Below are 55,090 nucleotides of genomic sequence, written 5' to 3' on the forward strand. Positions count from 1 at the left end.
TCGCGCCAGCGCGCGGCTCACCGTACGGCTGATCGATATATTGGCCGGAGAGCCGGACGTTGAATATCCGGCGCGCTGGATGCCTTCGCTTTCGGTCTCCGCGAGCTTGCGCTTGGCCAGGTCGGGCAGTTCGAGGTCATCGAGGAACAGGTCGACGAACTCGTCGCGGCTGAGCACGAAGCGGAAGGCGTCCTCGCTGTCGCCCTCCCCCGCTCCCGATCCCTTGCCACCGCTCTGGCTCGGTCGCGGCAGGTAATCGCCTTCGACGAACTTCTTGTTGCCGGGCAGCACCATGTCGCGCGTACCGCCCTCGCGCCGGAACCGCGGCTCATCCATGCCGTCCAGCGGGATCGTCACCTCGCCGCCCTCCAGGACATCCTTGATGTCCCGGTCCTGCGACGATTTCTTCACGGCTCCCTGGACCAGCGCCTTGGCCCGCCGCAGGAAACGCTGGCGGTTCTCCAGGCTCTTGCTACCCGGATTGAGCCGCCGATCGACGATATGCATGACCACGTTGCATCTGCCTCACGCCGTGATGCGACCGGAAGCGGTCGCATCATCATTCTTGTTTGGGACGGAGCAAGGAAAGCCGGCCCTCCGGATCCTGCTGCTAACCAGCCTGCTTCACCCGCATATACCATTCGACCAGACGGCGGACCTGGCGCTCGGTGTAACCGCGCTCCACCATCCGTGCGACGAACTCGCCGTGCTTCTTTTCGGTCTCGCCGTCCTTCTTCGAACCGAACGAGATCACCGGAAGCAGATCCTCGACCTGTGAGAATATCCGCTTCTCGATCACGTCGCGAACCTTTTCGTAGGACGTCCAACTCGGGTTCTTGCCGTTATTGTGGGCCCGCGAGCGCAGCGAGAACTTGACGACCTCGTTGCGGAAGTCCTTCGGGTTGGCGATGCCGGCCGGCTTCTCGATCTTGGTCAGCTCCTGGTTCAGCAGTTCGCGGTTCATCAGCTGGCCGGTGTCGGGATCCTTGAAGTCCTGGTCCTCGATCCAGGCGTCGGCGTAGTCGACATAGCGGTCGAACAGGTTCTGGCCGTAGTCGGCGTAGGATTCCAGATAGGCCTTCTGGATCTCGTTGCCGATGAACTCGGCATAGCGCGGCGCGAGGTCGGCCTTGATGAACTCGAGATAGCGCTTCTCGACCTCGTCAGGCAGCTGCTCGCGGCGGATCGCCTGCTCCAGCACGTACATCAGATGCACCGCGTCGGCGCCGACCTCGGTGGTGTCGTGGTTGAAGGTCGAGGCCAGCACCTTGAAGGCGAAGCGGGTCGACACGCCGTCCATGCCTTCGTCGACGCCGGCCGCGTCCTTGTACTCCTGCACGCTGCGCGCCTTCGGATCGGACTCCTTCAGGCTCTCGCCGTCGTAGACCCGCATCTTGGCGAACAGCGTCGAGTTCTCATGCTTGCGCAGCCGCGACATCACCGTGAAGCGTGCCAGCGTCTCCAGCGTGGCCGGCGCGCAAGGAGCAGCGGCGAGCTCGGAGCTCTGGATCAGCTTCTCGTAGATCTTCTGCTCTTCGGTGACGCGCAGGCAGTACGGGACCTTGATGACGCAGATGCGGTCGATGAAGGCCTCGTTGTTCTTGTTGGTCTTGAAGCTCTGCCACTCCGCCTCGTTGGAGTGCGCGAGGATGATGCCGGTGAAGGGGATCGCGCCGATGTTCTCGGTGCCGATGTAATTGCCTTCCTGCGTCGCGGTCAGCAGCGGGTGCAGCATCTTGATCGGCGCCTTGAACATCTCGACGAACTCGAGCACGCCCTGGTTGGCGCGGTTGAGGCCGCCGGAATAGCTGTAAGCGTCGGGATCGTTCTGGGCGTAGGTCTCCAGCTTGCGGATGTCGACCTTGCCGACCAGCGAGGAGATGTCCTGGTTGTTCTCATCGCCGGGCTCGGTCTTGGCGACCGCGATCTGGCGCAGCCGGGAGGGCTGGATGCGCGCGACGCGGAATTGCGAGATGTCGCCGCCGAACGCCTCGAGCCGCTTGTAGGCCCAGGGCGACATCAGCCCGCTGAGCCGGCGGCGCGGGATGCCGTACTTCTCCTCGATCATCGGACCGAGTTGCTCGGGATCGAACAGGCCGAGCGGCGACTCGAACACCGGCGACAGCTCGTCGCCGGCTTTGAGCACGTAGATCGGATGAACTTCCATCAGCGCCTTGATGCGCTCGGCGAGCGACGACTTGCCGCCGCCGACCGGCCCGAGCAGATACAGGATCTGCTTGCGCTCCTCGAGGCCCTGCGCGGCGTGGCGGAAGAAGCCGACGATGCGCTCGATCGTATCCTCCATGCCGTGGAAGCCGGCGAAGGCCGGATACGATCTGATCGTGCGGTTCAAAAAGATACGGCCAAGGCGTGGGTCCTTGGCCGTGTCGATCATGTGGGGCTCACCGATTGCCGCCAATAACCGCTCGGCCGCATTTGCATATCGCATCGGATCACTTCGACACGACTCCAGATACTCAGCCATCGACATGTCGGTTTGGCTTCGTGCTTCAAACGACCTGGCGAAGGCGTTGAACAAAGAATCGTTGTACATGATCCCTCTCTCCACGATATGTATCGCCGCACGACTGACACGAGTCGTAACCAGAGCGTCCAAGGATCGAATCAGCGTCGGCACGCTCGGTCTATTGGACACTCGACCGACTCACTTCGGCAATGCACGGCGTGTGCAGCCACCGCCTTATCAACAGGCAGGAAGCTAAATAGTTCATCAATACCCCCCTGTTTTTGGCCGTTGTCGCACTCTCGCAACATCCGTGGTTTAACGGGTCCGGCCTCGACAAGTGGACATCCGAACGGGGCAACTTCCCTGCCGGCGATCAACGTTGGGCTCCCTGAAAAGGTGTGACTGTCCGGCGGTGGCGTCAAGATGCGGCGCCGGCGACGTAGATGAACAAACAGTCAGACACCGTTGAACGTGCCTCGGTATCGCCGCGACTAAGGCAGCGAGCCCCCGCGCAGTTCCGCGCGGTATTTTCGCCGCGCATCTTGGTGATGCGCCGCTAGCCCCTGTTATTCCCGAGACCCGGGCCATGAAGCTGTTGTCCCGTATCATCCTCGCATTTGCGGCATGCGCCGTCGCGACGTTCGCCGCCTAGGCCCCCAGGATGCCGCCGACAAGGCCAAGGCTGCCGCCTTCGACAAAAGGATGTTCGCCGGCCCCGTGCGCGAGAAAACCTATACCTGCTTCGTGCGGCGCTACGACGCCAATCACCTCGCGCAGCACTCGAAGCAGAAGGTCAGCGCGATGAAGCTCCTCGTCGAGGCCGAAACCGTGGCGGAGGACAAGACCGTCAACTATTGCTTCAGCACCGGCGTCAAATTGCGCGGCCGCGCCGGCGATTTCGACTCCGTGGGCTCCTGCAATCACGCCCTCGCGAGCGAGCGGGGCCGCAAGCTGCGCTACGAATGCAGCGTCGATTGTGAAGGTGGTGACATCACTGTGGCGCTGTCGAAGGATGATAAATCCGCGATCGTCCGCATTGGCCGTATCGTGGTCTCCGAACGCGGCAGGCCGGATGGCGCTACGCCGGAGAAGCCCTTTCCGGCAACGGCGACGACAATATCTTTCGCGTCGATCGCGCCGACAGCAGCGAATGCGCCGAGCTGGTGACCGATCGTGCGGAACTCGCCGCGCCCAGCCACAAGTGATACGCTTTCGACCGACGACCGATCGGCACCAGTAGCGGAGAACGCCATGGATCGACGCAGCATCCTGTGGGGCGCGCAAAACATCGGCCTGAAGGACCTGCTTCCCAGCTTCATCAGCGCCGACCGGAGCGGCGTGTCCGCCTCGCCGAGCTGGAATCGCAGGGCTACCTCTATCTGCGGCCGTGACCGCACCACCACGCAGCCCACACCGCGTCATAAAAATGTTCAGAGATCGGGCTCTCCTCGGCTGGCAAACCCCGCGGGATCGAACTGATGTGAATGGCGTTATCCCTTGGGAATGCTGATATTCCGCCCCGGGCACCCTCCAGGTTGACAATCCGCTCCCGCCCCCGAAAGCTGCCCGGGAACCCAAAAATCGACCTCGATCAAACGAGAACAGGCTCCCATGAACCCCGTCAAAGCACTCGAAAATCACGGCCAGGCGGTCTGGCTGGACTTCCTGGCCCGCGGCTTCGTCGCCAAGGGCGATTTGAAGCGGCTGATCGAGACCGACGGCGTCAAAGGCGTGACGTCCAACCCCTCGATTTTCGAGAAGGCGATCGGCAGTTCGGATGAATATGACGGCGCGATCGGCAGGGCCCTCAAGACCGGCGACCGCTCGGTCGCCGACCTGTTCGAGCAGCTCGCGGTCGAGGACATCCAGCACGCCGCCGACGTACTGCGCCCGGTCTACGACCACAGCCATGGCGGCGATGGCTTTGTCAGCCTCGAAGTGTCGCCTTACCTCGCGATGGACACCAAGGGCACGATCGCCGAGGCCGAGCGGCTGTGGAAGGACGTGCATCGCAAGAATTTGATGGTCAAGGTGCCCGCGACGCCGGAAGGCCTGCCCGCGATCGAGCAGCTAATCGGCGAAGGCATCAGCATCAACATCACCTTGCTGTTCTCGCAGAAGGTCTACCGCCAGGTCGCGGAGGCCTACCTGAAGGGGCTGGAGAAATACGTCGCCAAGGGCGGCGATCCCGCCCATGTCGCGAGCGTCGCCAGCTTCTTCGTCAGCCGGATCGACTCAGCGGTCGACAAGCAGCTCGACGAGAAGATCGCCCGGGCGAACGATCCGTCCGAGAAGGAGCGGCTCGCCGCGCTGAAGGGCAAGGTCGCGATCGCCAACGCCAAGCTCGCCTACCAGGACTACAAGCGCCTGTTCGCGGGCGCGCGCTGGGACAAGCTCAAGGCCAGGGGCGCCAAGCCGCAGCGGCTGCTGTGGGCCTCGACCGGCACCAAGAACAAGGACTACAGCGACGTGCTCTATGTCGAGGAGCTGATCGGCCCCGACACCGTCAACACCATGCCGCCGGCCACCCTCGACGCCTTCCGCGACCACGGCAAGCTGCGCGACAGTCTCGAGGAGAACGTCGCGGACGCCCGTCACGTGCTCGAGGAGCTGGAGAAATCCGGCATCTCGCTGGACGCCATCACCGATGAGCTGGTCAAGGATGGCGTCAAGCTGTTCGCCGACGCGGCCGACAAGCTCTATGGCGCGGTCGCCCACAAGCGCGCGACTTCGCTCGGCGGCGGCATCGACCAGCAGAAGCTGGCACTCGGCGCCAGCATCGAGAAGGCGGTCGAGGCGAGCACCGAGGAGTGGCGCGCCTCCGCAAAAATCCGCCGGCTCTGGCAGAAGGACAAGACCGTCTGGACCGGCGATGACGAGAACAAATGGCTGGGCTGGCTGACCAGCCCCGCTGCGGCCAATGTGGCCGACTACGAGGATTTCGCACAGCGCGTGAAGGGGCAGAATTTCACCGACGCCGTGGTGCTCGGCATGGGCGGATCGAGCCTCGGGCCGGAAGTGCTGGCCGAGACCTTCCCGCACCGATCGGGCTTCCCGCGGTTGCATGTGCTCGACTCCACCGATCCGGCCCAGGTGCGCGCGATGGAGGAGTATGTCGACATCTCCAGGACGCTGTTCATCGTCTCGTCGAAATCCGGCGGCACCACCGAGCCGAACGTGATGAAGGACTACTTCTTCGACCGGGTCGCGAAGGCGATTGGCAAGGACAAGGCCGGCCACCGCTTCATCGCGGTGACCGATCCTGGCTCCTCCTTGCAGAAGGTCGCGATCAAGCAGGGCTTTGCCCGCATCTTCTATGGCGATCCGGCGATCGGCGGCCGCTACTCGGTGCTGTCGCCGTTCGGCCTGGTGCCGGCAGCCGCGGCGGGGATCGATGTCCGCAGCCTGCTCGGCCATGCGCTGTCGATGGTGCGCTCCTGCGGCGCCGACGTGCCACCGCACGAGAACCCCGGCGTGCAGCTCGGCCTAGCGATGGGCATCGCCGGGCTCGAGGGCCGCGACAAGGTGACGATATCAGCCTCACCCGACGTCGCCGATTTCGGCGCCTGGGCCGAGCAGCTGATCGCGGAATCCACCGGCAAGGACGGCAAGGGCCTGATCCCGATCGAGGGCGAGACGATCGGTGACCCCGCCGTTTACGGCAACGACCGCTTCTTCATCGACCTGCGCACCGAGAGCGAGCACGATGCGGCGCATGAGGCAAAGCTCGCCGCGCTGGAGGCCGCGGGCCATCCGGTGGTGCGCATCGTGCTGAAGTCGATCGACCATATCGGCCAGGAATTCTTCCGCTTCGAGATCGCGACCGCGGTCGCAGGCTCCATCCTCGGCATCAACCCGTTCAACCAGCCGGACGTCGAGGCCGCCAAGATCAAGACCCGCGAGCTGACCGCCGCCTTCGAGAAGACCGGGTCGCTGCCGGCGGAGCAGCCGGTGGTGTCGGCGGACGAGGTCGAGCTCTACACCGATGCGCAGAACGCCGAGGAGCTGCGCAAGGCCGGCGCCAATGGCGATCTCAACTCCTGGATCAAGGCGCATCTGTCGCGCTCCGGCCGCGGCGACTACGTCGCCCTGCTCGCCTATATCGAGCGCGACGGCGACACGATCGACGCCATGCAGGCGATGCGGCTGAGAGTGCGTGACGCCAAACACCTTGCGACCTGCGCCGAGTTCGGCCCGCGCTTCCTGCACTCGACCGGACAGGCCTACAAGGGCGGTCCGGATAGCGGCGTGTTCCTGCAAGTGACGACCGACGATCCCCAGGATCTCGCCGTGCCCGGCCAGAAGGCCAGCTTCGGCGTGATCAAGGCGGCGCAGGCGCGCGGCGATTTCGATGTGCTGACCGAGCGCGGCCGGCGGGCGTTGCGCGTGCATCTCAAGGGCGACCTCGCCTCCGGATTGGCAGCGCTCGACGCTGCGATCTCGGCTGCACTGAACTGAACGGAGGGAGGACAATGCAACTCGGCATGATCGGCCTCGGGCGGATGGGCGGCAACATCGTCCGCCGCCTGATCGCTCACGGACACACCGCCGTCGTCTACGACAAGGATCCCAAGGCCGTCACCGCGCTGGTCGCCGACAACGCCGCGGGCTCTTCCTCGCTGGAGGATTTCGTCGCCAAGCTGGAGACGCCGCGCACCGCCTGGGTGATGCTGCCGGCCGGCAAGATCACCGAAGCCACGATCGATGCACTGGCGAAGCTGATGCAGCCCGGCGACGTCATCATCGACGGCGGCAATACCTTCTGGCAGGACGACGTCCGCCGCGGCAAGACGCTCAGGGAGCGCGGGCTGCACTATGTCGATGTCGGCACCAGCGGCGGCATCTGGGGCATCGAGCGCGGCTACTGCATGATGATCGGCGGCGACAAGGCCGTGGTCGACCGGCTCGACCCGATCTTCAAGGCGCTGGCGCCCGGCATCGGCGACATCCCGCGCACGCCCGGCCGCGAGGGCCGCGATCCGCGCATCGAGCAGGGCTACATCCATGCCGGCCCGATCGGGGCCGGCCACTTCGTCAAGATGATCCACAACGGCATCGAATACGGCTTGATGCAGGCCTATGCCGAAGGGTTCGACATCCTGAAGAACGCCAATATCGAGGCGCTGCCGGCGGAGCATCGCTTCGACCTCGACGTCGCCGACATCGCCGAGGTGTGGCGGCGCGGCAGCGTGATCCCGTCCTGGCTGCTCGACCTCACCGCGACGGCGCTCGCCGAGAACCAGACGCTCGACAATTACTCGGGCTTCGTCGAGGATTCCGGCGAAGGCCGCTGGACCGTCAACGCCGCGGTCGACGAGGCCGTGCCGGCCGAGGTGCTGACGGCCGCGCTCTACACGCGCTTCCGCTCGCGCAAGGACCATACCTTCGCCGAGAAAATCCTCTCTGCGATGCGCGCAGGCTTCGGCGGCCACAAGGAGCCGCCGAAGAAGGCTTAACGAAACCCGGAAGGTCCCGTGCAAAAGAAACCCGATCCCTGCTCCTTCATCATCTTCGGCGCCACCGGCGACCTGACGCACCGCCTGGTAATTCCGGCGCTCTACAATCTGGCCGCCGGCAATCTGCTGCCCGACAAATTCTGCGTGGTCGGCATCGCCCGCAAGGGCATGTCGAGCGAACAGATGAAGGACAGCCTGCTGCAGGGGCTGCGCAAGTTCGCGACCCGCCCCTTGGACGAGGCGGTCGTCGCGCGGTTGTTCGAATGTGTCACGGCAATCGAGGCCGATCCGAGCAATCCGGCATCGTTCGACGCCATGAACGAGCGGCTCGAGAAGATCGAGACGGCGCGCGGCACCGGCGGCAACCGGCTGTTCTATCTCGCGACCCCGCCGAGCGCCTTCCTGCCGATCAGCCGGGAGCTCGGCCGCACCGGCATGCTGCAGGAGAACGGCGTCTGGCGGCGGCTGGTGGTGGAGAAACCGTTCGGCACCGATCTGGCATCGGCCAGGGCGCTGAACGCCGCGCTGCTGAAGCTGATGGACGAGCACCAGATCTATCGGATCGATCATTACCTCGGCAAGGAAACGGTCCAGAACATCCTGGTGCTGCGCTTTGCCAACGGCATGTTCGAGCCGATCTGGAATCGCAACCACATCGACCACATCCAGATCACGGTCGACGAGAAGCTCGGCGTCGGTCATCGCGGCAGCTTCTACGACGCCACCGGCGCGCTGCGCGACATGGTGCCGAACCATCTGTTCCAGCTGCTGTCGCTGGTGGCGATGGAGCCGCCGGCGCGCTTCGATGCCCATGCGGTGCGTTCGGAAAAGGCCGAGGTGCTGAGCGCGATCCAGACCCAGAGCGAGCAGGAGGCGCTGAACAATTCAGTCCGCGGCCAGTATCGTGCCGGCAAGGTCGGTGACACCGAGATCGACGATTATCTGAAGATCCCCGAGGTCAGGCCGAACAGCTCGACCGAGACCTATGCGGCCCTGAAGCTGACCATCGACAATTGGCGCTGGGCCGGCGTGCCGTTCTATTTGCGCACCGGCAAGGCGCTCACCTCCAAGCGAACCGAGATCGCGATCAAGTTCAAGCGCGCGCCGTTTGCCATGTTCCGCGACACGCCGGTCGACCGGCTGTCGCAGAATTTCCTGATCATCTCGACCGAGCCGACCGAGGGCATCGAGCTGCAGTTCAACACCAAGGTGCCGGGCCCGACCATCAACATCGACGGCGTTGAGATGAAGTTCCGCTACAAGGACTACTTCAACGCCGAACCGTCGACCGGTTACGAGACGCTGATCTATGACTGCATGATCGGCGACAACATCCTGTTCCAGCGCGCCGACAGCGTCGAGGCCGGCTGGCAGGCGGTGCAGCCCTTCCTCGACGCGTGGAAGAACGCGGGCGGCCGTGGCCTGCAGCCCTACAAGGCCGGCAGCGAAGGCCCCGAGGCGGCCAACGCCCTGCTGACGCGCGACGGCCGCAGCTGGCGGAAACTCGGCTGACCATGGCCGCGAGCCACGAGCGCAAGATCATCACCGTCGCCGATCCGGCGGCGCTGGCGAAGACCGCGGCCGAACGGCTGATCGCGCGGATCGCCGCCAACGAGGCCCGGATCGCAATCTGCCTCACCGGTGGCTCCAACCCGAAGGCGCTGTATCAATTGCTGGCGACGCCGGAATATCGCGGCCGGATTCCGTGGGACCGCGTCGACTGGTTCATCGGCGATGAGCGCCTGGTGCCGCGCAAGGACCCGCTGCACAATATGAGCATGGCGCGCCAGGCCTTCCTCGACCGTTGCGCGCCTGCCGCGAATGTCCACCCTATCGCGACCGACACCGCCGATCTCAACGACCCCGACGTCAGCGCCGCCCTCTACGAGAACGAGCTGATGGCGCTCTACGGCGCCGAACAGCTCGATCCCGCGCGGCCGCTGTTCGATCTGGTGCTGATGGGCGTCGGCCCCGACGGCCACACCGCCTCGCTGTTTCCCGGCTTTCCCGCGGTCGAGGAGACCGCACGCTGGGTGGTCGGCGTGCCCAAGGCCAATGTCGAGCCGTTCGTGCCGCGCGTCACGCTGACGCTGCCGGCGCTTGCCTCCTGCCGCGAGATGCTGTTCGAGATATCCGGCGAGAGCAAGCGCGCGATCCTGACGCGGTTGTTTGCCGGCGAGGACCTGCCGGCGAACCGCGCACGATCGCTGAACGAAACCGTCTGGCTGATCGATCAGCCGGCGCTGCCGGAGGATTTCCGTGGCTGACGGGGATAATCCCTGCGCGCTGGTGGTGATGGGCGTGTCGGGCTCGGGCAAGAGCACCATCGCCGATCACCTCGCGGTCAGGATCGGCTGGCGCTTCGAGGATGGCGACAGCTTTCATCCGCCGAGCAACGTCTCGAAGATGCATTCCGGGCAGCCGCTGACCGATGAGGATCGCTGGCCCTGGCTCAGAGCCATCGCCGCGGAGATCGACCGGACCTGCAAGGCGAGCAAGCGCGCGGTGATTGCCTGCTCGGCCTTGAAGCGCAGCTATCGCGACATCCTGGTGCATGGCCGGCGCGATGTCCGCATCGTCTTCCTCGACGGCTCGCAGGAGCTGATCGCCTCGCGGCTGATCGCACGCAAGGGCCATTTCATGCCGCCGGGGCTGCTCACCAGTCAGTTCGCGACGCTAGAGCGGCCGACGCCGGACGAGCGGGCGATCACCGTCGCCATCGACCGCAGCGTCGAGGCGATCGTCGAAGACATTGTCAGCCAACTGGACCTGGACCGCCCATGACCCGCATCGCCCTTGTCGTCTCCGATGTCGACGGCACGCTCCTGACCAAGGACAAGGTTCTGACCGAGGATGCCAAGGCGGCGGTGCGCCGGCTGCACCAGGCCGACATCGGCTTCACCGTCGTCTCCAGCCGGCCGACGATCGGCATGGGCTTTCTGGTTGCGCCGCTCGCGATCACGCAGCCGATCGGCGCCTTCAACGGCTCTGCGATCGTCGATCCGCAACTCAAGCCGCTGGAGCAGCATCTGATCCCGCCTGCCGTTGCCAAGCGCAGCATCGACCTGTTGCGCGACTACGGCGTCGACATCTGGCTGTTCACCAACGACCGCTGGCTGACGCGAAACCCCGACGGCGAGTACACCGCGCACGAGCAACGCACGATCAAGCACGATCCGACCATCGTGGTGGATTTCGCGCCCTATCTCGATCAGGCCTGCAAGATCGTCGGCGCCAGCTCGGATGCCGCGCTGCTGGAGCGCTGCGAGAAGGAGATGCAGCGGATGGTCGGCAACGATGCCACCGCGGTGCGCTCGCAAACCTATTATCTCGACGTCACTCCGCCCGGCCACGACAAGGGCACCTTCGTCGAGGCGATCGCGAAACGCCTCGGCGTCGCGCTGGAGCATGTCGCAACGATCGGCGACATGCAGAACGACCTTCCGATGTTTGCCAAGAGCGGCGTCTCGTTTGCGATGGGCAATGCCAGCGACGACGTGAAGGCCAGCGCCACGCATATCACCGAAAGCAACGCGCACGACGGCTTCGCGCGCGCGATGGAGACCGTGCTGCAGCTCCGCTGACGCGCGCCCCTTGCCGATCGCCCGCGGGCGGTCTGTGATCTCTGGCACATTCCCGCAGCGCCAATCGAGCCATACTGGCCGTGTGGTCACGTCGCACTGCGTATGCGACAACTTGTCTCATGCCTGACGCTTGGTGCCGCACCGACCGGTTTGCGGTTCCCCGCGACCCATCGAAGGTACCATTTCGCCCGCCGCCAGCCGCCAAGGAGTCTCCAACCACATTTGCGTCAGTGCCGTTCGCATTCCGGAATTTTTTGACGTCGTCCGATCCCGCTTTCTCGAGTCTCGCGGATCGGCTGCCGCGAGACAGAAGGCGTCAACGTTTATTGGAGTCATGTCATGGCCGTTACCGCCAATCTCTCCGCCGGGACCCTCACCGTCACCGGCGACGCCGCCGACAATTCCATCACAACCAGCCGCGACCTCGCAGGGACCATTCAGGTCAATGGCGGCGCCGTGCCGATCGCGGGCGGCCCCTCGACCATCGCAAACACGGCGGCGATCCAGCTGCTCGGTCAGGACGGCAGTGACACCATCACGCTCGACGCCAGCAACGGCGCGCTGCCAAATGTCGTGATCGAAGGCGGCAACGCCAACGACACCGCCGACATCGAAGGCGAGGACACTGCCGAAGTGTTCACCATCGTGCCGAACGGCACGCGTGTTCAACTCAATCGGGTCGGACCCGATCCGCTCTCGGTCGATATCGGCACCACCGAAAACCTGGTCCTGCACGCCAACGGCGGCGACGATACCATCACCGCCGCCAATGGACTCTCGGCGCTGATCTCGCTGACGCTCGACGGCGGCGCCGGCAACGACGTCATCACCGGCGGTGACGGCGCCGATCTGCTGATCGGAGGCACCGGCAACGACACCGTCACAGGCGGCCGCGGCAACGACACCGCGCTGCTCGGCGACGGCGACGACACCTACATCTGGAATCCCGGCGACGGCAGCGACACCGTCGAAGGTCAGGCCGGCACCGATACGCTGCAGTTCAACGGCGCCAATATCGCCGAGAAGATCGACATCTCGGCCAACGGCTCGCGCGTCCGCTTCACCCGCGACGTCGCCAATATCGTGATGGACCTTAACGGCGTCGAGAACATCAACTTCAAGGCGCTGGGCGGCGCCGACCAGATCACGGTCGGCGACCTTACCGTCACCGACGCCCGGCATGTGACCGTCGACCTGCAGGCCAGCGGCGGCGGTGGCGACGGCGCGGCCGATACCGTCACGGTCAACGGCAACGACACTGCAAACCAGATCACCGTCAGCCAGATTGGCGCCAACGTGGTCGTGAGCGGGTTGACGGCCGATGTCACCACCATCGGGCAAGAGGGCGCCAACGACACGCTGGCGATCAATGCGCTCGGCGGCAACGACGCCATCAATGCATCCGCGTTGCCCGCCGGCCAGTTTCACCTCACCATCGACGCCGGGGACGGCGACGACAGCGTTATCGGCAGCAGTGGCGCCGACGTCATCATCGGCGGCAACGGCAATGACACCGTTACCGGCGGCCGCGGCGATGACACGGCACTGCTCGGCGCCGGCAACGACACCTACATCTGGAATCCCGGTGACGGCAGCGACGTCGTCGAGGGCCAGGTCGACACCGATACGCTGCTGTTCAACGGCGCCAATATCAGCGAGAAATTCGACATCGCTGCCAACGGCGCGCGCGTGCGGCTGACCCGCGATGTCGCCAACATCGTGATGGACCTCAACGGCATCGAAAAGATCAGCCTCCATGCCCTGGGCGGCGCCGACACGGTGACGGTCGGCGATCTCTCCGGCACCGATGCGCAGCAGATCGCCGTCGACCTGTCCGCCTCGAACGGCAGCCCCGACGGCGCGCTCGACACCGTGATCGCCAACGGTACCGCCACGGCAGATAGCATCGCCATTACCAATAGCGGCAACGACGTGCTGGTGAACGGCCTCGCCGCGCAAATCGCAGTGCACGGCCAGGATGCGACCGATGTGCTGCAGATCAACGGTCAGGGCAGCGACGATCAGATCATCGCGTCCGGCCTTGCCGCCGGCCTGATCGCGCTCAACATCAATGCCGGCGCCGGTAATGACTTCATCGCCGGCAGCGCCGGTGGCGACACCGTGACCGGCGGACAGGGCAGCGACACCGCTCTGCTCGGCGGTGGCGACGACACCTACGTCTGGAATCCCGGCGACGGCAGCGACATCGTCGAAGGCCAGGGCGGCACCGACACGCTGCAGTTCAACGGTGCCAATATCGCCGAGACGATCGATATCTCAGCCAACGGGTCGCGGGTGCGCTTCACCCGCGACGTCGCGAACATCACGATGGATCTCAACGGCGTGGAGAGGATCGCCTTCCATGCGCTTGGCGGCGCGGACCGCATCACCATTCACGATCTCACCGGCACCAACGCCAATCAGGTTCTGGTCGATCTCGCGGCCACAGCCGGCGGCAACACCGGCGATGGCGCCGCCGACACGGTGACTGTCGAGGGTACGGCCGCCGTCGACCAGATCACCGTGACTCGGAACGGCAGCAGCATCCTGGTGGACGGCCTCGCAGCCGAGGTGTCGGTGTCCGGCCAGGAAGCGGCGAACGACACGCTGACCATCGACGGCTTTGCCGGCGCCGACATCATCGACGCCTCCGCGCTCGGCGCAGGCCAGATCAAGCTCGCGATCGACGGCGGAGCCGACAACGACGTGGTCACCGGCAGCGCCAGCGCCGATACCGTGACGCTCGGCAGCGGCGACGATACCTACGTCTACAAACCGGGCAGCGGCGCCGATGTCATCACCGATTTCATCGCCGGCGCGGGCACCGACGACAAGATCGATCTCAGGCCGTTCGCGAGCCTCGGCATCCATGATCTGTCCGTGGTCCTCGCGCTCGCGGCCCAGGTGGGAGCCGACACGGTCATCAACTTCGGCGGTGGCGATACGCTGACCCTGCTTGGCGTCACCAAGGCCAATCTCAGCGACGACGATTTCATCCTCGGCGGTCCCGGCGTCACCTCGGTCACGACCTCGGGAACCGGCATCACGGCGGGGTCCGGCCTGCTCGGTGCAGGCCAGGTTGTGACCTTCACGATCACCTTCGACGAACCTGCTGTTGTCACCGGCCAACCACGGTTGCTGCTCAACGACGGTGGAATCGCCGTCTTTACCGGTGGAAGCGGCAGCACAACGCTGACCTACAGCTACGCGGTTCAGCCCGGCGAGAACACCGCCGACCTCGCTATCATCGGCACCGATCTCAACGGAGGCACGATAACGGACGGCCTTGGCAAGGACGCGGTACTGTCCGGCGCCATCGTCAATCCGGCCGGCACGCTGCAGATCGACACCATTGCGCCGCACGTGACGGCTGTCAGCGCCATACCGTCGGACGGTCACCAAGGTGTGGGATCGCTCATCACGCTCACGGTCGCCTTCGACGACATCGTCAACGTGGCCGGCGGTATTCCGACCTTGTCGCTGAACGATGGCGGCGCCGCGCATTATGTCAGCGGCAGCGGCACCGGGACGCTGACCTACCAATACACGGTCGCGGCAGGTGAAAACACCGCCGATCTCGCGGTGACCGGCGCGAGCCTCAATGGCGCCACGATCAAGGATGCGGCCGGCAACGACGCCGATCTCGCCGGCGCCGCAGTCAATCCGAGCGGCATCCTGGAGATCGACACGACGGCGCCGCACGTCACCGGCGTCGCCGCCACGCCAGCGGACGGCCATGAGAGCGCCGGATCGGTCATCACGCTCGCGGTCGGCTTCGACGAGATCGTCAATGTGGCCGGCGGCAATCCGCTGCTGACGCTCAACGATGGCGGCGTTGCGCACTATGTCAGCGGCAGCGGCTCGCAGACGCTGCTCTACCAGTACACGGTCGCGTCGGGCGAGAACGCCGCCGATCTCGCCGTGACGGGCTCGAACGCCAACGGTGCGACGATCAAGGATGCGGCCGGCAATGACGCCGATCTGACCGGCGCCGCCGTGAATCCGGCAGGTATCCTGCAGGTCGACACCGTTGCACCGCATCTCACCGACTTCGCCGCGTCGCCGGCAAGCGGCAGCCAGAGCGCCGGATCGCTTGTCACCTTCACCCTCGATTTCGACGAGACGGTGCAGGTCTCCGGCGGAACGCCGACCTTGTCGCTCAACGATGGCGGCATCGCCACCTACGACGCCGCCGCCTCGGCCTTGCTCGGCGACCAGAGCAAGCTGGTGTTCGACTACGTTGTCTCGGCGAACGACGCGCCGACGGCGTCGCTGGCGATCACCGGACTCAACACGCAGGGCGCGGCAGTGACTGACCTTGCCGGCAATCTCGCCGATCTCAGCACTGTCTCGCACGTCTTCGATGCGCTCGCGATCAACCAGAACAGTCCTCCAGCCGGCGGCAACGCCAGCGTGCTTCCGGCGTTCACGATCAACGGCTTCACGCGGCCGGAGCTGCATCTGGATGCGACCGGCCATATCGAGCTCGACGGCGCGGCCGCGGCGTTTGCTGCCCAGTACGGCCTGGAATATCTCTATCTCGGGGTGCCGCCGGGCACACCCTACCCGCCCGTTGATCTGCACTGAGGAAGGGCGGCGGGGCGATCGCCTATGTCGACCGCTGCACCGCGGGCTTCTCGGCTTCGGCCCGCGCCGCGCTGAGATTGTGCGCCGTGTTGATCAGCGCGATGTGGGTCAGCGCCTGGGGGAAATTGCCGGTCTGCCGGCCGGCGGCGGAGTCGAACTCCTCCGCCAGCAGGCCGAGATCGTTGGCGACCGCCACCACCCGATCGAACATGACTTGCGCGTTGTCGACGTCGCCTGCCAGCACATAGGCGTCGGCGAGCCACAGGCTGCACGCCAGGAACGCACCCTCGATCGGCTGGGTCTCGTCCGACACCTCGCGCGGGTCGTGGCGCAGCACGAAGCCGTCGCGCATCATATGCCGTTCGACGGCTTCGATCGTGCCGCGGATGCGCGGATCGGTCGGCTGCAGGAAACCGACCGACGGCAGCAGCAGCAGGCTGGCGTCGAGCAATTTCGAGCCGTAGCTCTCGACAAAGCTGTTCAGCTCCGCGTCGAAGCCCTTCTGGCAGACGTCGCGATGGATCGCCTCGCGCACCACCCGCCATTTGACCAGCGGCGCCTTGTAGCCGAACCGTTCCGCGCTCTTGATGGCACGATCGAACGCAACCCAGCACATCACCTTGGAGAACACGTAATGCCGGGGCATGCCGCGGCGTTCCCAGATGCCATGGTCAGGCTTGTCCCAGACATCGACGAGGTGATTGACGACGGTGCACTCCAGCGACCAGTTCTCCTCGTCGAGCTTCAGCTCGGCCATGCGCGACTGGTGGAAGGCGTCGATCAGTTCGCCATACACATCGAGCTGCAGCTGCGCATGCGCGGCGTTGCCGACGCGCACCGGCTGCGCGCCTTCATAGCCGGGCAGCCATCCGGCCTCCCATTCGAGCAGACGCCGCTGGCCCAGGATGCCGTACATGATCTGCATGTTGGCCGGAGCCCCCGCCGCCGCGCGCAGCAGCCAGTTGTGCCAGGCTACTGCCTCGTCCTTGTAGCCGGAGTTCATCAGCGCCAGCAGCGTGAAGGTGGCGTCGCGCAGCCAGCAGAACCGGTAGTCCCAGTTGCGCGCGCCGCCGAGCTTTTCCGGCAGTGATGTGGTGGGCGCCGCGACGATGCCGCCGGTCGGCCTGAAGGTCAGCGCCTTCAGCGTGATCAGCGAGCGCATCACGAGATCGCGTTGAAAGCCGTCTTCATAGGTCGAGCGGCTACACCATTCCCTCCAGTAGTCCTCGGTGTCCTGCAGCGCCGCCTCGGGATCAATCGGCTTCGGCACCGGGGAATACGAGGCGCCGTAGGTCAGCACGAACGGCACGGTCTCGCCCGCGCCGACCTCGAAGTCAGCGATCGTGGTGAGGTCCTTGCCGCGGGTCTCGATCGGCGTGCGCAGCACGGTCATGTCCTGCCCGGCGATCGCGAGCAGCCCGTCGCCGTCGGGATTTTTCCTCACCCAGGGCACGTCGACGCCGAAGCCGAAGCGCAGCACCAGCTCCATATGCATCCTGACCCGGCCGCTGATGCCGCGCACAAGTCGGACCACATCTGAGGCGTTGCCACGCGGCGGCATGAAGTCGATCAATGCCACGACACCGCCGGCGGTCTCGAACCGCGTCTCCAGGATCAGCGTGTCGTCCCAATAACGGCGCGACGTTGCGGTGATCTCGTCAGCGGGCGCCAGCAGCCAGCGGCCGTTCCGCGCGGTACCGAGCAGCGCCGAAAAGCACGCATCGGAATCGAAGGCCGGCCAGCACAGCCAGTCGATCGAGCCGTCGCGGCCGACCAGCGCCGCGGTCTCGCAATCGCCGATCAGTCCGTAGTCTTCGATGCGCGAGGCCAATTCTGTGCTCCGCCGGCTCAGCCGCCGCGCGACCGTTCGCGGGTCGCGCGCTTGAGGGCCTCGACATCGATCGCCGACGACAAATGCTCCAGCGAGACCGGAAGTCGTCGCTTCCAGTTCGGATGCTCGTAGACGGTGCCGGGAATGTTGGACTGATCGACCAGGCCGAGCAGGTCCTCCATCGACACCACCATCATCCGCGACCGGGTCCGCGCCATGAAGCTCACTACCGAATAGAGGTCGTGACCGTGGATGTCGTGGCGGCGCAGCACCTCGTCGAGCTGGCCGAGCGCGTGCCAGCGTCCCTCATCGGTCTCGCCGGGATCGATCCCGAGCGCACGCTTGGTCTTGAGGTCGCTGAACGAGCGCCAGCCGGCATAGGTCGACAGGTCATGGGTGTTGAAGGTGACGAGCGCGTCGGCAAGGTAATGGTCGGCATTGTAGAACACGCCCTGGCCGTCATGCTCGAACATCATCACCAGATAGGACCAGATGCCCCAGCCGTTCATCTGCTCTCGAAAGCCTTCGGGCACGGTGCCGAGATCTTCGCCGATCACGACGCAACGGCTTGCGACACTCTCCTGCGCGGTGACCGCCAGCAGCGCGTCGAACGGCATCAGCACATAGGCGCCGTTGGCGGGTCCGAAGCCGCGCGGCACGAGATACAGCCGCTTCAGCCCGAAAGCATGATCGAGCCTGATTGCGCCGGCATGGCGCATCGAGGCGCGCAGCATCTGTCTGAACGGCTTGAACAAGCGCAGCTCGAGGCCGGCGGCGTTGAAGCCGGCAAGCCCCCAGTCCTGCCCCGCGGTGTTGAGCGGATCCGGCGGCGCGCCGACGCCGAGCTGGCGCGAGATCGCGGTCTGTTCGTTCCAGGCATCGAACCCATCGGACTGCACACCGACGGCGACGTCGAGATAAAGCCCGACCCGCATGCCGAGCTTGTGCGCGAACGCCTGACAGGCGGCGAGCTGGCGGTCCGCGGTCCATTGCACGAATTCCACGAACTCGACCTCGGCGGCGGTCTCGCGCGCCCGGCGCAGCCTGGCGCAGGCCACATCGTCCGGCCGCCGCCATTCCTCCGGCCATTCCCACCACGGCGTATTGAGCTGGTGCCGCATCACCTCGAAGCAGGCAAAACGCGATAGCAGCGTGCCTTGCTCGCTGCGATAGGCCTCGAAATCCTGCCAACGGCCGAGGCCGGGATTGGCCTTGAACGCCGCGAACGCGGCGCGCAGCGCGCGCCATTTCAGCGGACCGGCGGCGACGTAGTCGACCATGTCGCGCGAACGCAGCTGCGCCAGCGCACCTTGCGTCTCGGCGTCGATCCGGAACTCGGGAATCTTTTCGACGTCGATATAGAGCGCGTTGAGGAACAGCCGGCTGTTCGGCGAGTACGGGCTGCAGTCGCCGGGCCGGTCGTCGAACAGCGCGTGCAGCGGATTGAGTCCGATGCCGTCGGCGCCGAGATGATGCGCGAAGTCGAGCAGGCCCCGCAAATCGGTGAAGTCGCCGATGCCCCAGTTGCGCGCAGAACGCACGCCGTAGAGCTGGACCGCGATTACCCAGCAGCGGTCGAATTCGCCGCCGAACGCGCTCTCCGGGGCAACGAGCAGCGGCAGCTCCTCGCGCGCGCCAGACGCGTCCGCGACCTGCAAGCGATGCACGCCTTCGGGCAGACCGGGCGGCCATGCCACATTGCGCTCGTGCGCCTCGCCCTGCGCGAGCACGCTTGCGCCGCTCGCAATCTTCCATTGCACCGGAAGCTGGGCAGTTTCCGACAGCGCGGTCGCGGCGGCGCGGCCGGGCCTGACGACCACGGGATGGGCGACGATCCGCCGCGGCGTCTCCGGCGGCAGCGCATCGAGGATCGCCAAGAGCGCCTCAGGGGTTGTCACACGCAGGTGACCGCTGCCGTCGATATACTCAGTCTGGATACCCAGGGTCTTGGCTTTGGCGTAAAGGTCCATGCGGCACGCTGCTGGCTTGCAACGGTATTACGACCCGCTGCTAAATTGTTCAGATACGGGAAAGGGATAGTTGATGGTCAACGCTCTACCCTATCCGGCGTTCCCGCCGGGAACCATTGCCCGGCAAGTGGCTTACTATATGGGTCTGGCGCGCCTCCTTCCCGCTGCCGGGACGGCCTTTGCATCTTGAATGGCGGCATCACCGTGAACAAAACCGCCCGACCTGTCGAGAGTGCCAGCGGCACTTTTCATATCACTGACGTTTACCCGTCGGTCGATGGCGGCCGCTTTCCGGTCAAGCGCATCGTGGGTGAACCGGTCGACGTGTGGGCCGACATCTATCGTGACGGACATGACGTGATAGCGGCCGCGCTGGCGTGGCGTCACGAGGATGGCGGTGAATGGCAACATGCGCCGATGACACTGCACAGCGACGACCGCTGGACCGGCAGTTTCGTGCCCGACCGTCCCGGCCGCTACGCCTATGCGGTCGAGGCCTGGACCGATGAATTCGCCAGCTGGCGGCATCGCTTCGAGCAGAAGCAGAAGCGCGGCACCGGCCACACGCTGGACGCGATCGAAGGCGCCGGCCTGCTGACAAAGGCGCAGGCCGGGGGCCCGGCGGCTGCGGCGGTGATCATCAGGCAGTGCGAGATCTATCTACAGACCGGCGAGGCCGGTGCATTGCTCGCGCCGGAATTGCAGACGGCGATGGCCGGCAGCCAGTTTCGCCGCGACCTGACGCGCTCGCCACTATTTGCGCTGGTCGCCGAGCGGCCGCGGGCGCGCTACAGCACCTGGTATCAGATGTTTCCGCGAAGCCAGGGCAAGGTGGCAGGCGCGCATGCGAGCTTCCGCGATTGCGTCGCGCGGCTGCCCGATATCGCGGCGATGGGCTTCGACGTCGTGCTGCTGGCGCCGATCCACCCGATCGGGCAGCAGCACCGCAAGGGCCGCAACAATGCGGCGATCGCGCAGCCTGGTGATCCCGGCAGCCCCTATGCGATCGGCTCGGCCGAGGGGGGCCACGACGCCGTGCATCCGCAGCTCGGCACGCTCGACGACTTCCGCGCCTTCGTCGCCGCCTGCCATGCCCACGGCATGGAGGTCGCGCTCGACTTCGCGGTCCAATGTTCGCCCGACCACCCCTGGCTGAAGCAGCATCCGGAATGGTTCAGGCGACGCCCGGACGGATCAATGCGCCCGGCCGAGCATCCGCCGCAGCGCTGGGACGACGTCGTCGATCCGGATTTCGGATGTGAGCAAGCCGGCGCGCTGTGGCAGGCGCTGCGCGACGTCGTGCTGTTCTGGGTCGAGCAGGGCGTGAAGATCTTCCGGGTCGACAATCCGCACATCAGGCCGCTGCCGTTCTGGGAATGGCTGATCCGGGAGGTGCAGCGCCACGACGCGGAAGTCTTGTTCCTGGCGGAAGCCTTCGCACGGCCGAAGCTGATGAAGGGGCTCGCCAAGCTGGGCTTCTCGCAATCCTACAGCTATTTCACCTGGCGCACCCAGCGCTTCGAGCTCGAGCAGTATCTCGGCGAGTTGATCGGCTATCCCGAGCGTGACTTCTTTCGGCCGAATTTCTTCGTCAACACGCCGGACATCCTGCCCTTCCATCTGCAGGGCGGCACACCCTGGATGTTCAAGTCGCGTCTCGCTCTGGCGGCGACGCTGTCGAGCAGTTACGGTATCTATAGTGGCTTCGAGCTGTTGGAGCATGCCCCCATCCCAGGCCGGGAGGAATATGCCGATTCCGAAAAGTACCAGATCAAGGTCCGGGACTGGGACAGGCCCGGGAACATCAAGCCCTATATCGCCGCGCTCAATCGGATCAGGCGCGGCAATTCGGCCCTGCAACAGACGGCCAGTTTGCGCTTTATCGGCATTGAGGACGGCAATTTGATCGGCTTCGTCAAGCAATCGGTCGACCGGAGCAACGTGGTCGCGGCCGTCATCGCCTTGTCGGGCGAGGCGCGCGAGGTCTGGCTTCCGCTCGGCGACGTCGAGATCGGCGATCGTCCGGTCGCGGCCGTGGAGGATCTCGTCAGCGGCGAACGCCACGCACTCGAATGGGGGGGCCTGCGCCTGCGCATCGACCCGGAGCGCGATCCCGCGCTGCTGCTGCGCTGCATGGCCTCGAGGGAGCCGACATGAACGTATTCTCCTCCATCGACATCAAGGAGAAGGTCGCGACCGAGGCCACCGACAAGCTGTGGTACAAGGACGCGATCATCTATCAGCTGCACGTCAAGGCCTTCGCCGACAGCAACAATGACGGCATCGGCGATTTCGCGGGGCTGACCGAGAAGCTCGGCTATTTGCAGGACCTCGGCGTGACCACGCTGTGGCTGCTGCCGTTCTACCCCTCGCCCGGCCGCGACGACGGCTACGACATCGCCGACTACGGCGACATCAATCCCGATTTCGGGACGATGAAGGATTTCAAGCGCTTCATCCAGGAAGCCAAGAAGCGCGGCCTGCGCGTCATCACCGAGCTCGTCGTCAACCACACCTCGGACCAGCACGCCTGGTTCAAGCGCGCCCGCCGCAGCCCGCCGAATTCGAGCGCGCGAAGCTGGTACGTCTGGAGCGACACCGACCAGAAATATCTCGATACCCGCATCATCTTCACCGACACGGAGAAGTCGAACTGGACCTGGGATCCGGAAGCCGGCCAGTTCTACTGGCACCGCTTCTTCTCGCACCAGCCGGATTTGAATTTCGACAATCCCCGCGTGGTGCGGGCCATCGTGCAGGTGATGAAGCGCTGGCTCGACACCGGCGTCGACGGTTTCCGGCTCGATGCCATTCCCTATCTGTGCGAGCGCGACGGCACCAACAACGAGAACCTGCCGGAGACGCATGCCATCATCAAGCGGCTGCGCCAGGAGCTTGACGCCTACGCCAAGGACAAGGTGCTGCTCGCCGAGGCCAATCAATGGCCGGAGGATGTGCAGGAATATTTCGGCCATGGCGACGAGTGCCACATGGCCTATCACTTCCCGCTGATGCCGCGCATCTACATGGCAATCGCCCAGGAGGACCGCTTCCCGATCACCGACATTCTGCGCCAGACGCCGGATATTCCGCCGGCCTGCCAATGGGCGCTGTTCCTGCGCAATCACGACGAGCTGACGCTGGAAATGGTCACCGACGTCGAGCGCGATTATCTGTGGTCGACCTACGCCAACGACCCGCGCGCCCGCATCAATGTCGGCATCCGCCGCCGCCTTGCCCCGCTGATGGACAATGACCGGCGCAAGATCGAGCTGATGAACTCGCTGTTGCTGTCGTTCCCGGGCACGCCGATCATCTATTACGGCGACGAGATCGGCATGGGCGACAACATCTATCTCGGCGACCGCAACGGCGTGCGTACGCCGATGCAATGGTCGCCGGACCGCAACGGCGGCTTTTCGCGCGCCGATCCCGCGCGGCTGTATGCCCCGATGATCATGGATCCGGTCTACGGCTACGAGGCCGTCAATGTCGAGGCGCAGTCGCGCAGCCTGTCGTCGCTGCTGTCTGCGACCAAGCGGCTGATCGCGGTGCGCAAGTCGACGCTCGCATTCGGGCGCGGCACCATGACCTTCATCCGCCCGGAGAACCGCTCGGTGCTGGCCTATGTCAGGCAGTACAATGGCGAGGTCATCCTGTGCGTCGCCAACCTGTCGCGCTCGGCGCAGGCCACCCAGCTCGACCTGTCGGCCTTCAAGGACCGCATTCCGCTCGAGATGCTGGGACGCACGCGCTTCCCGGCGATCGGCGAACTGCCCTACATGATCACGCTGGCGCCCTACGGCTTCTACTGGTTCCAGCTGCAGGAGCGCGACAAGTCCGAGCCGGTGACGCCGCGCGCGGTGCCGGAGTTCGAGACGCTGGTGGTGCCGCTCAATTCCACCTGGACCTCGCTGGCGCGCGAGCGCGGCGTGTTCGAGCGCGACGTGCTGCCCGGCCATCTCGCACGCACGCGCTGGTATCCGGAGCATTCCGCCAAGGCGATCCAGCCGACACTGGTGTCCGCGATCCCGTTCTGCGATATCGGCGACAACCGGCCCTGGCTGATCTTCTTCGAATCCACCGAGCGCGGCACCACCAGCCGCTACGTGCTGCCGATGCAGATCGAGTGGGTGCGCTTCGATCGCGAGCGCTACAACCCGCGCGCCTTCGCCGCCGTGCGCCAGGGCGCCCGCGAGGGCACGCTGCTCGATGTCGCGACCGACCAGATCTTCACCGGGCTGTTCCTGCGCAATCTGCGGGAGAACCTCGTGGTCGACGAAAGCGAGCAAGGCCTCAAGCTCGAGTTCAAGCCGACCAGCCGCTTTGCCGACAGACCCGTGCGCCAGCCCGAGCGCATCCGCGTGTTCGAGAACGATCAGCCGCATTCGACCGCGCTGGTCGACAACGACTACGTCACCAAGATCTACCGGAAGCTCGAGGTCGGCATCAATCCGGAGATCGAGATCTGCCGTTTCCTCACCGAAGTGGTGAACTTTCCCAACAGCCCGGCCCTGCTCGGCACCGCCGAGCTGGTCGAGGGCGACAAGCGCAGCGCGATCGCGGTGCTGCACGCCATGGTGGTCAACCAGGGCGATCTCTGGACGGTGGCGGCCTCGCACCTCGATCGTCTGGTCGAGAAGCAGCGGCTGCTCGCAGCGAGCGAGCAGGCGGCGGAGAACGTCGATGAGGCCGGCTATTTGCGCCATCTGGCGCAAGCCGGCAAGCGCCTCGCTGAGTTGCACATCGCGCTCGCCAGCAACCGCGACCTGCCGGATTTTGCGCCTGAGCCGACCCGGCCCGAGGACCTGCAGCGCTGGAACGACGAGATCATGGCGCGCGCCGAGCGCGTGTTCGACTCGCTGAAGCAGCGCCGCGACAGCATGAAGGACGGCGACCGGCTGCTCGCCGACGAGCTGCTGGGCCGGCACGACATGCTGCCGGAACGGCTCAAGGCGCTGCTGCCGCGCGAGACCGACGGCTTCAACATCCGCCACCACGGCGATCTCCATCTCGGCCAGTTCCTGATCGTCAAGGACGACATCTTCATCATCGATTTCGATGGCGGGCCGGGCCGCACCATCGCCGAGCGGCGACGCAAGGCACCGGCCGCGCGCGACGTCGCGGGCCTGCTGCGCTCGATCGACTATGCCGCGAGCGCGGCGCTGGAACGCACGCTCAAGGTCGCCCCCGACGAGAGCGGCAGGTTGAGCCTTGCGTTGGCCGAATGGCGCGACCAGGCCGCGGATACGTTCCTGGCGGCCTATCGCGAAGCCATGGCCGGCCAGCGGCTGTGGCCCGCCGACGCCAAAACGGCCGAGCGCCTGCTCAGCCTGTTCCTGATCGAGAAGGCGTTCTACGAGGTCGAATATGAACTCGCCAACCGGCCGGATTGGCTGCGCGTGCCGCTGACCGGCCTGCTGAGGATCCTGGCGCAACAGCCGCATGAGGTTGCATGAGCAAGCTGCCCGCCGAGGCCTATGCGATCATCGAAGGCCGCCACTCCGATCCCTTCCATTATCTCGGCCTCCACACCGAGGGCGACCGCAACGTCGTGCGCGCCTTCCTGCCGGATGCCAGCGACGTCGAGGCGATCGGCGAACACGGCGAGGCGGCGCCGCTCGCCCGGATCCACGACGCCGGCCTGTTCGCGGGTCCGCTGCCGAACGGCTCCAAGCGCTATCAGCTCCGCGCCCGCTTCGGCGACAATGTCGTCGAGCTCGAGGACGCTTACCGCTTCCCGCCGATCCTCAGCGACTTCGATCTCTATCTGCTCGGCGAAGGCACCCATCAGCGGCTCTACGACACGCTCGGCGCGCATCCGATGACGCTCGACGGCGTCGACGGCGTCGGCTTCGTGGTGCTGGCGCCGAACGCGCGGCGCGTCAGCGTGGTCGGCGACTTCAATTTCTGGGACGGCAGGCGGCATCCGATGCGGGTGCGCGGCGTCGGCTACTGGGAGCTGTTCATCCCGCGCGCCCGCGTCGGCGACCATTACAAGTTCGAGGTCATCGGACGGAACGGCCAGCATCTGCCGCTGAAATCGGACCCGATGGCATTCGCCGCCGAGGTCCGCCCCAAGACCGCGTCGATCGTGATCGATGAGCGCAACATTCCGCACCCGCGCCCGGCGCCCGATCGCGTCAACGCGCTGAGCTCGCCGATGTCGATCTACGAGGTCCATCTCGGTTCATGGCGGCGCAAGGGCCAGAATGAATGGCTGACCTATCGCGAGATGGCGGAACAGCTTCCGGCCTATGCCCGCGACATGGGCTTCACCCATATCGAATTCCTGCCGATCTCGGAGCATCCGTTCGACGGCTCCTGGGGCTACCAGCCGACTGGCATGTTCGCGCCGACCAGCCGCTTCGGCTCGCCCGAGGATTTCGCCGCCCTCGTCGATGCGTGCCATCGCAAAGGTCTCGGCGTGCTGCTCGACTGGGTGCCGGGGCATTTCCCCGACGATCCGCATGGCCTCGGCCATTTCGACGGCACAGCGCTGTACGAGCACGCCAACCCGTTGCAGGGCCGCCATCTCGACTGGGGCACGCTGATCTACAACTACGGGCGCACCGAGGTCACAAACTTCCTCGTGTCGAACGCATTGTTCTGGCTCGACCGCTACGGCATCGACGGCCTGCGCGTCGATGCCGTCGCCTCCATGCTCTACCTCGACTACAGCCGCCCCTCGGGCGGCTGGATCCCGAACAAATATGGCGGCCGGGAAAACATCGAGGCGATCGACTTCCTGCGCCGCTTCAACACCGAGGTGTTCGCGCGCTTTCCGCAGGCGACGACTGCGGCAGAAGAATCCACCGCATGGCCGCAGGTGTCGCGGCCGGTCGAATATGGCGGGCTCGGCTTCGGCTACAAGTGGAACATGGGCTGGATGCACGACACGCTGAAATATATCGGCAAGGATCCGATCCATCGCAAATATCATCACGGCGACATCCTGTTCGGCCTGCACTACGCGTTCTCGGAAAACTTCATCCTGCCGCTGTCGCATGACGAGGTCGTGCACGGCAAGCGCTCGATCCTCGGGCGGATGCCCGGCGACAACTGGCAGCGCTTTGCCAATCTGCGCGTCTACTACAGCTTCATGTTCGGACATCCCGGCAAGAAACTGATGTTCATGGGCTGCGAGTTCGGCCAGGAGCGCGAGTGGAACCACGACTATTCGATCGATTGGCACTTGCTTGATCAGCCGCAGCACAGCGCCATCCAGAACCTGGTCCGCGATCTCAACCGTCTCTATCGCGCGGTGCCGGCGCTGCACGAGCTCGACTGCGACCAGGCCGGCTTCGACTGGGTGATCACCGACGACGCTGCCAACAACGTGTTCGCGTGGCTACGCAAGGGCAACGATGCCCGCGCGCGCTGCCTGGTGGTCGCGAACTTCTCGCCCAACGTCTATCGCGACTATCGCGTCCGCGTGCCGTTCGCGGGCAAGTGGCACGAGGTGCTCAATTCGGACTCTACGCATTACGGCGGCACCAATGTCGGCAATGCCGGCGAGATCCGCGCTGCCGAGGGTGCAACACCGGAGCTCAGTCTCACGATTCCGCCGTTGGCCGCGATCTTCCTCGTACCGGAAAGCTGAGCCATGCGACTGACCGGGGGAACGTCCGCACGGCTTGGTGCAAGCTGGGACGGCAGGGGCACCAATTTTGCGCTGTTCTCGGCCAATGCCGAGAAGGTCGAGCTGTGCCTGTTCGACGGCCAGGGCCGCCGCGAGCTCGAGCGGATCGAGCTGCCGGAGCGCACCGAGGACGTCTGGCACTGCTATCTCAACGACGTCTCGCCGGGCCAGCTCTACGGCTATCGCGTCTACGGCCCCTACGCGCCGGAGCGCGGCCATCGCTTCAACCCGAACAAGCTGCTGCTCGATCCCTATGCCAAGCGGCTCGCCGGCCGGCTGGTGTGGAGCGACGCGCATTTCGGCTACCGTACCGGCAGCGCACGCGAGGATCTCTCCTTCGACCGGCGCGACAACGCCCGCGGCATGCCGAAAGCGGTGGTCGTCGACGAGAGCTTCAACTGGGGCCGACGCGAGATTCGGCCGCAGATTCCGTGGGAGGACACCATTATCTACGAGGCGCACGTCAAGGGCCTGACCCAGAAGCGCGAGGACGTGCCGCCGAACCTGCGCGGCACCTATGGCGGGCTGTCGTCGCCCGCGATGATCAGCCACCTCAAGCGGCTCGGCGTCACCACCGTCGAGTTATTGCCGATCCACGGCCTGGTCGACGACCGCATCCTGGTCGAGAAGAAGCTGTCGAACTACTGGGGCTACAACACCATCGCATTCTTCGCACCGGAGGCGCGCTACGCCCAGGACAATGCGCTCGACTCCTTCCGTACCACGGTGGCGCGGCTGCACGACGCCGGCATCGAGGTGATGCTCGACGTCGTCTACAACCACACCGCCGAGGGCAACCATATGGGCCCGACGCTGTGCTTCCGCGGCATCGACAACGCCTCCTACTACTGGCTGAACCGCGAGAATCCGCGCTTCTACGACGACTTCACCGGCTGCGGCAGCTCGGTCAACCTCACCCATCCGCGCGTGCTGCAGATGGTGATGGACTCGCTGCGCTACTGGGTCGAGGTCTGCCATGTCGACGGCTTCCGCTTCGATCTCGCCACCACGCTGGCGCGCGGGGCGAACGGCTTCGATCGCGGCCATGCATTCCTCACCGCGGTGCGCCAGGACCCGGTGCTGGCCAATGTGAAGATGGTCGCCGAGCCCTGGGATCTCGGCCTCGGCGGCTACCAGGTCGGCGCGTTTCCCTCGCAATGGTCGGAATGGAACGACCGCTACCGCAGCGCGATGCGGCGCTACTGGAGCGGCGAAGGCAATCTGACCGGCGAAATCTCGAGCCGGATGACCGCCTCGTCCGACCTGTTTCATCACGACAATCGCGCGACCCGCGCCAGCATCAACCATATCACGGTGCACGACGGTTTCACGCTGGCCGATCTGTTCAGCTACAACCAGAAGCACAATGAGGCCAATGGCGAGGACAATCGCGACGGCTCCAACGACAATCACAGCAACAATTGCGGCCATGAGGGACCGACCGACGATCCCGCCATCGTCGCGCTGCGCCGCCAGTTGCGGAAGAACGCGCTCGCCTGCCTGTTGCTGGCGCAGGGCACGCCGCTGATCCTCGCCGGCGACGAGGTCGCCAACACCCAGGGCGGCAACAACAACGCCTATTGCCAGGACAACGAGACCGGCTGGATCGGCTGGGAGAACCTCGGCACCGACGACGACGCCATCGATTTCGTCGCCCACCTCACCGCGCTGCGCCGGCGCTTCGGCCAGATTCACTGCCAGCGCTGGCTCGACGGCCGCCGCACCGACGGCAGCTATGGCGTGCTGTGGCTGACGCCGTCGGCGGAGGAGATGAAGGAATCCGACTGGAAGTTCCCGGAGAGCAGGTTTCTGGCCTATGTTCTGGGGCCGGTGGAACCAGGCCAGGCGCCGATCTTTATCGTGCTGAATGCCGCACCGCAGGAGATCGCGTTCAAGATGCCGAAAATGCCCGAATATAGGAGCTGGCAGCAGGTGCTGAACACGACCGAGACGGTGCAGACGTCTGGGCAATTCGCTTCCGCCGCCGAGACCAAGGCCCCGCCGCGCTCGGTGCTGGCCTTTGCGGGCGCCGCATGAATGCGCAGCATTTCGGACCGGAGCTGACTGCCGACGGAGCGCGCTTCCGGCTGTGGGCGCCGGCGGCCAAGAGGGTCGACCTGCTGCTCGACAAGCCGCATACGCGAAGTCGCGATGCGCATGCGCTGACGCGTGATGCGGCCGGATGGTACGTCGCCGAGATTCCCGGTGCGCGCGCCGGCACCCGTTACAAATTTCGCATCGATGACGAGGTCGATGTCCCCGATCCGGCCGCCGCTTTCCAGCCGGACGACGTGTTCGGCCCCAGCGAGGTGATCGACCACTCCGCGTTCAAGTGGCGCGCGACGGAGTGGCGCGGGCGGCCCTGGCATGAGGCCGTCGTGCTCGAGGCGCATGTCGGCACCTTCACGCCGGAAGGCACCTATCGCGCCATGATCGACAAGCTCGATCATCTGGTGGCGACCGGCATCACCGCGCTGGAGCTGATGCCGCTCGCGGACTTCGCCGGCAAGCGCAACTGGGGCTATGACGGCGTGCTGTGGTATGCGCCGGACAGCGCCTATGGCCGCCCCGACGACCTCAAGACCCTGATCGACGAAGCCCATCTGCGCGGGCTGATGGTGATGCTCGACGTGGTCTACAACCATTTCGGCCCCGACGGGAATTACCTCGGCCGCTACGCGCCGTCCTTCTTCACCGACGCGCAGACACCATGGGGCAGCGCGATCGATTACCGCGTACCGGAAGTGCGCGCCTTTGCAATCGGCAGCGTGCTGAGCTGGCTGCGCGATTATCGCTTCGACGGGCTGCGCTTCGATGCGGTGAACATGATCGTCGAGGCCGGCGACGTCGCCGTGGTGCATGACTTCAGCAAGGCAGCGGGACGTCTCGCCACCGAGACCGGCCGGCACATCAACCTCGTGCTTGAGAACGGCGACAACCTCGCAAGACTGCTCGACGCCTCGGAGGAGCCGCCGCAGGGCAAGTTCCGCGGCCAATGGAACGACGACTATCACCACGTCTGGCACGTGTCGCTGACCGGCGAGACGCAGGGCTATTACGGCGACTATCAGCGCGCGCCGAAGCAGGACCTCGTCCGCGCACTGTCATCCGGCTATGTCTACCAGGGCGAGGTCTCGGCATTCTGGGGCAACAAGCCTCGCGGCGAGCCGAGCGGCGCGCTGTCGCCGACCTGCTTCATCAACTTCCTGCAAAACCACGACCAGATCGGCAACCGCCCGCTCGGCGACCGGCTCGTCAGCATCGCCAAGCCGGAAGCGGTCGAAGCCGCGCTCGCGGTCACCCTGCTCGCGCCGACGATACCGATGCTGTTCATGGGCGAGGAATGGAGCGCGACCGAGCCCTTTCCATTCTTCTGCGATTTCAAGGGCGACCTCGCCGATGCCGTGCGCAAGGGACGGCGCCAGGAATTCGCCTGGGCCTACGCCAAATATGGCGACGAGATTCCCGATCCGCTCGACAAGACGACCATGCAATCCGCCGTGCTGGACTGGACAGCGCTTGGCCGCGATCCCGGCCGGGGGCGGCTGGCGCTGGTCCGCGACCTGCTCACAGTTCGTCGGCGCGAGATCATGCCACGGCTGGCAGGAGCGCGTTTCGGCGATGCCATCGTCGCCGACGATCTGCTGACCGCTCACTGGCAAATGGGCGACGGCAGCACGCTGCGGCTCACGGCCAACCTGTCGGACCGCGCGATCTCGGACGCGCCGGAGCCGAAGGGAACTGCGATCTGGGGCGGCGCGTTGTCGGGGCACCTCCCCGCCTGGGCCGTGCGCTGGAACATCGGATAGAATGATGCCTCTCGCGATCCCGATCGCGACCTACCGCCTGCAACTGACTGCCGATTTCGACTTCGATGCTGCCGCCGCCGTGGCGCCGTATCTGAAGGCGCTCGGCATCAGCCACGTCTATGCCTCGCCCTTCACCAAGGCCCGCAAGGGCTCGACGCATGGCTACGACGTCGTCGACCATACCAAGTTCAATCCCGAGCTCGGCGGCGAGGAAGGCTTTTCCCGTTTCAGCGAAGCGCTGAAGCGTAATGATCTCGGCCTGATCCTGGATTTCGTACCGAACCATGTCGGCGTGCACTTTGCCGACAATCCGTGGTGGCTCGACATGCTGGAATGGGGACCGGCCTCGCCGCATGCCGCCTCCTTCGACATCGACTGGGACCAGCTGCCCTATCGGGCCCGCGGCGGCGTGCTGCTGCCGATCCTCGGCGCATCGTACGGCCAGGCGCTCGAGCGCGGCGAAATCGAGCTGCGTTACGACGAGGGCGAAGGCAGTTTTTCGGCCTGGTATTACGAGCATCGGCTGCCGATCGCGCCGGAACGCTATGGCGAGGTGCTGCGGACCATCGTCCGCGAGGCCGTTGCGGAGGACAGCGCCGCCGGCCGCGCCATGCTCGCGCTGGCCGCACGCTATCGCGGGCTGCGCCATCCGAACCGTGCCGAGGCGCCGGCCTTCAAGGCGGAGCTGCGCGCGATCGCCGGCGGTTCCGACATCATCGCGCGCGGGCTCGACGCCTATCGCGCCGGCGAGGATCGCCCCAGTCAGACGCTGGCGCTGCATCATCTCTTGGAGCGCCAGCACTACAAGCTCGGCCACTGGCGGCTCGCCTCCAGCGACATCAACTACCGCCGCTTCTTCGACATCAACACGCTGGCGGGCCTGCGCGTCGAGGACGCCGCCACCTTCGAGGCCAGCCACAGCCTGGTGAAGCGGCTGATCGCGGAGGACCGGCTGCAGGGCCTGCGGCTCGACCACATCGACGGCCTGCGCGATCCCGCGCAATATTTCCACCGGCTGCGCCGCCTGATCCGCTCCGCGCAAGGGGCCAAGGCGCGGCCGTTCTACATGGTGATCGAGAAGATCCTCGGCGAGGACGAGAAGCTGCCGGCGTTCAGCGGTGTCCATGGCACCACCGGCTATGAATGGATGAACGCGATCAGCCAGGTGCTGGTCGACGGTGCCGGCCTCGATCCGCTCGGCGAGGTGTGGCGGCAGATCAGCAGCCAGTCGCCGGCGCTGGCGCCGGTGCTGCGCGAAGCCAAGCGCCGAGTGCTGGAGACGCTGCTGACGAGCGAGTTCACCGTGCTGGCGCGCCTCCTGGCGCGCATCGCCAACGGCCACTACTCGACCCGCGACTTCTCGGCCGACAGCCTGCGCCAGGCGCTCGAACTCTACGTGCTGCATTTCCCGGTCTACCGCACCTATCTCACCTCCTCCACACCGAGCACGCACGACCGCGCGCTGATCGATCAGACCATCGCACGCGCCCGCGCCGACTGGTTCGCCGCCGATGACGGCATTTTCGACTTCCTGCGTGATGCCCTGACCATGGACCTGCTCAAGCCCGGGCGTCCGCCGCATAGCGCGCCGCGCGTGCGCCGATTTGCGCTGAAGGTGCAGCAGTTCACCGGACCGATGATGGCAAAGTCGCTGGAGGACACCACCTTCTACCGCTATCACCGCCTGCTGGCGCTGAGCGAGGTCGGCGGCGATCCGGCGGCGAACGCGCTGCCCGCCGATCGCTTCCACGCGATGATGAAAGCCCGCGCGCGCGACTGGCCGCACGGCATGACCTCGACCGCGACCCACGACACCAAGCGTGGCGAGGACGCCCGCACCCGCATCATGGCGCTGGCGGAAATCCCCGGCGAATGGACCAGCGCGGTGGCGCGCTGGAAGGTGCTGAATGCGCCGCATCTCGTGCTCGACGGCGAGCTGCGCGCGCCGTCGGCGACGTTCGAATACATGCTGTATCAGGCCCTGCTCGGCGCCTGGGAGCCTGACGACAAGGACTTCGTTGCACGCATCCAGGCCTACGCGCTGAAGGCGGCGCGCGAGGGCAAGCAGGAGACCAGCTGGCTCAACCCGCACGAGTCCTATGAAGCCGGCGTCAAAATCTTCATTGCGCGCATCCTCGACCGCGCCACCTCGCCCGAATTCATCGACTCGCTGCAGACGCTGGCGCAGCGCACCGCGCTGCTCGGCGCGCTGAATTCGCTGAGCCAGATCACGCTGAAGGCGACCATGCCGGGCGTGCCGGATTTCTATCAGGGCACCGAACTGTGGGATTTCTCGCTGGTCGACCCCGACAATCGCCGTCCGGTCGATTTCGCCGGACGTGCCGCGGCGCTGGCAGCGCTCGAGACGCTGGATTGGGATGCCCTGGCGCAGGACTGGCGCGACGGCCGGTTGAAATTCGCCTGGACGCGGCATCTCTTGCGGCTGCGCAACGAGATGAGCGATGTGTTCACCAGCGGCGTCTACGAGCCGCTTGCGGTGAGCGGGCCGCACCGCGACCACGTCATCGCCTTCGCGCGGCGCCACGGCCGCGACGCGGCCATCGTCGCGGTGGCACGATTCCTTGCTCCGTTCACACAGGGCGGGCGCGCATGGCCGCGGCCCGAGGCGTTCGAGGGAACAATCGAGTTGCCGGGATATGTGATGTCGGACGGTAAGGACAGGATTGAGCTCTCCGCGCTGTTCGAGCATCTGCCGGTCGCGGTGCTGAAAGCAAAGGCCCGCGCAACGGCGAAGCGACCAGCAAAGCGGAGCCGCGCGCTGGACCGTGCCTGATCAACGCTTGGTCAGCAGCAGCTGCCCGCGCTTCTGGATCGCGGCCTGCGCGGCCTCGGCGAAGCCCTGCAGCAGCCAAGGCAGCGTCACCTCGACACGGACGAAGGCGTCCTCGACATCGACATGTCCGGCCGCCACCTGCCCCAGCGCACGGACCCGAAAGTCCATCCGGTTGTCGTTCCAGAGCTCCTCGTCGACGCTGACCACCGGCAGACTGGCCGTCGCGCGCGACAGGCCAGTCTTGAGGCGACGCATCGCCTCGTCGCGGCCGAGGCTGTGCGGGATCGAAACAATAAGTGGCGCGGACATCGCACAAAACTCCTGCTTGGATTTGCCAGATGTAGTTCCGTTCCAAGCCAAACGGAAGAACCAGGCAGTTTATCGCGCCGCCAAATCCGGAACCTTCGCAGTGGCGGGATGTTTTCTTTCCCGAAGGGCAGAAATGAGACAGGCCCGCGGGCTGAGGAGACCTCGAGATGTCAATTGGAACGATCATTCTCATCATTCTGGTTATCGCGCTGCTCGGCGGCTTCAGCGGCATCGGCGGCGGACCATTCTACGGCACCGGCTATTATGGCGGCGGCGGATTGGGTCTCGTCATCGTGATCCTGCTGATTCTGCTGCTGATGGGCAGGATCTAGACACCCGAATCCATTGGGTGGGCAAAGACGCGAAGCGCCCACCCGCAAAGCCCCGCCGCGGCGTTGGATACCCCGCTTTCGCGGGGTATGACGAGGCGGGGAGCGCCACCCGCCTCACGCAATCACGACACCGCTGCCAGCTTCTTCATCGCCGCCTTGATCGACGCAGCGGCATCCTCATAGCCGTCCCACGCCTTGCTCTTCGCCAGCAGCGCCGGCACGGTGCGCACGGTGTACTTCTTCGGATCGAGATCGCCGCGCACCTGCGTCCAGGTCAGCGGCATCGACACGGTGGCACCGGAACGCGCGCGCGGCGACAGCGCGGCAACCGCGGTCGACATCCGGTCGTTGCGCAGATAGTCGAGGAAGATCTTTCCCCGGCGCTTGGCCTTCGACATGTTGATCAGATAGCGCTCGGGGTCGTCCTGCTCCATCCACTGGCAAACGGCCTGCGCGAACGCCTTGGCTTCCTTCCACGTCACCTTGTCCCTTGCGCCCGATAGCAGCGGCGTCACGACGTGAAGGCCCTTGCCACCAGTGGTCTTGCAGAAGCTTTCCAAACCGACCGCGGTGAGCCGCTGGCGCATCTCCTTGGCGGCCTCGATCACGTCGGCGAAGGCAACGTCGGGCGCCGGGTCGAGATCGAACACCAGCCGGCCCGGCGTGTCGTAGGCATCGGGTGCACAATTCCAGGGATGCAGCTCGAGCCCGCCGAGCTGCGCGACCGCCGCCAGGCCCTCGACCTGATCGATCTGCAGATAGGGTTTGCGGTCGCCCGAGACCTTTGCAAGCTTCAGCAGCTTTGACGTGCCGGCCATCGCGTGGCGCTGGAAGAAGGTCTCGCCCTTGATGCCGTCGGGCGCGCGCACGATCGAGCATGGCCGGCCCTTGAGGTAGCCGATCATCCATTCCCCAACCGCCTCGAAATAGTTCCCAAGGTCGAGCTTGGTCACCGCCGCGCCGTCGCCGGCATCGGGCCACAGCGCCTTGTCGGGATGCGAGATGACGACCCCCATCACCTCGCTGGATGCCTTTCCCGCGCCCTTCCTTGCCGCGCTCGTCTTTGCGATGCCCTTGGCCATCGGCCTCACCACCCTGGTTGCGACCGGCGTCTCGGCCTCCACCTCGCGCGCCGGCTTGTCCTGACGCAGACCCTTGAACGCGGCCTGGCGGATGTTGCCGGCGCCGGTCCAGCCGCCGAACTCGATCTCGGCGACCAGCTCCGGTTTCAGCCAGTGCACGTCGCGGGTCTTCTTCGGCGGGTTCTTGCCGCCGAACGGGCTTTTGTCCGCCGCCGCCGCCTTCAGCGCCGGCATGATGCGGCGGACGGTATCGGCGCCGAAGCCGGTGCCGACGATACCGACAAAGGCAAGATGATCGCCGCGATAGACGCCCGCCATCAGCGAGCGGAATTTGCCGCCAGTGGTCTTCCAGCCGCCGATCACCACTTCATGCCCGGCGCGGATCTTTGCTTTCGTCCAGTCGTCGGAGCGGCCCGCGCGATAGGCGCCGTCGAGCCGCTTCGAGACGATGCCTTCGAGCTTGAGCTTGCGCGCGGACGCCAGCACGGCGTCGCCGCTGTCCTCGAAATGCTCGACATAGCGGATCAGGAAGTTCTTGCCCTTGCGCGCCTCGAGCAGCTGTTTCAGCCGCGCCTTGCGCTCGCGCAGCGGCAGCGGCCGCAGATCGTTGGTGCCCTCGAACAGCAGATCGAACGCGTAGAAGATCAGGCTGTCGGTCTTGCCGTCCGACAGCGCGGCCTGCAGGGTCGAAAAATGCGGCGTGCCGTTCTTGTCGAGCGCGACGATCTCGCCGTCGATCAGGACGTCCGGCAGGCTGCTCGCCTCTTTCGCGATCGCGGCGAACTTGCCGGTCCAGTCGAGGCCCTTGCGGGTCTTGAGCACGGCATCGCCGTCTTCGACACGCAGCTGCACGCGGTAGCCGTCGAACTTGATCTCGTGGCACCAGCCTGCGGCATTGGGCGGGCTCTCGACCGCAGTGCAGAGTTGCGGTGAGACGAAGTCAGGCATCTCCGAGACGTGCTTCGGCTTCGCTGCCGGGCGCGCCTTAAGCTGCGCTTTGGGCGACGGTGCCTTCATCTTTGCGCGCGCGTCGGCGGCCATGCCATGGTTGGATTGCCAGACCGCGTCGGCTTTCGCCTTGCCGTTGCCCTTGGCGAGCATGAACGGCTTCGGTGCCTTCCCCTTGCCGGCTGCGATCTGTTGCATCGAGCGGCCGGACGCGACCGAACGGTCTTCCCCGAGGATGTCCTCGCCGTGGCCATCGACGGCGTATTCGTCGCGGTGCTTGATCAGCAGCCAGTTGGTGCGCTTGCCGCCGTTGCGGTCGTTCCGCATCCGCACCAGCACCCAGCTGCCGTGCAGCTTCTCGCCCTCCAGCGTGAATTTCAGGTCGCCCTTCTTGAAGCCACGCTCGGGATCGTCTGATACCCAGAAGCCGCGATCCCACAGCTGCACTGTGCCGCCGCCATATTGCCCCTCGGGAATCGTGCCCTCGAAATCGCCGTAGTCGAGCGGGTGATCCTCCACCTCGACCGCCAGCCGCTTGTCGTGCGGATCGAGCGAGGGCCCGCGCGTCACCGCCCATGACTTGAAGACGCCGTCGAACTCGAGCCGCAAATCGTAATGCAACCGGGTCGCATCGTGCTTCTGAATGACAAAACGCCGCTGCTCCGCCGGCGCGACCTTGACCTCGCCCGACGGCTCGCTGGTCTTCTCGAAATCGCGCTTCTTACGATAGGTAGACAGGTTTCTCAGCGGCACGTCATCCTCGGCACAAACGACGGCCGCCGCCCGCGCGGCCATTCAGGAACCAAAACCCACGGTATCCGTTCAAGTTCCAAACTCAAGCTGTTTGGAGACGATCATGGCCGCTCCCCGCGCCTACTGGAAAGGCACGCTCAAACTCTCGCTGGTGTCGTGCCCGGTGGCGCTCTATCCGGCCTCGACCGCGGTCGAGAAGACCCGCTTCCACATGATCAACCGCGAGACCGGCAACCGGCTGAAGCAGCAGATGGTCGATGCCGAGACCGGCGACATCGTCGAGGGCGACCAGAAGGGCCGCGGCTATGAGGTCAGCAAGGGCAAATATGTCGAGATCGAGAAGGACGAGCTCGAGGCCGTGCAGATCGAGAGCAACCACACCATCGACATCGATTCCTTCGTGCCCGAGGGCGAGATCGACAAGCGCTATCTCGACCATCCCTATTACATCCGGCCCGACGGCAAGGCCGGCACCGACGCCTTCGCCGTGATCCGCGACGCCATGAAGGACCAGGACCGCGTCGCGCTGGCCCGCATCGTCCTGACCAACCGTGAGCACGTGATCGCGATCGAGCCGCTCGACAAGGGCCTGCTCGGCACCACGCTTCGGTATCCCTACGAATTGCGCGATGCCGACGATTATTTCGACGACATCAAGAGCCCGAAAGTGACGAAAGACATGATCGAACTCGCCGGCCACATCCTCGATAGCAAGGCCGCGCATTTCGATCCGTCCAAGTTCAAGGACGAGTACGAGACCGCGCTCAAGGCGCTGGTCCGCCGCAAGGCCGCCGGCAAGCCGATCAAGGCTGCCGAGCGCGAGGAGAAGCCGAGCAACGTGGTCAACCTGATGGACGCGCTGAAGCAGAGCCTGAAGGGCGGCCGGGGTGGCGCGCGGCGTTCAGGCTCCACCGCACGCCGCCAGACGGCGCACCGCCGTCCGGCAAAGAAGGCTCACCGGTCGAGCGCGCGGCGGCGAAAAGCGGGGTGACACAAGGTCGTCCGCCATGGCCGGGCTTGATCCCCGGCCATCCACCTGTTTCCCTGCGCCGGCACGAAGACGTGGATGCCCGGGTCAAGCCCGGGCATGACGAGTGGGGTATGTGGAGGCTTACCGCTTCTTCGAACTCTTGCGCTTCTTCGACGTCTTCCGCTTCTTCGACGCCTTCTTCGACTTCTTCGGCACCTTCCTGCCCTTGGCGCGGGCCTCCGACAGGCCGATGGCGATCGCCTGCTTGCGGCTCTTCACCTTCTTCTTGGAGCGGCCGCTGCGCAGGGTGCCGGCCTTGCGCTTCTTCATCGCACGCCCGACGTCGCCTGATGCCTTCCGCGAATACTTTCTTGCCATAGTTTCCTCTCCCGGTAAGGAAAACTAATCCTTGCCGGGAATGAAGGTTCCAGTACGACCGTTGCCCGCATGAGCCGACGGGTCGCGCGAACGCAAGCCCCGCCGCGATCTACGTGACAAACCCGGATGTCGCTTCGCTCATCGGGCTACATGCTGCGCACAGCCAAAACCTGGAAAACAACCCCATGCAAAGGAGCTGGGGGCAGCGGTGGCGGACCAGACCGCTTGACATGTCGGGCAACTCAGGGGTAATATTCTAATATTCCGAACTAATGCAGACAATCCGCCAGGCCTCAAGCCTGAGCAAGCCACAAGACCGCGCCTAGTCCGCTGCGCGCAGGCGGTAGCCGATGCCGGTCTCAGTCAGCACGAATTGCGGGCGCTCGGGATCGGCCTCGATCTTCTGGCGGAGCTGGCGCACATAGACGCGCAGATATTGCGCGTCGGTCAGTTCGTCCCACAGCTCCTTCAGCAGGAAGCGATGGGTCAGCACCTTGCCGGCGTGTTGCACCAGCACACGCAGCAAGTCGTATTCCTTCGGCGACAGCTTGATGTCCTTGTCGCCGACCTTGACGATCCGCCGGACCAGATCGACCGAGAGATCGCCGGAGCGGAACACCGGCCGCTCGCCCTGCACCTGCAGCTGGTGCCGCAGCGCAGCGCGCAGTCGCGCCAAAAGTTCGTCCATGCCGAACGGTTTTGTCAGATAGTCGTCGGCGCCGAGGTCGAGCGCCTGCACCTTGCCGGCCTCGTCGCCGCGGCTCGACAGCACCACGATCGGGACGCTCTCGTTGCGGCCGCGGATCATGCGCAGGAGATCGTGGCCCTGGATGTCGGGCAGGCCGAGATCGAGGATGATCAGCGCCGGCCCTTCGGCCAGCATCTCCAGCGCGATCTTGCCGCTGGAGGCCTCGAGGATGTCGTAGCCCTGCGTGCTCAACCCCATCCGCAGCAGCTTGCGGATCGGCGGCTCGTCGTCGATGACCAGGACCTTGATGGGTGTCGCATTCATGCAGCAGTGTCCAGCGCGTTGGTGTCGGCCGTGACCGGCAGCCGGATGGTGATGACGGCGCCTCTGCGGTCGGAGCGGTTGGCCGCCGAGATCGTGCCGCGCATCGCCTCGATGAAGCCGCGCGAGATCGCAAGGCCGAGGCCGGTGCCGGGACGGACATGATCGCCCTTCTCGGCGCGATAGAACTTGTCGAACACGCTGTCCAGGTCGGCCAGCGGAATGCCGTTGCCCTCATCCATGATCTGCAGTGTGACGGCGTCGCGATCACGGGCACTGCGGATCGAGATCGTGGTGTCGGGCGGCGCGTATTTCGCGGCATTATCGAGCAGGTTGAACAGCACCTGCTCGAACAGAACGGCGTCGAGCTCGAGCATCGGCAGGTCGGCGGCGAGATCCAGCGACACCTTGTGATGAACCAGAATCTTGGCGGCGCGGCGCAGCGCGCTGCCGACGATCTCGCTGACATCGTGCGGCGCGGTGTTGGGCACGATCGCGCCGGATTCCAGCTTGGTCATGTCGAGCAGATTGGCGATGAAGCGATTCAATCGTTCCGATTCGTCGATCACGGTGGCGAGCAGCTCGCGCTTCTGCGCATCGGTCAGGTTGGCGCCGAGATCGCGCAAGGTCGAGGCCGAGCCGAGCACCGAGGCGAGCGGCGTCTTGAGATCGTGCGAGATCGAGGTCAAGAGCGCGCCGCGCAGCCGGTCGGACTCCACCGTGCGCTTGACGTGGTCCATGTCCTCGACCAGCAGCACGCGCTCGATCGCGAGCGCGCCCTGATCGACCAGCGCATCGAGCAGCCGGCGCTGGTCCGGCGTCAACAGCGGCCCGGTGCGGTCGTCGTCGATGCCGATCACGCCGATCAGGCCGCGGCCGGTGCGCATCGGCAGGAACAGCCGCTTGCCCCCTGGCAAGGTGTCCGAGCCGCGGCCGGCGGGCCGGTCGTTGCCCCAGGCCCAGTTGGCGGCGGCGAGATCGGCCTGGTCGAGCTGGTCTTCCGGCGGATAGCCGCTCTTGACGGTCAGCATCCCGTCCTCCGGCAGCAACAGCACCACCCGCACCTTGAGCATCAGGGCGATCTGATAGGCGGTCGCCCACAGCACGTCGTCCAGCGTCGCGGTGCCGGCAAGCTTGCGGCTGAACGCATAGAGCGATTCGGTGGTGCGGACGCGGCCGATCGCGGTATCGGCCTGGGTGCGCACCCGCGCCGCGATGTTGGAGACCAAAAGCGCGATCAGCATGAAGAAAAAGAACGCCGCGACATTGGTCGGATCGGTGATGGTGAAGGTATAGACCGGCGGCAGGAAGAAGAAGTTGTAGCACAGCGAGGCGGCGACGCTGGACAGCAGTGACGGCCCCAGGCCGTAACGCGCCGCTGCGACGACCACCGCGGTGAGGAACACGAGGTCGACGTTCTCGATGCCGAAGAATGGCTGAATCAGTTTTGCGGCGCCGAGCCCGACCGCAGCAAACAGCAGCGCCATCAGATAGGGCCGCGAATTGAACGGCTCCTGCCGCTGCGCGGTCTGCACCCCGGCCTTGCCGACCGGCTGCTCGTCGCCCGCGATCACGTTGACGCTGATATTGCCGGCGCGCCGCACCAGGTCGTGCACCACCGAGCCGTGCCGCAGCTCGAACCAGCGCGAGCGGGTCGACTTGCCGATGATGATCTGGGTGACGTTATTGGCTTGCGCGAAATTGATAACGTCGTCGGCGATGCGCCGGCCGACGCCGGGAATGGTCAGCGCCTCGCCGCCGAGCGCTTCAGCGAGCCGCATGGTGTCGGCAAGGCGGTCGCGCTGCTCGTCGCTGAGCTGCAGGCTGCGCCGCGTCTCGATACTGAGGGCGGTCCATTGCGCATGCAGCCGGTCGGCCAGCCGCTTGGTGTAACGGACGAGGCCGGCCGCGCGCGGGTCCTCGCTGACGCAGACCAGAATGCGCTCGCCCGCCGCCCAGGGGCCGGCGATCGCATTGGCCTGCATGTGATTGAGCAGTTGCTCGTCGACCCGCTCGGCGGTCCGGCGCAGCGCCAGCTCGCGCAGCGCGGTCAGATTGCCGGGCGAGAAATAGTGCTCCAGAGCCCGCTCGGCGTGGCGGGGTACATAGACCTTGCCTTCCCTCAGCCGCTGGATCAGATCGTCGGGCGTGAGGTCGATCAGCTCGATGGCGTCGGCGCGATCGATCACCGAATCCGGTACGGTTTCGCGCACCCGCACATGGGTGATCTGCGCGACTACGTCGTTGAGGCTCTCGATGTGCTGGATGTTGATCGCGGTGTAGACGTCGATGCCGTTCGACAGCAATTCCTCGACGTCGAGATAGCGCTTGGGGTGCCGGCTGCCCGGCGCGTTGGTATGGGCGAGCTCGTCGACCAGCGCAAGCTGCGGACGCCGCGCGATCAGGGCGTCGAGGTCCATCTCCTCGAGGGTCTGGTCGCGATAGTTGAGCCGCTTGCGCGGCACCACTTCGAGGCCCTTCACCAACGCCTCGGTCTCCGCCCGGCCGTGGGTCTCGACGACGCCGATCACGACGCCCACGCCCGCCTTGAGGCGGGCGTGGGCGCTTTGCAGCATCTCGTAAGTCTTGCCGACCCCGGGAGCGGCGCCGATGAAAATCTTCAGCCGTCCCGAACGGTCGGTCTCCCGGCGCGCTGCCTCGAGCAGCGCATCCGGCGAGGGTCGTTTTTCAGGGTCGCGGCGCTGACTGGCCATACCGCAATATAATCATCCTGCGAGAGGCGGCCTACTCCCCTATTTCGTGTTCGCCGCATCCAGCGCCAGGTTGAGCGCAAGAACGTTGACGCGTGGCTCGCCGAGCACGCCGGCGAAGCGGCCCTTGGTGTTCTCGGTCACCAACTGGCGGACGGCGTCCTCCGACATGCTGCGCGCCCTGGCGACCCGCGGCACCTGGAACAGCGCGGCCCCCGGCGAGATATCGGGATCGAGCCCGCTGGCGGAGGTGGTGACCAGATCGACCGGCACCGGCGCGTTCGGGTTCTCGGCCTTCAGTTTCTCGACATCGCCCTTGAGGCGGTCGGCCAGCGCCTTGCTGGTCGGGCCGAGGTTGGAGCCGCCCGAATTGGCCGCGTTGTAGGGCGCCGGCACGGTCTTGGTGGAATCGTTCGGATCCGGCGCCAGCGTCGCCGACGGCCGGCCGTGGAAGTACTTGTCCTCCTTGAACTCCTGTCCGATCAGGGCGGAGCCGATCACCTTGCCGTCCTTCTCGATCAGGCTGCCCTGCGCCTGCCGCGGGAAGATGACACCGGCGATGCCGGTGGTGGCGAGCGGATAGGCCAGGCCCGTGATCGCAGTCAGCAGGACCAGGACCAGGATGGCGGGACGGATTTCTTTCAACATGACAGGTCTCCGAAATATTCTTCGTCATTGCGAGGAGCGAAGCGACGAAGCAATCCATGCTTCAGCACGTGGAGAAATGGATTGCTTCGCTACGCTCACAATGACGGTTGCACGCGGTTAAGCCAGGCCCAGGGCGGCGACGGCGAGGTCGATCGCCTTGATGCCGATGAACGGAATGATGATGCCGCCGAGGCCGTAGATCATCAGGTTGCGGCCGAGCAGCGCACCGGCCCCGATCGCGCGATACCTGACGCCCTTCAGCGCCAGCGGGATCAGCGCGATGATGATCAGCGCGTTGAAGATGATTGCCGACAGGATCGCGCTCTGCGGGCTGGCGAGATGCATCACGTTCAGCACCCCGAGCTGCGGATAGAACGCGAGGAACATCGCCGGGATGATCGCGAAATACTTGGCGACGTCGTTGGCGATCGAGAACGTGGTCAGTGCGCCGCGGGTCATCAGCAGCTGCTTGCCGATCTCGACCACCTCGATCAGCTTGGTCGGGTTGGAATCGAGGTCGACCATGTTGCCGGCCTCGCGGGCGGCCTGGGTGCCGGTGTTCATGGCGACGCCGACATCGGCCTGGGCGAGCGCCGGCGCGTCGTTGGTGCCGTCGCCGCACATCGCCACCAGCTTGCCCTTGGCCTGCTCGTCGCGGATCAGCTTGAGCTTGTCCTCGGGGGTGGCCTGCGCCAGGAAGTCGTCGACGCCGGCTTCCGCGGCGATTGCGGCCGCGGTCATCGGGTTGTCGCCGGTGATCATCACGGTGCGGATGCCCATGCGGCGCAGCTCGGCAAAGCGCTCGCGGATGCCGCCCTTGACGACGTCCTTGAGGTGCACGACGCCGAGCAGCTTGCCGTCCTTGGCCACGGCGAGCGGCGTGCCGCCGGCCTTGGCGATTTCGTCGGCGATCGCCTGGATCTCGCGTGCCTCCGGGCTGGTATTGGTCGCGACCGAGCGAACCGTGTTGCCCGAGGCGACGGTGCGGGACCCTCCGCCCTCGACATGGCTGAGGATCGCATCCACCGCGCCCTTGCGCACTGACGAGGTGCCGGCATCGATGCCGCTCATGCGGGTCTGCGCGGTGAACGGCACGAAGGTCGCCGCGAGCTCGTGCATGTCGCGGCCGCGCAGGCCGTATTTCTCCTTGGCCAGCACAACGATCGAACGGCCTTCCGGCGTCTCGTCGGCCAGCGAGGCGAGCTGGGCGGCGTCCGCCAGCTCCTGCTCGGTGACGCCGCGGATCGGCCGGAACGCGGTCGCCTGGCGATTGCCCAGGGTAATGGTGCCGGTCTTGTCAAGCAGCAGCGTGTCGACGTCGCCGGCGGCTTCCACCGCGCGGCCGGACATCGCCAGCACGTTGAAGCGCACCAGGCGGTCCATGCCGGCGATGCCGATCGCCGACAGCAGCGCGCCGATCGTGGTCGGGATCAGCGTGACGAACAGCGCCACCAGCAACACGACCGAGATCGAGCCGCCGGCGTATGCCGCGTAGCTCGGGATCGTCACCGTCGCGAACACGAAGATGATGGTGAGGCCGGCGAGCAGGATGTTGAGCGCGATCTCGTTCGGCGTTTTCTGCCGCTCGGCGCCCTCCACCAGCTTGATCATGCGGTCGATGAAGGTCGAGCCCTGCGCTGCAGTGATGCGCACCCGGATCCAGTCCGACAGCACTTGCGTGCCGCCGGTGACCGCCGAACGGTCACCGCCGGATTCGCGGATCACCGGCGCGGACTCGCCGGTGATGGCGGCCTCGTTGACCGAGGCGACGCCCTCGATCACCTCGCCGTCGGACGGGATGTTGTCGCCGGCCTCGACGAGGACGATGTCGCCGACCTTCAGCGACGTGCCCGGCACCATCCGGTAGGTCCGGTCGGTGCCGGTGAGCAGCTTGGCCTGGCTTTCGGTACGGGTCTTCCTCAGCGACTCCGCCTGTGCCTTGCCGCGGCCCTCGGCGACGGCTTCGGCGAAATTGGCGAACAGCACCGTGAACCAGAGCCAGAGGATGATCTGGAAGGTGAAGCCGAGGCTCGCACCGCCGGTGACGAGATCGCGAACGAAAATCACTGTGGTCAACGCGGCCACCACCTCGACGACGAACATCACGGGGTTCTTCGCCATCAGCCGCGGGTCGAGCTTGACGACCGCCGATTTGATCGCAGGCACCAGGATCTTCGGGTCGAGCATGGTCGACACCGTCACCTGCTTCTGCAGTTTCATGGTTTCCATGGATGTCACTCCGGACAAATTTCGATCAGAACAGGGTGTTGGCGTTGCTGGCGAGTTGCTCGACGATCGGTCCGAGCGCCAGTGCCGGGAAGAAGGTCAGACCGCCGATGATCAGGATGACGCCGACGACGAGGCCGACGAACAGGCCGCCGGTGGTCGGCAGCGTGCCGGCCGACGGCGGGATCGACTTCTTCCCGGCCAGCGAACCGGCCATCGCCATCGCCGGCACGATCATGAAGAAGCGGCCGACGAACATCGAGGAGGCGAGCGTCAGATTGTAGAAGAAGGTGTTGCCGGTGAGGCCTGCGAATGCCGAGCCGTTGTTGCCGGTCGCCGACGTAAAGGCGTAGAGCACCTCGGTGAAGCCGTGCGGGCCGGCATTGGCCATCGATGCCACCGCCGACGGCAGCACCACCGCGACGGCTGTCCAGCCGAGATACATCAGCGGCAGCACCAGGATCGCGAGCATCGCCATCTTGACCTCGCGGGCCTCGATCTTCTTGCCGACATATTCCGGGGTGCGGCCGACCATCAGGCCGGCGACGAAGATCGCCAGCACGACGAACAGCAGCATGCCGTAAAGACCGGCGCCGACGCCGCCGACGATGATCTCGCCGAGCTGCATGTTGATCAGCGGAATCATGCCGCCGAACGCGGTGAAGCTGTCATGCATGGCGTTGACCGCGCCGCAGGACGCCGCGGTGGTGATGACGGCGAACAGCGAGGACGCGACGATGCCGAAGCGCACCTCCTTGCCCTCCATGTTGCCGGCGGTCAGCCCGAGTGCCTGCAGCGTCGAAGTGCCGCCCGCTTCCGCCCAGTAGGTGATCGCGACGCCGGCAATGAAGAGCACGCCCATCACGGCGAGGATCGCCCAGCCCTGGCGCTCGTTGCCGACCATGCGGCCGAACACGTTGGTGAGCGCGGCGCCGAGCACGAAGATCGAGATCATCTGCACGAAATTCGACAGCGCGGTCGGGTTCTCGAACGGATGCGCGGCGTTGGCGTTGAAGTAGCCGCCGCCATTGGTGCCGAGCATCTTGATCGCGACCTGCGAGGCCACCGGGCCGAGCGCGATGGTCTGCTTGCCGCCCTCGAGCGTGGTGGCGTCGACATAGGCGCCGAGCGTCTGCGGCATGCCCTGCGAGACCAGGAACAGCGCGTAGACGATGCAGATCGGCAGCAGCACGTAGAGCGTGCAGCGGGTGACGTCGACCCAGAAATTGCCGATGGTGCGCACCGACGAGCGCGAGAAGCCGCGGATCAGCGCCACCGCGAGCGCGATGCCGGTCGCGGCCGACAGGAAGTTCTGATGGGTCAAGCCGAGCATCTGGACCAGATAGGACAGCGTGCTTTCGCCGCCGTAGTTCTGCCAGTTGGTGTTGGTGATGAAGGAGATCGCGGTGTTGAACGAGAGATCCTCGGCGACCGCGCCCTGGCCGGCCGGATTGAACGGCAGCAGCGCCTGCAACCGCATCAGTCCGTAGATGATGAAGAAGCCGCCGACATGGAACAGCAGCATGGCGACCGCGTAGGTCAGCCAGTGCTGCTCGCGCCGCTCGTCGACGCCGCCGACCCAGTAGATGCCGCGCTCCACCGGGCGCAGCACCGGGGAGAGGAAGGTGCGCTCGCCGTTGAAGACGCGGGTCATGTACCAGCCGAGCGGTTTGACCAGCGCGACCACGATGGCGCAATAGAGAATAATCTGAATCCAGCCGATGACGGTCATCGCGTCAAACCTTTCGAATGGGGGCGTAGCGCAGCAACGACGCGAGTACACCGAGCAACAGCCCGGTGAGCACCGCGTCGGCGACAAGGATCTGGCAAAGCGCAAGCATGGCCACCGCCTTCTTGTTTGAGCATGATCTCCGCGCAAACGCGTTCCGCGTTTGTCGCGAGGGAAAACCGCTTCACACTTTTCCGGATCATCCTCAGAATCGTTCGGGGCGCAGCAATGCGTAGGTGAGGTAGAACAGCAGGCCGAGCGAGACGAGGCCGGCGAGCGAGTAGTCGAAGATCATCGCCGCCTCCCCTTACAGCCGTTCGCAGGCATAGGCGTAGCCGATGCCGGCCGCGAAGAAGCCGATTGCGAGCGCCGCCATGACAATGTCCATCATGAGAAACTCCTGTGCGTCACAGGGCGCGGCTCGCCGCATGAATGCCACCGCGCCGGATGGGGGTGAGGTGCCATCCGCGGCATAGGTTTTCGAGATGGGGCGAATGAAGACGTTATAGGAATCCTATAAAGGTCCGCAGGCCGCAGGCCCCGCCGCGGCGTCACGCAACGATACGGCGCTCACGCCGGCTCTATTGCACGCCGTAGCGCCGAAAATCGTCGTCGATACTGCCCTGGATCGCCCTGGCCGCCGCGATATCGGTATTGCCGCCGGTCCTGTTGCCCTGCTTCAGCCTGGCAAGTCCGCGCCCGTAGAGAGCGCTCGCCAGTTTCGGATCGAACCGGAGCGCGGAACTATAGTCGTCGATCGCGGCAGCGAACTGGCCGGTCTTCAGATAGACCAAGCCGCGCGAGTCATAGGTCGCGGCATTGCCGGGGCCGGATTGCAGCGCCTTGTTGCAATCCTCCAGCGCCGCCTGCAGCGCGCCGAGGATCGCCCGGGCCCAGCAGCGTCCGTTCCAGACGCCTTGCAGGCCCGGCTCGAGGCGGATCGCCGCATCGTAGTCCTGCGCGGCGCGATCATAGTCGTTCTTCTTCAGATAGGCCGCAGCGCGGTTGGCGAAGGCTTCGCCGTAGTTGGGGTTGAGCTTGATGGCCTGGTCGAAGGCCTCGGTCGCCCGATCATAGTCGCGCTTCCTGAGGTAGGCCACGCCGCGGTTGTTGAACGGCTTGACGTAATTCGGATTGAGTTCGATCGACTGATCGAAATCCCGGATCGCCCGGTCATAGTCGCGCTTGGCCGCATAGGCGTTGCCGCGATTGTTGTAGGCGGTCGCAAGCGCGGTCGTCGACAGGTCCTGGCGTCCATCGATCAGTGCGGTGCAGCCGCTGATGCGCGCATCCGGCGACGCACGATCGGCGCCGCTGCACAATGCGATGCTCCGGAGATAACCGGCCTTTGCAGGCGGGGTCTGCGCAACCGCCGGCGACCCGAGCAGCAGCGAGGCGACAAGCGGCACGCAGCCAATGGCACAGGTCGTGACACGGATCGTCATATCGGCCCCGGATTTGCGAGGGCGCAGTCGCCGATCTTTCGCAAGTTGCCGTTCAAGGCCCTGCCTGACCCGGGAATGGCCTGCGCTCAAGAAACGATCTAGCACCCCCGGCAAATCTGCGGATTGTACCTCTGATCGAGGTCCAGAGGAGGCTGCTGCGCCGCGCGCGGGATGTACTTTCTCGGAGACTTGCCCTTGCCCTCCTCGATGAGGGTCGCAAACTTCGTGGTGCCGTCATCCGATATTTCGATGTGCGGCGTGGTGCCGCGAATGCCCATCGTCGCCACCGGCGTGTCGACCTTCATGTCGCCGGTCTTGGCGATGTTGCCGGCGACGAAGGTGAAGGTGCCCTTGGTCAGCTTGAGCAGGCTCGAATTCTGCGTCCCATTCGGGTCGTACACGAACTCGCTCATCACCATGCGGGCGTTGCTTGCCAGGTTGAACGAGGTGCCGTCGGTGAAGTTGATCGCGATGCGGCCATCGGCCTCGGTGCGCACCACATCGCCGAGATAGACGAGGTCGCCGACCTTGCTCTGAGCTGACTTGGCGGCGAGGCCGACCTGAACGACCGCGCTCGGGTGCTCGATCGTGGCCGAACCGGTGACGGCAACGACCTTGCCGATCAGCTTCGGCGCCTCCTGTACGGCACGTTGCACCGTATCGTCCTGCGCCCGCGCAATACCGGGACCTGCGAGCGCCAGCACGACACCCGCAATCAATGAGCCAATCAAATGTGCGCGCATGATCCCCTCCTGTTGAGAAGATCTTGTCGTGTCGCAGCCCGATGGTTGATTGGACCCCCGAGCCGGGACCGCAGGACCTTGAATAGACATCTACGCCAATCGTGCCAGGCCGGCTGGTGCAGACAGGCCGCCCCGGAGGCTGGCGAATTTCGGATAAAAATAAGATGTGGACAATTTACCAGCAAATTATACTATAAATTTCCAGGAACCGCACCGCCCAAAATGACAGCAACCCTGTCATGCCGGGTGCAAGGCTCCTGCTACTGGAAGTTAGTTTTCGCTATCGAATTTAGGTTCAATCAAGACATTTCGGCGGGCAAGCCTACGGCTGCCGGCACGAGGAGATTGTGACCTCGTGGCAACGGCACGCCAGACCAAGAAAACTGCGGCCCCACGCTCCGCCTGACTTGCCTAACGGGCGAGAAGCCAATGTTCGTTGCGTCCGGCGTAGGGTTCGGGGACGCATGCATGGCCGATACTGGCCAGCTGCCCCAACTGATCGGCTACATTCAAAGCGCGACCGGCAGCAGCACCCTCAGGCGCGCGAACGGCACTGCCGTTCAAGTCTCGGCTGGCGCTCTTGTTTGCGAGGGCGACGTCGTCGAGACCGCGGCCGACGGCCGGATCGAAATCCACTTCATCGACGGCACCGTGCTCAACCTGGCCGGTGACAGCCGCGCAGAGCTCAGTGAATTTGCGCCCGATTCCATCTACGCGCCGCGATCGGCCGTGTTCGTGATCCCGCGCGGCATCTTCGCCTTCACCGGCGGCGAGCTGGCAAGATCGGGCGCACTGGCCGTGGACACGCCGGTCGGCCGCATCCGCAGCCGGGCTGCGGCCGGCGGCTTCGGCATGCTGTCGCTCACGGCGCTGGTGTTCTCGCTGTTGCAGGAAGCCCGTGCGGCCGACCCGGACGTCACTTTCCTGGATGACGACCGCATCACCTACAAGGACCTCCATCACGGCGTGTTCGAGCTCGTCACCAAGGAGGCGGTCCCCAAGCACATCATTGTCGAGGACCCCGGTGAGACGGTCGTCATCGTCAAGCGCGGCTCCTCGACCAGCGTCAACCAGCTCACCAATACGCCCGCGCGCATGGAGGAGTTGCGGGCGATCCAGCAGGCAACGCTCGGCAATTGGGAGAAGGGATGGAGCCCCAAGGGCTCCGGCTCGACCCCGCTCGACAAGTCTCAGCTGCTGCAGCCGATCAATTTCGACCCGACCGACCCGCTGCCAGTGCAGAATACGCTCTCGCCGCTGCCGGATTTCATCATCCCGCCCAATCAGATCATGCCGCCGCAGCCGCCGATTTTGAGCCTCGGCGCGGGACCCACCCAAGTCGATACCAGCATATTCGACATGTTCGCGACGACGAGCGGGACCTTCTCCGCCAGTACCAGCAATGGCGGCGAGCTGATTTTCGGCATCGGCGGAGGCGTTGCTGACAACGAGGTGGTGGACAATCGGCAATACGACATGTCGGCGGTCGGTACGTTCGGCACGTTCTATCTCAACAGCAAGACCGGCGCCTACACCTTCGTCCCGAACGACGACGCGATCAATGCGTTGAAGGCCAACACGACGCAGAGCTTTGTGATCACGGTGTCGGACGGCAAGCTCTCGTCCAGCCAGGTCTTCAACATTCCGATCGTCGGCGCCAATGACGCCGCCCACATCTCCGGGACCACCGCCGGCGCGGTGGTCGGCGCGGTCGGCGTCACCGATGCCTCGCCCGGCCTGTTGATCGCGAGCGGCACCCTCACCGACGTCGACGTCGACGATCCCGCCAACACCTTCACGGCGATCACCACACCGAAGAAGAGCGCGGGCGGCTACGGCACGTTCACGATGACCACGGACGGCGTGTGGACCTACACGCTCGACAACGCCGACAGCGCCGTGCAGGCGCTCAGGGTCGGCGACACGCTGACCGACAGTTTTACCGTGACCACGATCGGCGGCACCCCGCAGCTGATCTCGATCACCATCCACGGCCCGCTGATCGGGGCGTCGGGACCAGGCCCGGTGCTGGCCCTGAGCGAGACGCATCTGACGGCAACGGCGCTCGATGACAACCTCGCCGGCTCCGCGCCGGACGGCGCGCTGACGACCACATCGGCCGACTTCTCCGGCGCATTCACGTCGGCGCCGGGCGCGGACGGCACCACGATCAGCTACGCGCTGACCATCACCGGCGGCGATGGCAGCGCATCTGGCCTGGTCGATTCGCATACCGGCCTCGCCGACGTGCTGATTCTGAAGGGCAACACCATCGAAGGCCAGGTCGCCAACGGCCTGCTGGCGTTCACCATCACGGTCGATCCGGCGACCGGGATCGTGACCTTCACGGAGTACCGGGCGGTGCGGCAGCCGCTGGACACTGCCTCGGATGGCCACGAAGGCGTGTCGCTGCCCGCCGGATTGGTCCAGCTGGTCGCGACGGTCACGGACCAGAACGGCGAGTTCCAGAGCGCGACCCTCGACCTTGGCAGCCAGCTGATCATCGTCGACGACACCCCAAGTATCGCGCCGACCGGCAGCGCGCCCTCGCTGACGCTGAGCGAGACCCATCTGCCGGCAACCGCGCTCGACGACAGCATCGCCGGATCGGTGCCGGACGTGGCGCGGATGGCGACGTCGGCCGACTTCGCCGTCGCGTTCACCTCGGTGCAGGGTGCGGACGCCGCGACGATCGGCTACGCGCTGACCATCGCCGGCGGCGACGGCGTCGCGTCTGGCCTGGTCGATTCGCATACCGGTCTCGCCGACGTGCTGGTCCTCAGCGGCAACACCATCGAGGGCCGTGTCGGCAACGCCAGCGGCGCGCTGGCATTCAGCATCACGCTCGATGCAGCGACCGGGCTCGTGACCTTCATCGCCTACCGCGCGGTGATGCAGCCCTTCGGCACCAGTCCGGATGGCGGCGAAGGCGTGTCGCTGACATCAGGACTTGTGACCCTGGTGGCTACCATTGCGGACCTCGACGGCGACATCCGGACCGCGAGCCTCGATCTCGGCAGCCGGCTGATCATCGCAGACGACGGCCCCAGCATCTCGGCGACGGGAACGGCTCCGTCGCTGATCCTGAGCGAGACGTCGCTCGCTGCGGCCGCGCAGACCGCCACAGCGGGCGATTTCTCGACGGCGTTCACCTCGGTGCAGGGCGCCGACGGCGCAACGATCGGCTACGCGCTGGCGGTTGCCGGCGGCAACGGCACCGCCTCGGGCCTGATCGACGCACAGAGCGGCCTTGCCGACGTGCTGGTGCAGAGCGGCAACACCATCGAGGGCCGCGTCGGCGGCATCGACGGCACGCTGGCCTTCGCCATCGCGCTCGATCCGGTGACCGGGCTCGTCACCTTCACCGCCTATCGCGCGGTAAAGCAGCCGGCCGGCAGCGAAGGCAAGTCGCTGACATCAGGCATCATCAGCCTGATCGCAACGATCACCGACAAGGACGGCGACTTCCGCACGGCGAGCATCGATCTCGCCAGCCGGCTGACCATCACCGACGCCGGCCCGACCATCGGGACCACGGGAACGGCGCCGTCGCTGACGCTGAGCGAGACGCATCTGACGGGGACCGAGCGCAACGACGGCATCGCTGGCTCGGCGCCGGACCTGGCGCTGACGGCGATTTCGGCCGACTTCTCCACCGCGTTCACCTCGACCAGCGACGCCGATAGCGCGACGATCGGCTATGCGCTCGCGATCGCCGGCGGCAACGGCACCGCCTCGGGTCTGATCGACGCCCACACCGGCCTCGCCGACGTGCTGGTCCTCAACGGCAACACCATCGAAGGCCGCGTCGGCAGCGCAGAGGGCATGCTGGCATTCGCCATTGCGCTCAACCCGGTGACCGGCCTTGTGACTTTCACCGAATACCGCGCGGTGAAGCAGCCGCTCGGCACCAATCCGGACACCGGCGAAGGCCTTTCGCTGACCGCCAACATCGTCTTCCTGATCGCAAAGATCACCGACACGGACGGCGACTTCCAGACCACGAGCATCGATCTCGGCAGCCGGCTCTCCATCACCGATGACGGCCCGACCGTCGGCACGACCGGGACGGCGCCGTCGCTGACGCTGAGCGAGACGCACCTGACGGCAACGGCGCTCAACGACAACATCGGCGGCTCGGCGCCGAATGCGGCGCTGACGACCACCTCCGGCAACTTCGCGTCGGCATTCACATCGGTTCAAGGTGCCGACAGCGCAACGATCGTCTGCGCCCTGACCATCACCGGCGGCAACGGCGCCGCATCCGGCCTGATCGACTCCCACACGGGCCTCGCCGACGTGCTGGTCCTGAACGGCAACACCGTCGAGGGCCATGTCGGCAGCAGCAGCGGCGCGCTGGCGTTCACCATCGCAATCGATCCGGTGACCGGGCTTGTGACCTTCACGGAATATCGTGCGGTGAAGCAATCCCTCGCCACCAACCCGGACAGCGGCGAAGGCAAGTCGCTGACCGCGGGCATCGTCAGCCTGGTCGCGACCATCACCGACAAGGACGGCGATTTCCGCCGCGCCAGCATCGATCTCGCCAGCCGGCTGACCATCACCGACGACGGCCCGACCATCGGCACGACCGGAACAGCACCATCGCTGATCCTGAGCGAGACCCATCTGACCGCGACGATTCAGAACGACAACATCGCCGGCTCGGCGCCGGACGCGGCGCTGACGGCGACCTCAGCCAGTTTCGCATCGGCCTTCACTTCGACCCAGGGCGCTGACGGCGCGACGATCGGCTACGCGTTGTCGATCACCGGCGGCAACGGCACCGCCTCGGGCCTGATCGACTCGCACACCGGCCTCGCGGACGTGCTGGTCCTGAACGGCAACACCATCGAGGGCCGCGTCGGATCGACCGGTGGCACGCTGGCGTTCACCATCGCGCTCAACCCTGTCACCGGGCTCGTCACCTTCACCGAGTACCGGGCGGTAAAGCAGCCCTCGGGCACCAGCCCGGACAATGGCGAAGGCCTCGCGCTGACATCAGGCATCGTCAGCCTGGTCGCAACCATCACCGACACCGACGGCGACTTCCAGAAGGCGAGCCTCGATCTCGGCAGCCGGCTGACCATCACCGACGACGGCCCGACCATCGCAACGACCGGAACGGCACCGTCGCTGACGCTGAGCGAGACGCATCTGACCGCGACCGCGCTGGACGACAATATCGGCGGCACCGCGCCGAACGCGGCGTTGACGGCGATTTCGGCCAGTTTCGCGACGGCGTTCAGCTCGGTCCAGGGCGCGGACAGCGCGACGATCGGCTACGCACTGTCGATCACCGGCGGCAACGGCGCTGCGTCGGGCCTGGTCGATTCGCACACCGGCCTCGCCGATGTGCTGGTTCTGAACGGCAACACCATCGAGGGCCATGTCGGCACCACCACCGGCACGCTGGCCTTCACCATCGCGGTGAATCCCGTGAGCGGGCTGGTGACCTTCACCGAGTATCGCGCGGTGAAGCAAGCGCTCGGCACCGATCCGGACAGCGGCGAAGGCAAGTCGCTGACATCTGGCATCGTCAATCTGGTTGCAAAGATCACGGACAAGGACGGCGACTTCCAGACTGCCAGCATCGACCTCGGCAAGCAGCTGACCATCACCGACGATGGCCCGACGATCGGAGGGTTCGATCACGTCGCCCTCCCC

Annotated in this window: 34 protein-coding genes (1 of these 34 only partly in view); 18 read left to right on the forward strand and 16 right to left on the reverse strand. The window is 65.6% G+C overall.

Annotated features, from left to right (window positions below; all coding sequences use genetic code 11):
• Positions 1-507 carry the beginning of a YeaH/YhbH family protein gene (locus J6500_RS25205; RefSeq protein WP_225715395.1) on the reverse strand. The gene continues 765 nt to the left of window position 1, outside the view, so only the first 507 of its 1,272 coding nucleotides appear in the window; its start codon is at positions 505-507; its stop codon lies off the left edge, out of view.
• A gap of 103 nt (positions 508-610) precedes the next feature.
• Entirely contained in the window at positions 611-2,554 is a 1,944-nt protein-coding gene (locus tag J6500_RS25210; RefSeq protein WP_225715396.1) for a PrkA family serine protein kinase, read from the reverse strand.
• Positions 2,555-3,091: 537 nt separating this feature from the next.
• Here J6500_RS25210 and J6500_RS25215 point away from each other — a divergent pair.
• From J6500_RS25215 to J6500_RS25255, 9 genes are all read left to right on the forward strand, one after another.
• A complete protein-coding gene (locus J6500_RS25215; RefSeq protein WP_225715397.1) occupies positions 3,092-3,634 on the forward strand; it encodes a hypothetical protein in 543 nt (180 codons plus the stop codon).
• An 84-nt stretch (positions 3,635-3,718) separates the two neighbouring features.
• On the forward strand, positions 3,719-3,946 hold the full coding sequence (locus J6500_RS25220) for a hypothetical protein (protein ID WP_225715398.1): 228 nt from the start codon (positions 3,719-3,721) through the stop codon (positions 3,944-3,946).
• Positions 3,947-4,078: 132 nt separating this feature from the next.
• Positions 4,079-6,925, forward strand: coding sequence for a bifunctional transaldolase/phosoglucose isomerase (locus tag J6500_RS25225; protein ID WP_225715399.1), 2,847 nt, complete (start codon positions 4,079-4,081; stop codon positions 6,923-6,925).
• A 14-nt stretch (positions 6,926-6,939) separates the two neighbouring features.
• Positions 6,940-7,923, forward strand: a complete 984-nt coding sequence (gene gnd / locus J6500_RS25230; RefSeq protein ID WP_225715400.1) for a phosphogluconate dehydrogenase (NAD(+)-dependent, decarboxylating) — start codon at positions 6,940-6,942, stop codon at positions 7,921-7,923.
• An 18-nt stretch (positions 7,924-7,941) separates the two neighbouring features.
• The gene (gene zwf, locus J6500_RS25235; RefSeq protein ID WP_225715401.1) at positions 7,942-9,435 is read left to right on the forward strand and encodes a glucose-6-phosphate dehydrogenase; all 1,494 of its coding nucleotides are present in this window, start codon (positions 7,942-7,944) and stop codon (positions 9,433-9,435) included.
• A 2-nt stretch (positions 9,436-9,437) separates the two neighbouring features.
• Entirely contained in the window at positions 9,438-10,190 is a 753-nt protein-coding gene (gene pgl, locus J6500_RS25240) for a 6-phosphogluconolactonase (RefSeq protein WP_225715402.1), read from the forward strand.
• A 28-nt stretch (positions 10,191-10,218) separates the two neighbouring features.
• Positions 10,219-10,707 (forward strand): gluconokinase, encoded by a 489-nt coding sequence (locus tag J6500_RS25245; protein WP_249781659.1) that lies wholly within the window; start codon positions 10,219-10,221, stop codon positions 10,705-10,707.
• A complete protein-coding gene (locus tag J6500_RS25250) occupies positions 10,704-11,507 on the forward strand; it encodes a Cof-type HAD-IIB family hydrolase (RefSeq protein ID WP_225715404.1) in 804 nt (267 codons plus the stop codon). The genes J6500_RS25245 and J6500_RS25250 overlap by 4 nt, the downstream gene beginning before the upstream one ends.
• 339 nt (positions 11,508-11,846) lie before the next feature.
• Positions 11,847-16,094: a beta strand repeat-containing protein gene (locus tag J6500_RS25255; RefSeq protein WP_225715405.1), complete on the forward strand. Its 4,248-nt coding sequence runs from the start codon at positions 11,847-11,849 to the stop codon at positions 16,092-16,094.
• A 22-nt stretch (positions 16,095-16,116) separates the two neighbouring features.
• On the opposite strand, the gene J6500_RS25260 is transcribed toward J6500_RS25255, so the two are convergent.
• Together J6500_RS25260 and malQ are read right to left on the reverse strand one after the other, a co-directional pair.
• Positions 16,117-17,925 (reverse strand): glycoside hydrolase family 15 protein, encoded by a 1,809-nt coding sequence (locus tag J6500_RS25260; protein WP_225715406.1) that lies wholly within the window; start codon positions 17,923-17,925, stop codon positions 16,117-16,119.
• Positions 17,926-17,942: 17 nt separating this feature from the next.
• On the reverse strand, positions 17,943-19,895 hold the full coding sequence (gene malQ / locus J6500_RS25265; RefSeq protein WP_225715407.1) for a 4-alpha-glucanotransferase: 1,953 nt from the start codon (positions 19,893-19,895) through the stop codon (positions 17,943-17,945).
• 204 nt (positions 19,896-20,099) lie between these two features.
• On the opposite strand from malQ, the gene J6500_RS25270 reads away from it, so the two are divergent.
• Genes J6500_RS25270 through treY form a run of 6 tightly spaced genes read left to right on the forward strand, consistent with a single transcriptional unit; the run spans position 20,100 to position 34,140 of the window.
• On the forward strand, positions 20,100-22,052 hold the full coding sequence (locus J6500_RS25270) for an alpha-1,4-glucan--maltose-1-phosphate maltosyltransferase (protein WP_225715408.1): 1,953 nt from the start codon (positions 20,100-20,102) through the stop codon (positions 22,050-22,052).
• Complete coding sequence (treS, locus tag J6500_RS25275) at positions 22,049-25,354, forward strand: maltose alpha-D-glucosyltransferase (protein ID WP_225715409.1); 3,306 nt, start codon at positions 22,049-22,051, stop codon at positions 25,352-25,354. Before J6500_RS25270 ends, treS begins: the two co-directional genes overlap by 4 nt.
• Positions 25,351-27,498, forward strand: coding sequence for a 1,4-alpha-glucan branching protein GlgB (gene glgB / locus J6500_RS25280; protein ID WP_225715410.1), 2,148 nt, complete (start codon positions 25,351-25,353; stop codon positions 27,496-27,498). Before treS ends, glgB begins: the two co-directional genes overlap by 4 nt.
• 3 nt (positions 27,499-27,501) lie before the next feature.
• Positions 27,502-29,574: a glycogen debranching protein GlgX gene (gene glgX / locus J6500_RS25285; RefSeq protein WP_225715411.1), complete on the forward strand. Its 2,073-nt coding sequence runs from the start codon at positions 27,502-27,504 to the stop codon at positions 29,572-29,574.
• Positions 29,571-31,346 carry a malto-oligosyltrehalose trehalohydrolase gene (treZ, locus tag J6500_RS25290; RefSeq protein ID WP_225715412.1) on the forward strand — a complete coding sequence of 592 codons (1,776 nt, stop codon included), beginning with the start codon at positions 29,571-29,573 and terminating at the stop codon, positions 31,344-31,346. The genes glgX and treZ overlap by 4 nt, the downstream gene beginning before the upstream one ends.
• Positions 31,347-31,350: 4 nt before the next feature.
• The gene (treY, locus tag J6500_RS25295; RefSeq protein ID WP_225715413.1) at positions 31,351-34,140 is read left to right on the forward strand and encodes a malto-oligosyltrehalose synthase; all 2,790 of its coding nucleotides are present in this window, start codon (positions 31,351-31,353) and stop codon (positions 34,138-34,140) included.
• On the opposite strand, the gene J6500_RS25300 is transcribed toward treY, so the two are convergent.
• Positions 34,141-34,449: a polyhydroxyalkanoic acid system family protein gene (locus J6500_RS25300; RefSeq protein WP_225715414.1), complete on the reverse strand. Its 309-nt coding sequence runs from the start codon at positions 34,447-34,449 to the stop codon at positions 34,141-34,143.
• Positions 34,450-34,616: 167 nt separating this feature from the next.
• On the opposite strand from J6500_RS25300, the gene J6500_RS25305 reads away from it, so the two are divergent.
• The gene (locus tag J6500_RS25305) at positions 34,617-34,781 is read left to right on the forward strand and encodes a DUF3309 family protein (protein WP_018318514.1); all 165 of its coding nucleotides are present in this window, start codon (positions 34,617-34,619) and stop codon (positions 34,779-34,781) included.
• 122 nt (positions 34,782-34,903) lie between these two features.
• Here J6500_RS25305 and ligD read toward each other — a convergent pair whose 3' ends face one another.
• Positions 34,904-37,564: a DNA ligase D gene (gene ligD / locus J6500_RS25310; RefSeq protein WP_376707857.1), complete on the reverse strand. Its 2,661-nt coding sequence runs from the start codon at positions 37,562-37,564 to the stop codon at positions 34,904-34,906.
• Between the two features lie 103 nt (positions 37,565-37,667).
• On the opposite strand from ligD, the gene ku reads away from it, so the two are divergent.
• On the forward strand, positions 37,668-38,555 hold the full coding sequence (ku, locus tag J6500_RS25315) for a non-homologous end joining protein Ku (protein WP_225715416.1): 888 nt from the start codon (positions 37,668-37,670) through the stop codon (positions 38,553-38,555).
• Positions 38,556-38,675: 120 nt separating this feature from the next.
• Here ku and J6500_RS25320 read toward each other — a convergent pair whose 3' ends face one another.
• The 10 genes from J6500_RS25320 to J6500_RS25360 form a co-directional block, all read right to left on the reverse strand.
• Entirely contained in the window at positions 38,676-38,912 is a 237-nt protein-coding gene (locus J6500_RS25320; protein ID WP_225715417.1) for a DUF6496 domain-containing protein, read from the reverse strand.
• 322 nt (positions 38,913-39,234) lie between these two features.
• A complete protein-coding gene (locus J6500_RS25325) occupies positions 39,235-39,924 on the reverse strand; it encodes a response regulator (protein WP_225715418.1) in 690 nt (229 codons plus the stop codon).
• Positions 39,921-42,635: a DUF4118 domain-containing protein gene (locus J6500_RS25330; RefSeq protein WP_225715419.1), complete on the reverse strand. Its 2,715-nt coding sequence runs from the start codon at positions 42,633-42,635 to the stop codon at positions 39,921-39,923. Before J6500_RS25330 ends, J6500_RS25325 begins: the two co-directional genes overlap by 4 nt.
• A gap of 39 nt (positions 42,636-42,674) precedes the next feature.
• Positions 42,675-43,280, reverse strand: a complete 606-nt coding sequence (locus J6500_RS25335; protein ID WP_225715420.1) for a K(+)-transporting ATPase subunit C — start codon at positions 43,278-43,280, stop codon at positions 42,675-42,677.
• Positions 43,281-43,397: 117 nt separating this feature from the next.
• A complete protein-coding gene (gene kdpB / locus J6500_RS25340) occupies positions 43,398-45,509 on the reverse strand; it encodes a potassium-transporting ATPase subunit KdpB (RefSeq protein ID WP_225715421.1) in 2,112 nt (703 codons plus the stop codon).
• Between the two features lie 25 nt (positions 45,510-45,534).
• Positions 45,535-47,238 (reverse strand): potassium-transporting ATPase subunit KdpA, encoded by a 1,704-nt coding sequence (gene kdpA, locus J6500_RS25345; protein WP_225715422.1) that lies wholly within the window; start codon positions 47,236-47,238, stop codon positions 45,535-45,537.
• Positions 47,239-47,440: 202 nt separating this feature from the next.
• Complete coding sequence (locus J6500_RS25350; RefSeq protein WP_016846764.1) at positions 47,441-47,530, reverse strand: K(+)-transporting ATPase subunit F; 90 nt, start codon at positions 47,528-47,530, stop codon at positions 47,441-47,443.
• Positions 47,531-47,542: 12 nt separating this feature from the next.
• Entirely contained in the window at positions 47,543-47,665 is a 123-nt protein-coding gene (locus J6500_RS32010) for a hypothetical protein (RefSeq protein WP_283842945.1), read from the reverse strand.
• A gap of 151 nt (positions 47,666-47,816) precedes the next feature.
• Complete coding sequence (locus J6500_RS25355) at positions 47,817-48,680, reverse strand: tetratricopeptide repeat protein (protein ID WP_225715423.1); 864 nt, start codon at positions 48,678-48,680, stop codon at positions 47,817-47,819.
• Positions 48,681-48,778: 98 nt separating this feature from the next.
• Positions 48,779-49,423: a FecR family protein gene (locus J6500_RS25360; RefSeq protein ID WP_225715424.1), complete on the reverse strand. Its 645-nt coding sequence runs from the start codon at positions 49,421-49,423 to the stop codon at positions 48,779-48,781.
• A gap of 468 nt (positions 49,424-49,891) precedes the next feature.
• Here J6500_RS25360 and J6500_RS25365 point away from each other — a divergent pair.
• The coding region (locus J6500_RS25365) for a DUF5801 repeats-in-toxin domain-containing protein (RefSeq protein ID WP_225715425.1) at positions 49,892-55,090 on the forward strand (5,199 nt) is incomplete at its 3' end.

This window comes from Bradyrhizobium semiaridum, assembly GCF_020329505.1.
In the GTDB taxonomy this organism is placed as follows: domain Bacteria; phylum Pseudomonadota; class Alphaproteobacteria; order Rhizobiales; family Xanthobacteraceae; genus Bradyrhizobium; species Bradyrhizobium semiaridum.

Bases quoted from the DNA above. Each gene is read 5' to 3' on its own strand.
- treS (WP_225715409.1), top strand. From the start codon at position 22,049: ATGAACGTATTCTCCTCCATCGACATCAAGGAGAAGGTCGCGACCGAG.
- J6500_RS25325 (WP_225715418.1), bottom strand. From the start codon at position 39,924: ATGAATGCGACACCCATCAAGGTCCTGGTCATCGACGACGAGCCGCCG.
- treZ (WP_225715412.1), top strand. From the start codon at position 29,571: ATGAATGCGCAGCATTTCGGACCGGAGCTGACTGCCGACGGAGCGCGC.
- J6500_RS25300 (WP_225715414.1), bottom strand. From the start codon at position 34,449: ATGTCCGCGCCACTTATTGTTTCGATCCCGCACAGCCTCGGCCGCGAC.
- J6500_RS25320 (WP_225715417.1), bottom strand. From the start codon at position 38,912: ATGGCAAGAAAGTATTCGCGGAAGGCATCAGGCGACGTCGGGCGTGCG.
- kdpB (WP_225715421.1), bottom strand. From the start codon at position 45,509: ATGGAAACCATGAAACTGCAGAAGCAGGTGACGGTGTCGACCATGCTC.
- J6500_RS25305 (WP_018318514.1), top strand. From the start codon at position 34,617: ATGTCAATTGGAACGATCATTCTCATCATTCTGGTTATCGCGCTGCTC.
- treY (WP_225715413.1), top strand. From the start codon at position 31,351: ATGCCTCTCGCGATCCCGATCGCGACCTACCGCCTGCAACTGACTGCC.
- malQ (WP_225715407.1), bottom strand. From the start codon at position 19,895: ATGGACCTTTACGCCAAAGCCAAGACCCTGGGTATCCAGACTGAGTAT.
- J6500_RS25335 (WP_225715420.1), bottom strand. From the start codon at position 43,280: ATGTTGAAAGAAATCCGTCCCGCCATCCTGGTCCTGGTCCTGCTGACT.
- glgX (WP_225715411.1), top strand. From the start codon at position 27,502: ATGCGACTGACCGGGGGAACGTCCGCACGGCTTGGTGCAAGCTGGGAC.
- J6500_RS25220 (WP_225715398.1), top strand. From the start codon at position 3,719: ATGGATCGACGCAGCATCCTGTGGGGCGCGCAAAACATCGGCCTGAAG.
- J6500_RS25245 (WP_249781659.1), top strand. From the start codon at position 10,219: ATGGGCGTGTCGGGCTCGGGCAAGAGCACCATCGCCGATCACCTCGCG.
- J6500_RS25210 (WP_225715396.1), bottom strand. From the start codon at position 2,554: ATGTACAACGATTCTTTGTTCAACGCCTTCGCCAGGTCGTTTGAAGCA.
- J6500_RS25360 (WP_225715424.1), bottom strand. From the start codon at position 49,423: ATGCGCGCACATTTGATTGGCTCATTGATTGCGGGTGTCGTGCTGGCG.
- J6500_RS25250 (WP_225715404.1), top strand. From the start codon at position 10,704: ATGACCCGCATCGCCCTTGTCGTCTCCGATGTCGACGGCACGCTCCTG.
- J6500_RS25255 (WP_225715405.1), top strand. From the start codon at position 11,847: ATGGCCGTTACCGCCAATCTCTCCGCCGGGACCCTCACCGTCACCGGC.
- J6500_RS25330 (WP_225715419.1), bottom strand. From the start codon at position 42,635: ATGGCCAGTCAGCGCCGCGACCCTGAAAAACGACCCTCGCCGGATGCG.
- J6500_RS32010 (WP_283842945.1), bottom strand. From the start codon at position 47,665: ATGCGGCGAGCCGCGCCCTGTGACGCACAGGAGTTTCTCATGATGGAC.
- J6500_RS25350 (WP_016846764.1), bottom strand. From the start codon at position 47,530: ATGATCTTCGACTACTCGCTCGCCGGCCTCGTCTCGCTCGGCCTGCTG.
- J6500_RS25215 (WP_225715397.1), top strand. From the start codon at position 3,092: ATGCGCCGTCGCGACGTTCGCCGCCTAGGCCCCCAGGATGCCGCCGAC.
- pgl (WP_225715402.1), top strand. From the start codon at position 9,438: ATGGCCGCGAGCCACGAGCGCAAGATCATCACCGTCGCCGATCCGGCG.
- kdpA (WP_225715422.1), bottom strand. From the start codon at position 47,238: ATGACCGTCATCGGCTGGATTCAGATTATTCTCTATTGCGCCATCGTG.
- ku (WP_225715416.1), top strand. From the start codon at position 37,668: ATGGCCGCTCCCCGCGCCTACTGGAAAGGCACGCTCAAACTCTCGCTG.
- glgB (WP_225715410.1), top strand. From the start codon at position 25,351: ATGAGCAAGCTGCCCGCCGAGGCCTATGCGATCATCGAAGGCCGCCAC.
- J6500_RS25355 (WP_225715423.1), bottom strand. From the start codon at position 48,680: ATGACGATCCGTGTCACGACCTGTGCCATTGGCTGCGTGCCGCTTGTC.
- gnd (WP_225715400.1), top strand. From the start codon at position 6,940: ATGCAACTCGGCATGATCGGCCTCGGGCGGATGGGCGGCAACATCGTC.
- J6500_RS25225 (WP_225715399.1), top strand. From the start codon at position 4,079: ATGAACCCCGTCAAAGCACTCGAAAATCACGGCCAGGCGGTCTGGCTG.